Below are 55215 nucleotides of genomic sequence, written 5' to 3' on the forward strand. Positions count from 1 at the left end.
CGGCTTCAGGGCGGGCTGGGAAGCCTGGGTCTGGCTGTCGGAGCTGGTGGCGGACAAGACGGTGCGTTCCCCTCGATTGCGATTCTCGGTTCCGCGATTCCGGTGCGGAATCCGGGACGGGTTTATCCCCTCTTCTTCACTATATTTTTTAATAGGAGAAAGGAAGAGGATGAGGTGGATGCCTGTGGATAACGGTGATCCCCGTCGAAGGCGAATCTATCCACAGATCCGGAGGCTCGCGCCGCCATGTGCGCGGATCTGTGGACGATTCGGAGCACTACCGCCGGAAACGGCGGAAATGCTATAGCTGGACGAACGGGAGTCCCGTGGATAACAGCGCGGACGGGGCCGGATCTTCCCAGCTTCCGAAGCGGTCGGCGGAGTTGTCCTCCCCTTGACCGTAACGGGGAGGAGGAGTCCCCCGGTCGGGACGAAACGCAGGCGGATCCGGTTGTCCACAGATCTGGGCCGGGTTCTCCACAGAATGTTGGGGACGGATGAAAGAGTTCCACCTACATCTCGTGTCCGATGCGACGGGCGAGACCATCAACAGCGTGGCGCGCGCCTGCGTCATCCAGTTCGACGACGTCCGGCCGATCGAGCATTTCTGGAATCTGGTGCGGACCGACCGCCAGCTCGACCTTGTACTGGAGGGGATCCGGGACAATCACGGGCTGGTGATGTTCACGCTGGTCGACGAGACGCTGCGCCGCCGGCTCCAGGATTTCTGCCGCGAGATGCAGGTGCCCTGCATCCCCGTGCTCGATCCGCTGATCAACGCGCTCGCCGCCTTCCTCGGCGTGGAATCGCAGCGCCAGCCCGGTCGCCAGCATGTGCTGGACGCCGAGTATTTCAGCCGCATCGACGCCGTCGATTTCGCCCTGTCCCATGACGACGGCCAGTCGAACTGGGACCTGCACGAGGCCGACGTGGTGCTGATCGGCGTGTCGCGCAGCTCCAAGACGCCGACCTGCATCTATCTGGCCAACCGCGGCATCAAGGCGGCCAACATCCCGCTGGTTCCCGGCAGCCCGCTGCCGGCCGAACTCGACCTGCTCACCCGGCCGCTGATCGTCGGGCTGACCAAGGACCCCGACCGTCTGGTCCAGATCCGCCGCAACCGGCTGAAGCTGCTGAACCAGGGCGAGGGCTCCAGCTATGCCGATCCCGAGCTGGTGCGCTCGGAGGTTCAGGAGGCGCGGCGTCTGTTCAGCCGGCGCGGCTGGCCGGTGATCGACGTCACCCGCCGCTCCATCGAGGAGACCGCGGCCGAGATCATGATGCTGCTCGCCCGTCGCCAGAGCGGCAATTTCAGTCCGGAAGGAAAGAAGACGTGAGCGCGCCGCTTCCGTTGCCCCAACTGGTTTTGGCCTCGGGCTCGCGCACACGGGCGGCGATGCTGGAGCAGGCCGGAGTCAGCGCCATCCTCGACAAGCCGCTGGTCGATGAGGATGAGGTGAAGGCCGCCGGCCGCGCCGAGGGTGTCCCCGCCGACATCGTCGCCGAGGCCCTGGCCGAGCTGAAGGCCCAGCGCATCACCCGCCGCCACCCCGGCGCCCTGGTGGTCGGCGCCGATCAGATGCTGGAGTGCGAGGGGCGCTGGTTCGACAAGCCGGCCGACCTCGCGGCGGCGCGGGCCCAGCTTCTCGACCTGCGCGGCCGGACCCACCGGCTGGTCAGCTGCGCCGTCGTGGTGCGCGATGGCGAGCGGATCTGGCATAAGGTCGACAGCGCCCGTCTCACCATGCGGAATTTCACCGAAGCCTTCCTCGACGAATATCTGACCCGTGTCGGTGATGATGTGCTGCACTCCGTCGGCGCTTATCAGCTGGAGGGGCTGGGAGCCCAGCTGTTCCAGCGCGTCGAGGGCGATTTCTTCACCATTCTCGGGCTGCCGCTGTTGCCGCTGCTCGGTTTTCTGCGCGTGCATGGGGTGGGTAGGGAATGACCGGGTTCAATTCGATCAGCGGCAAGGCGAGGATCGCCGGGGTGATGGGCTGGCCGATCGGCCATTCGCGCTCGCCCCGGCTGCATGGCTTCTGGTTGCGGCACTATAGCATCGACGGCGCCTATGTGCCGCTGGCGGTGGCGCCGGAGCGGGCCGAACAGGCGATCCGCGCCCTGCCCGCCCTGGGGTTCCGCGGCTGCAACGTCACCGTTCCGCTGAAGGAGATCGCCTTCCGCAGCGTCGACCGGCTCGACGAGACCGCGCGGCGCATGGGAGCGGTCAACACCATCGTCGTCGCCGAGGATGGCGCGCTTGAGGGCGGCAACACCGACGGTTTCGGCTTCATCGAGAATTTGCGCGCCGAACAGCCGGGCTGGACGGCGGAGCAAGGCCCGGCGGTGGTGATCGGTGCTGGCGGCGCCGCCCGCGCCGTGGTCGTCGCCCTGCTCGATGCCGGCGCGCCGGAGGTTCGTCTGGTCAACCGCACCCGCGCCCGCGCCGAGGAGCTGGCGGCGGATCTGGCCCCCGCTCTCGCCCCGGATCTGGCCGCCGTCGGGGTGACTGGCCGTGTGACGGTGGTCGATTGGGTTTCACGTGAAACCGCGCTCGACGGCGCGTCGCTGCTGGTCAACACCACGACCCAGGGCATGGCCGGTCAGCCGGCGCTGGACCTGTCCCTGCGCGCCTTGCCCGTCTCGGCTCTGGTCAACGACATCGTCTATGTGCCGCTGGAAACGCCGCTGCTGGCCGAAGCCGGGAGGCGCGGCAACCCGGTGGCCGGCGGCATCGGCATGCTGCTCCATCAGGCCCGTCCCGGCTTCAAGGCCTGGTTCGGTGTCGAGCCGCAGGTGACGCCGGAACTCACCCGCGTCGTCCTGGAAGGCTGAGGCGCCGGCATGGTCGTGCTGGGCCTGACCGGTTCCATCGGCATGGGCAAGAGCACCGCCGCCGGCATGTTGCGGGCGATGGGGGCTCCGGTCTGCGATTCCGACGCGGTGGTGCATCGGCTGCTGGGGCGTGGTGGCGGCGCGGTGCCGGCCATCGCCGCCGCCTTCCCCGGCGTGGTGGTCGACGGGGCGGTCAGCCGGCCGGCGCTGGGCGCCGCGGTCTTCCGTGATCCCGACGCGCTGAAGCGGCTGGAGGCGATCCTGCATCCGATGGTCCAGGCGGCGCAGCGCGGCTTCCTGGCCCGTGCCGCCCGGCGTGGCGCCCGGATCGCCGTGCTGGACATCCCGCTGCTGTTCGAGACCGGGGCCGAGCGGCGGGTCGACGCCACCATCGTCGTCTCCGCCCCCTTCGCGGTGCAGCGCGCCCGTGTGCTGGCCCGGCCCGGCATGACGGCGGAGAAGTTCGCCGGCATCCTCGCCCGCCAGATGCCGGATGCGGAAAAACGGCGGCGTGCCGACCATGTTGTGCCGACCGGGGCCGGTCGGCTGGTGACGCGGCGGGCGCTTCAGGGCATTGTGCGGGACGTGGTGCGGCGGCCGGCCAGGCAGTGGCCGCCGCGCGGCTATCAACCAGGGCGGATCCATCATGCGTGAAATCGTTCTCGACACCGAAACCACGGGCTTCAAGCCGGAGGAGGGTCACCGGCTGGTCGAGATCGGCTGCATCGAGCTGGTCAATCATCTCGCCACCGGGGAACGCTTCCACGTCTATCTCAATCCCGAGCGCGACATGCCGCCGGAGGCCTTCGCCGTCCATGGGTTGAGCGAGGAATTCCTGGCCGACAAGCCGCTGTTCAACGATGTCGCCGCCGACTTCGTCGCCTTCATCGGCGATTCCCCGCTGGTGATCCACAACGCCGCCTTCGACATGCATTTCCTGAATTGGGAACTGAAGATCGCCGGCTATCCGGTGATGCCGAAGGACCGCGCCATCGACACCCTGCTGATGGCCCGGCAGAAATTCCCCGGCTCGCCGGCCACCCTGGACGCGCTGTGCAAGCGTTTCGGCGTCGACAATTCCAACCGCACCCTGCACGGCGCTTTGCTCGACGCCCAGCTGCTCGCCGAGGTTTATCTGGAGTTGCTGGGCGGCCGGCAGACCGGCCTGTCCTTCGCCGGCGGCCCGGTGTCGAAAGGCGGGGTCGCCGGCCCGGTCCGCGTCGACCGCCCCTTCCGCGAAGCCCGCGTCTTCGCCGTCAGCGAGGAGGAGGCCGCCGCCCATGCGGAGATGCTGAAGAAGATCAAGAACCCGCTCTGGGCGGTGGAGTGAAGTGGGGCGGCGATCGCCCCACCCCCACCCCCAACCTTACGGCACCAGCACCGTCGACCCGGTCGTCGCCCGTGACTCCAGCGCCCGGTGCGCTTCGGCGGTGTCCTTCAGCGCGAAACGCTGGTTGACCGTGAAGGTCACCCCGCCATTCTTCACCGCGTCGAACAGATCGGCGGCCGAGGCCATCAGATCCTCCCGCTTGGCGGTGTAGGTCGCCAGCGTCGGCCGCGTCACATAGAGCGACCCCTTCGCCGCCAGAACCCCCAGATCCAGCGGCGCCGGCTGACCGGAGGCGGCGCCGAACAGCACCATCAGTCCGCGTGGCCGCAGGCAATCCAGCCCGCCGAGGAAGGTCGTCTTGCCGACGCCGTCATAGACCACCGGCACGCCCTGCCCGTCCGTCAGCTCCTTCACCCGGGTGACGAAATCCTCACGGCTGTAGTCGATGGTGTGATGGCAGCCATGGGCCTTGGCCAGCTCGGCCTTCTCCGCCGATCCGACGGTGCCGATCACCGTGGCGCCGAGATGCCGCGCCCAGGAACACAGCAGCAGCCCGACCCCGCCGGCGGCGGCCTGCACCAGGATGGTGTCGCCGGGCTGCACGACATAGGTGCCGCGCAGCAGATACTGCGCGGTCAATCCTTGCAGCAGCGTGGCGGCGGTCGCCTCTTCGTCGAGCCAGCTCGGCAGCGGCACCAGCCGGTCGGCGGCGATCAGCCGGCTCTCGGCATAGGCGCCGATCGCCATGGCGTAGCCGACGCGGTCGCCGATCTTCAGCGTGGTGACGTCCGGCCCCAGCGCCTCGACCACGCCGGATCCCGCCATGCCGATCACCGCCGGCAGGTTCGGCAGCTTGTAGGCGCCGGAGCGGTGATAGGTGTCGATGTAGTTCAGCCCGACGGCGGTCTGGCGGATGCGCACCTGGCCGGGGCCGGGCTCGTCCAGCTCGATCTCGTCCCAGCGCAGAACCTCCGGCCCGCCATGTTCGTGGATGCGGATCGCGTGAACCATGATGCTTTGGTTTCCTTTATCGTTGGAGAACGGGGGGCCTCACAGCAGCGCGAGCTGTTCCGTTCCGATCGCGTCGCCCTGCCCCACATTGGCATGACGGTGTTCCAGTGCCAGCAGCCACGCCTTGGTGTCCAGCCCGCCATGGCCGGAATAGCCGCCGGGCGCCCCGCCGCTGGCCAGCACCCGGTGACAGGGAATGATGATCGGGATCGGGTTGGCGCCACAGGCGCCGCCGACCGCGCGCGGCGCGCTGCCCAGCATCTTCGCCATCCCGCCATAGGTCGCGGTGCCGCCATAGGGGATCGCCAGCATGCCGTCCCACACGCTGCGCCGGAACGGCGTGCCCGCCGGCTCCAGCGGCAGAGCGAACCGCTGGAGCCGGCCGGCGAAATAGCTCTCCAGCTGGCGCGCCGTCTCCTCGAGCAATGCGTCCGGCTCGTCCCGCTCGAAGCGGCCCCAGCCGAGTTCGGTCAGGGCGGATCCGTCCCCGGTCAGCATCAGGGGGCCGAGCGGGCTGTCGATGGAAAGACGCGCCATGGTTTCCTCCCGGAAGATCGATGTTCGGTCAGCTTTTCGTCGCCAGAAGCGCCGCCAGATCCGCCGGGGCCGTCACCGGCGCCGAACAGGTCATGCCGCGGCAGACATAGGCGGTGGCCGTCCCGTCGCGCATCCCCTTCCCCTGGGCCGGGTGGCCGGCGGGCAGATCCGCTGGAAAATCCCCCTTGGGCGCCAGCACGGTCAGGATGCGGTTGGGCAGCGAGCGGTCCAGCACGGTGCGGCGCAGCGCCTCCGTCTCCGCCGTCCTCGGCGGGCCGACGATGACGATCTGCAACGGCGCCGTCATCAGCTCCACCGCGTTGAGGAAGGTCGGCAGCGGGAAGAAGTTGCGGGTCAGCTCGCCGGAGAAGGCGGTGGCGAGCGCCTCGGCCCGGTCGCGATAGGCATCCTCGCCGGTGCGCTGGAACAGAATGGTCAGCACCGCCAGCATGGTGCCGTTGCCGCTGGGGGTGGCGTTGTCATAGGCGGTCTTGGTGCGGACGATCAGCCCCTCGGCATCATCGGCGGTGAAGAAATAGCCGCCATTGGCGTCGTCCCAGAAATGGGCGTCCAGCGCCGCCGCCCAGACCTTCGCCTGATCGAGGGCCGCCGGATCCCCGGTCGCCTCATGCAGGGCGAGCGCCGCCCGCGCCATATGGGCATAGTCGTCCAGCATCCCGGCATGCTTGCCCTGCCCGTGCCGCCAGCTGTGGCAAAGCCGCCCGCCGCTGTCCATCCGGTCGCGGACGAAGGCGAAGGCGCGGCCGGCGGCGTCCAGCCACTCGGGTTCGTCCAGCGCCAGGGCGGCATGGGTCAGCGCGGCGATCATCAGGCCGTTCCAGTCGGCCAGCACCTTGTCGTCCCAGCCCGGCCGCACCCGCTTGGCCCGCGCCCGCGACAGGGCCTCCCGGCCCTTGGCGAGCATCGCCTCGGTGGATTCGTCGGCCGGGGTCAGGCCGCCCAGGCGGTTCAGGATGGTGACGCCTTCCCAATTGCCTTGGGGCAGCACCTCGTAAACGCGCTTAAACGTCGCCAACCCGTCGGCGCCGAGCGCGGGGCCGAGCAGCCGGTCGACCTCCTCCTCCCTCCAGATATAGAAGAGTCCCTCCTCGCCCTCGCTGTCGGCGTCCAGCGTCGCGGCGAAACCGCCGCCTTCGGCGATCATCTCGCGCAGCAGCCAGCCGACCGTCTCGCGGATGCGGGTCTCCAGCAGCGGGTCGCGCGTCTCCTGCCAGACCAGTGTCATCAGGTCGAGCAGCTCGGCATTGTCGTAGAGCATCTTCTCGAAATGCGGCACCAGCCAGCGTTCATCGACCGAATAGCGGGCGAAGCCGCCGCCGAGATGGTCGTAGATGCCGCCCTGCGCCATGTTGGCCAGCGTGTGGGTCACCGCGTCGCGGAACGGCTCGCGCCCCGTGCGCCGCCACGCCCGCCACAGCAGTTCGAACAGCGGCACCTGCGGGAATTTCGGTGCGCTGCCGATGCCGCCATGGATCGGATCGACCTCGCGCAGCAGCCGCTGCGCCACCTGATCCAGCATCCCGGCATCGATCGTTCCGGCGGCACCGGCCGAGCGGTTCTCCCCTATGCCGGCGAGCGCCGATCTCAGGGCCTCGACATTCTTGCCGACCTTGTCCGGCTCATCGGTATAGGTGCCGGCGATGCCGCGCAGCACGTCGGGGAAGCCGGCCCGGCCATAACGCTGCGCCGGCGGGAAATAGGTGCCACCCCAGAAGGGTTCGGCATCCGGGGTCAGGAACATGGTCAGCGGCCAGCCGCCCTGCTGGCCCAGCAGGGCCAGGGCCGATTGGTAGATGGTATCGAGGTCCGGCCGTTCCTCCCGGTCGACCTTGATGTTGATGAACAGCTCGTTCATCAGCCCGGCGATCTCCGGATTCTCGAAGCTCTCATGCGCCATGACGTGGCACCAGTGGCAGGCGGCATAGCCGACCGACAGCAGCACCGGCTTGTTCTCCGCGCGGGCGCGGGCGAAGGCCTCCGGTCCCCAGGGCATCCAATGCACCGGGTTGTCCTTGTGTTGCAGCAGATAGGGGCTCGTCTCCCGGCCCAGCAGGTTCGCGCCCAACGGAGTGGCGGGCATGGCGGTGTCCGATCTGTTGGTGTGTCGTGACTAGAGTAGGTGGCGCCGGGTGGCGTTGCGCCAGTGCATCCTATCTGTATAGTGGGGCATGAGCCGCCGTGGCGCTCAACCCCAAAATCAACAAGGGCCAATGCCGGGACCACCCCCCGGTCCTGGGCCGGCTCTGGAGGGGGGTCCATGAAGATCACCGTCGATATCGACTGCACGCCCGACGAGGCCCGGCATTTCCTGGGCCTGCCCGATGTGAAGCCGATGCAGGATGCCATGATGCGCGAGATCCAGGAACGGATGCGCGCCAACCTCCAGGCCATGGATCCGGAGACCATGCTGAAGACCTGGCTCCCCGCCGGCATCCAGGGCATGGAGCAGATGCAGAAGATGTTTTGGTCCCAGATGGCCTCGGCCCTGGGCCAGGAAGGAAGAAAGTGACCGATCCCAACCCCTATTTCGAAGCCCATGTCTTCTGCTGCACCAACCGCCGTCCCGACGGGCACAAGCGCGGATCCTGCGCCGCCCAGGGTTCGGAGAAGCTGCGCGACTATATGAAGGCCCGCGCCCGTGAACTCGGCTTCGACGGCAAGGTGCGGATCAATTCCGCCGGCTGCCTCGACCGTTGCGAGCTGGGACCGACGCTGGTGATCTATCCGGAGGGCGTCTGGTACAGCTATCACAGCACCGCCGACATCGACGACATCCTCCAGACCCATCTGGTCGAAGGCCGCCGCGTCGAACGGCTGATGCTGACGACGGAGCAGCGGGAACTGCGGCCCGACCAGCGCGGCTGATCCGACCGTCATGTCCACCACCACCATCTATGCCCTCGCCACCGCCCCCGGCCGATCCGGTGTGGCGGTGGTCCGCATTTCGGGACCCGAGGCCGGATCCGCCCTCGCCGCGCTGACCGGCCGTCCCCTGCCCTTACCGCGCCGCGCCGTTCTGGCGACGCTCCGCGATCCCCGCGACGGCGACGCGCTGGACGATGCGCTGGTCCTGCGCTTCACCGCTCCGGCCAGCTTCACCGGCGAGGATGTGGTGGAGCTGCATCTGCATGGCGGCCGCGCCGTCGTCACCGGCGTGGTCGAAGCGCTGGCCACCCTGCCCGGCCTGCGGCTGGCCGAGCCCGGCGAGTTCACCCGCCGCGCCTTCGAGAATGGCAAGCTCGACCTGACGGAGGCCGAGGCGGTCGCTGACCTGATCGATGCCGAGACCACCGCCCAGCGCCGGCAGGCTCTGCGGCAGATGGAGGGAGCGCTCGGCCGGCTCTATGACGGTTGGCGCGAGCGGCTGACCCGCGCGCTCGCCCATATCGAGGCCGACATCGACTTCGCCGAGGAGGATTTGCCCGGCGGTGTCGCCGAGGCCGTGCGGCCGGTGCTCGCCGGGCTGGCCGGGGAGATCGCCGCCCATCTCGATGATGGCGGCCGGGGCGAGCGGCTGCGCGAAGGGCTGCACATCGCCATCGTCGGCGCGCCGAATGCCGGCAAGTCGAGCCTGCTGAACGCGCTTGCCCGCCGCGACGCCGCCATCGTCTCGGCCCGCGCCGGCACCACCCGCGACATCATCGAGGTGCATTTGGACCTCGGCGGTTACCCGGTCGTGCTGGCCGACACCGCCGGCCTGCGCGAGGCCGCCGCCGACGAGGTCGAGGAGGAAGGCATCCGCCGCGCCCGCGACCGGGCGGCGCGCGCCGATGTGAAGATCGCGGTGTTCGACGCCACCACCCTGCCCGACCTCGACCCGGCGACACTCGACCTGATCGACGGTGACACGGTGGTGGTGTTCAACAAGACCGACCTGGCGGCAGCTGGCGACCTGCGGCCCGACCTGTCGCCGATCCTGCTCTCCGCCCATACCGGTGCCGGGCTGAAGCGGTTGGAGGAAACACTGAGGGCCTTCAGCGCCGATCGGCTCGCCATCGGCAGCGCTCCTTCGCTGACCCGTGCCCGCCATCGCGCGGCCTTGACCGAGTGTCGGGAGTCGCTGTCGCGGGCGCTCGACGCGCCGCTGCCGGAACTGGCGGCGGAGGATGTGCGGCTCGCCAGCCGGGCGCTTGGCCGCATCACCGGGCGGGTCGATGTGGAGGATTTGCTGGATGTGATCTTCCGGGATTTCTGTATCGGCAAATGAAGGCGGCAACTGACGCCCGCAAGCGGGAGGTGTGTTTCACGTGAAACAGCGCTGCCCTGCGGCGCTTGTCCCCACCCCGCCTCCGGATCCCCCCTCTTGGATCCCCGGCGCCATTCGGCTATGGTCCCGCACATGCGAAACTTCGACGTCATCGTTGTCGGCGGCGGTCACGCCGGCTGTGAGGCTGCCGCCGCCGCGGCGCGCATGGGCGCGCGCACCCTGCTGCTGACCCACAAGATCGAAACCATCGGTGAGATGTCCTGCAACCCCGCCATCGGCGGCTTGGCCAAGGGCCATCTGGTGCGGGAGATCGATGCGCTGGACGGGGTGATGGCGAAGGCCATCGACCGTGGCGGCATCCAGTTCCGCATCCTGAACCGCAGCAAGGGCCCGGCCGTCCGCGGCCCGCGCGCCCAGGCAGACCGTAAGCTCTATCGTCAGGCGATGCAGGCGCTGCTGGCCGAACAGGACAACCTGTTTATCGAAGCCGGCGGCGCCGAGGACCTGATCGTCGATGAGGATCAGCGCATCACCGGTGTGGTCACCGGGGCCGGCGAGTCGATCCGCGCCGGCGCGGTGGTGTTGACCACCGGCACCTTCCTGCGCGGCCTGATCCACATCGGTGAGGAGCGCACCCCCGCCGGCCGCGTCGGCGAGGCGCCGTCGATCGGCCTGTCCGACACGCTGACCCGTCTCGGCTTCCCGCTCGGCCGGTTGAAGACCGGCACGCCGCCGCGCCTCGACGGCCGCACCATCGATTGGGACGCGCTGGAGAAGCAGCCGGGCGACCTGCCGCCGCCGCCCTTCTCCTATATGACCGAGCGGATCGACACGCCGCAGATCGATTGCGCGATCACCTGGACGACGCGAGAGGCCCACGCGCTGATCCGCGCCAACCTGCATCGCGCGCCGATGTATTCCGGCCAGATCACCGGCACCGGTCCGCGCTATTGCCCGTCGATCGAGGATAAGGTCGTCCGCTTCGCCGACAAGGAGAAGCACCAAATCTTCCTCGAACCGGAAGGGCTGGACGATCCCACCGTCTACCCGAACGGCATCTCGACCTCCCTGCCCCGCGATGTGCAGCTTGGCATCCTCGCCAGCATGCCGGGCTTGGAAAAGGTGGTGATGATCCGTCCCGGCTATGCCATCGAGTATGACTATGTCGACCCGCGCGAACTGAAGCCGACGCTGGAGACCCGCCGGGCGCCGGGCCTGTTCCTCGCCGGCCAGATCAACGGTACCACCGGCTATGAGGAGGCGGCGGCCCAGGGGCTGATGGCCGGCATCAACGCGGCGCTGGCGGCGAGCGGCCATCGGGACGGCTTCGTGCTCGACCGCGCCGATGCCTATATCGGCGTGCTGATCGACGACCTGATCGGTCGGGGCACCAACGAGCCCTACCGCATGTTCACCTCGCGCGCCGAATACCGTCTGCTGCTGCGCGCCGACAATGCCGACCAGCGCCTGACCGACAAGGGCGTCGTCATCGGCTGCGTCGGCTCCGAGCGCCGCGATGCTTTCGCCGCCAAGAGTGCGGCTCTGTCCGCCGGCCGCGCCCTGGTCGCCGCGTTGCAGGCGACTCCGGTCGAACTGGCGCGCCAAGGTGTGGCGGTCAATCAGGACGGCGTGCGCCGCAGCGCCGCCGACCTGCTGCGTTACCCCGACATCGATCTCGCCGCTCTCGCCCGCCTGTGGCCGGAGCTGGGCGGAATCGCGCCGGACATCGCCGAACAGCTCGAGATCGACGGCAAATATGCCGGCTATCTCGGCCGGCAGGAGGCCGACATCCGCGCCTTCCGCAAGGATGAATCGCTCGCCCTGCCCGACGACCTGGATGTCGACGGCATCGGCAGCCTGTCCGCGGAAATCCGCCAGAAGCTGCGCCAGTCGCGTCCGGCGACGCTGGGGGCGGCGGCCCGCATTCCCGGCATGACCCCGGCCGCTCTGGTCGCCCTGCTGCGCCACGTGAAACGCCGCGATCCGGCGGCGTCCGGGGCGTCCTCCGGGGTGGCGGCGGAATGAGCGGCTTCGACGCGGTCGCGTTCCAAGAGGCCAGCGGTGTTTCACGTGAAACACTCGACCGCCTGATCGCCTATGAAGGGCTGCTGCGCAAATGGCAGCCGAAGATCAATCTGGTCGGCCCCTCCACCCTGCCCGACGCCTGGAAGCGCCATTTCCTCGATTCCGCCCAGCTCCTTCCGCTGCTGCCGGAGGATACGCGGGTGCTGGTCGATCTCGGCAGCGGCGCCGGTTTCCCCGGTCTGGTGCTCGCCATCCTCGGCGTGCCGCAGGTGCATCTGATCGAGAGCGATGTGCGCAAATGCGCCTTCCTGCGCGAGGTCGCCCGCGTCTGCAAGGCGCCAGTCACCGTCCATACCAGGCGGATCGAGACCGTCACCGGCATCGAGGCCGATGTCGTCACCGCCCGCGCCCTGGCGCCGCTGGCCGACCTGTTCGGCTGGGCCCATCCCTTCATCGGATCGCGCGGCCAGTGCCTGTTCCTGAAGGGGGCTGCGCTGGACGATGAATTGACCGCCACCACACAATATTGGACACTGGATCCTGAGCGATTTGACAGCCTCAGCGATCCGAGCGGAACCATCCTGCGTGTGAGCAACCTTGAGCGTGTGTGAAGACCGTGCCTGACACCGTTGTTCCCCCGCCCTCCTCCCGCCAACCGGATTCCCGAGAGGCCGCCATGTCCGCCGTCACCCGTCCCCTTGCCCGTGTGGTTGCGATCGCCAACCAGAAGGGCGGCGTGGGCAAGACCACGACGACGATCAACCTCGCCACAGCGCTCGCCGTGATCGGCAAGCGCGTGCTGGTGATCGACCTCGACCCGCAGGGCAACGCGTCCACCGGTCTCGGCATCCCCCGCTCCGACCGCCGCGTCGGCATCTATGACGTGCTGTTCGACGATGTGTCGCTGGAGGATGCCGCCACCGCCTCCTCGGTGCCGAACCTGTCGATCATCACCTCGTCGGTCGATCTGTCGGGCGCCGAGATCGAGCTGGTCGGCGCCGAGCGCCGCGAGTTCCGCCTGCGCGAAGCGGTGGCGAACAGCGCGCTCGAATATGACTATGTGCTGATCGACTGCCCGCCGGCGCTTGGCCTGCTGACGCTGAACGCGCTGGTCGCCTCGCACGCCGTCATGGTCCCGCTTCAGTGTGAATTCTATGCGCTGGAGGGCCTCAGCCATCTGGTCCGCACCATCGAGCGGGTGAAGCGCGCCTTCAACCCGAACCTCGACATCCATGGCGTCGTCCTGACCATGTTCGACAAGCGCAACAACCTGTCGGACATGGTGGCGGCGGACGTCCGCGGCTTCTTCGGGGAGAAGGTTTACGACACCGTGATCCCGCGCAACGTCAAGGTTTCGGAGGCGCCGTCGCACGGCAAGCCGGTGCTGATCTATGACATGCGCTGCCCCGGATCCCAGGCCTACATCCATCTGGCGGGCGAGGTGCTGCGCCGTGAGAAGAGACTGACCGCATGATCGACGACACCAAGCAAGGCGGCGCCCGCCGCGCCAGCCTGGGCCGCGGCCTTTCCGCCCTGTTCGGCGAGGCGACCGAGGATTATTCGGCGCTCGACAAGGTGCGGCAGTCGAAACAGGTTCCGATCGAATTCGTCCATCCCGGCAAATACCAGCCGCGGCGGACCTTCGATGAGGAGGCGTTGCAGGGCCTCGTCGAGTCGATCCGCGACAAGGGCATCCTCCAGCCCCTGCTGGTCCGTCGCGACGCCGAGGATGCCAATTCCTACGAGCTGATCGCCGGCGAACGCCGCTGGCGCGCGGCGCAGATCGCCGGCCTGCACGAGGTCCCGGTCATCATCCGCGACCTCAGCGACCGCGAGGCGCTGGAAATCGCGCTGATCGAGAACATCCAGCGCCAGGATCTGACCCCGCTGGAAGAGGCGGAGGGCTATCGCCGCCTGATGGAGGAGTTCGAACATACGCAGGAGGATCTGGCCCGCGCCGTCGGCAAGAGCCGCAGCCATGTCGCCAACATGATGCGTTTGCTGGCCCTGCCGGAGCCGGTCAAGACCATGGTCCAGGACGGCGCGCTGACCGCCGGCCATGCCCGCGCCCTGCTGACCGCCCCGGATCCGGTGGAGATGGCCCGCGAGGTGGTGATCCGCGGCCTGAATGTCCGCCAGACCGAAGACCTGATGCGCGGCGACCAGCCCAAGGCGAAGAAGGGCAAGGGCGCCAATGGCGCCGCCGGATCCGCCCCGGCGATGAAGGATGTCGACCTGATCAATCTGGAGGAGGAGATCTCCGCCCGCATCGGGCTGAAGGTCGCGATCAATCCGCAGGGACAGCGCGGGACGATCACCATCCATTACCAGACGCTCGACCAGCTCGACGACGTGCTGCACCGGCTGGGCGGCGAGGAGTAAGGGGAGCTTCGGTTGCCGCTCCCCCTACCCTCCGGCCTTTTCGAAGTCGATGTAGCGGTAGAACAGCCCATTCTCCTCCAGGGGCGCGCTCGACCAGACTTCCGCCCAGTCCGGTCCGACGGGCGGCATGAACGTGTCGCCCTCCACCGCGCTCTCGACGCGCGTCAGATGCAGGCGATCGGCGATCGGCAGCGTCTCGCGGAACAGGGCGGCGCCGCCGATGACGCAGAGTTCGGCCGCTCCCGACCCCTGCGCCCAGGCGACAGCGGCTCCGAGACCGGTGAACCAGCGGGCGCCGTCATGCTCGCCCAGCATGCCCCCGCGGCTGATGACCAGATTGTCGCGGCCGGGCAGTGGTCGTCGCGGCAGCGATTCCCAGGTCTTGCGACCCATCAGGATCGGCTTGCCCAGCGTCAGCTGCTTGAAGCGGCGCAGGTCGCCGGGAAGATGCCAGGGTAGCTGGCCGTCGCGGCCGATCACGTCGTTCGCCGCGGCGGCGACGATCAGACTGATGAGCATTCCCCGCCCTCTCTGCTGAAAAGATGAATCCTACGCCAGAATCGCGCCGAGCACCGCGTTCAGACGCTGTAGCCCCTCCGATGTCGCGACCAGACGCTTGGCATCGCGGCTGAGGAAGCCGCCGTCGATCAGGCGGGACAGGGCCGCCGGATCGACGAACTCGTCGAGCGTCCGGCCGGTTTCCTCGACCAGGCGGGAAAGCCGTACCCCCTCGGTCAGGCGCAACCCCATCATCAACAGCTCGGTGCCACGGGCGTCGCGGTCGATGGGATCGGGGGGGGCGGCGGCATGGCCGTCACGCTCCACCCGCTCCAGCCAGATTTCCGGGGCGCGGTGGGCACGGGTGGCGAATTTCTCGCCGTCCAAGGTCAGCCGGCCATGGGCGCCGGGGCCGATGCCGACATAATCGCCATAGCGCCAATAGGTCAGGTTGTGGCGGCTTTCCTCGCCCAGGCGGGCATGGTTGGAAATCTCGTAGGCGGGCAGCCCCGCCGCCGCCAGCTGGCTTTGCGTCGCCTCATAGAGATCGCCGGCCAGATCCTCGTCGGGCAACACCAGGTCGCCACGGGCATGCAGGGGGTGGAAGGCCGTCCCCTCCTCGATGGTCAACTGGTAGACCGACAGATGGCCGACGGCATGGTCCAGCGCCCGCGCCAGTTCGGCCTGCCACGCCGCCACCGTCTGGCCGGGCCGGGCATAGATCAGGTCGAAGGAGAAGCGGTCGAAGATCCGCGCCGCCAGCGTGATGGCGCCGGTCGCCTCCGCCGCGCTGTGCTGGCGTCCGAGAAACTTCAGGCTGGTATCGTCGAGCGCCTGGATGCCCAGCGAAACGCGGTTGATGCCGGCGCCGCGGAAGGCGCGGAACTTGTCCGCTTCGACGGAGGTCGGGTTGGCCTCCAGCGTCACCTCCAGCCGCTCGGCGACCGGCCAGCGTTGGGCGACGCGATCGATGATCGCGCCGACCGTCGCCGGCTCCATCAGCGACGGGGTGCCGCCGCCGAAGAAGATCGAAGTGACGGTGCGGCCGGCGGTCAGGTCGGCGTAATGGTCCAGCTCGCGCAGCAGCCCGGCCCGCCAGCGGTCATGGTCGACCCGCTCGCGGACATGGCTGTTGAAATCGCAATAGGGGCATTTCGACTTGCAGAAGGGCCAATGGACATAGACGGCGAAACCAGGCCCGTCCTGACCGGGAACCGATCCGCTCACCGGAAACACCGCTCCACCAGCTGGCGGAAGGCGTCGGCGCGGTGGCTCATCTCATGCTTCCTGGCCGGCTCCATCTCGCCGAAGGTCAGGCCATGGCCGTCCGGCAGGAACATCGGGTCGTAGCCGAAGCCCTGGGGACCGCGCGGCGGCCACACCAGCGTGCCGTGACAGCGGCCCTCCACCGTCTCGACATGACCGTCCGGCCAGGCGAGCGACAGGGCGCAGACGAAATAGGCGCCGCGGTCCGTCCTCCCCGCCTTCACCTGTTCGGCCAGCCCATCCTCGACCTTCCGCATCGCCAGGGCGAAGTCCTTGGTCGGACCGGCCCAGCGGGCGGAATAGATGCCGGGATCGCCGTTCAACGCCGGCACCACCAGCCCGCTGTCGTCGGCGAGCGCCACATGACCGGCGGCGGCGGCGGCCCTGGCCTTCAGCTCCGCATTGGCGATGAAGCTGCTGCCGGTCTCCTCCGGCTCGGGCAGGCCCAGCTCCCCGGCCGAGGTGAAGGTGGCGACATAGGGGCCGAGAAGCTCGGCGATCTCGCGCACCTTGCCCTGGTTGTGGCTGGCGATGACGAGGGTGTCGCCGGTGAAGCGGCGGGGAGCGGACATGATGATGAACCTTTGGGCGGTGAATTGCCGGCTGGATTGGCCTTACTTGATGCCGAGGGCCTGCTTCTGCAACGCCGCCAGCTCGGTCACGCCCTTGCGGGCGAGCGCCAGCAGCTCCATGAACTGCGGCTCGGAGAAGGGCGATTCCTCGGCGGTGCCCTGGATTTCGACGATGCCGGCCTTGCCGGTCAGGACGAAGTTGGCGTCGGCCTGCGCCTTGGAATCCTCGTCATAGTCGAGGTCGAGCACGGCGTTGCCCTGATAGATGCCGCAGGACACGGCGGCCACTTGATCGGTCAGCGGCATGGTTTTCAGGGCGCCGATCTGGATCAGGTGCTGGAAGGCCAGATGCAGGGCGACATAGCTGCCGGTGATGGCGGCGGTGCGGGTGCCGCCGTCGGCCTGGATGACGTCGCAGTCGATCTTGATCTGCTTCTCGCCCATCGCCGAACGGTCGGTGACGGCGCGCAGCGCCCGGCCGATCAGCCGCTGGATCTCCTGGGTGCGGCCGGACTGCTTGCCCTTCGCCGCCTCGCGGTCGGTGCGGCTGTGGGTGGAGCGCGGCAGCATGCCATATTCGGCGGTGACCCAGCCGAGCCCGGTGTTCTTCAGGAAACGCGGCACCGTCTCGTCGACGCTGGCGGTGCACAGCACATGCGTGTTGCCGAAACGCACCATGCAGGATCCCTCGGCATAGCGGCTGAAGCCGGGTTCCAGGGAGACGGTGCGCAGTTGGTCGAGGGCGCGGCCGGAGGGGCGCATGGGCATCATTCCGAAGATCGGTTGCAGGTCGGCGGCAAGCTAACGGCTCCGCCCGCCGCCGTCCATAGCGGTGTCCGGCGCGGTGTCCGCGCTGGACACTGCGCCCCCATGGTGACAGCCGCCGCCCGGCCCTCCCAACCGCCGGGGTCATGCGTGGCGGGCGGATCAGATCGGACGTGTTTCCAGCGGGATGTGTCGCCAATCGTCAGGAAAATGCATGATTCGTACAAAAACGGGTTGAAGAAGGCTTGGCGAGTTGCGCGTGCGGCGTATACCATCGCGGCCCCACCGTCGGCAGCGCACCGCAAGACAAGGCACAACGAAGACCGGCGGGCATCAGCACTCCGTTGAGGAACACGACATCCATGTCCGACACCAAGCGCGTCACCGACGAAGAGGCCCTGCTGCTGCATTCCAGCGGCCGGCCCGGCAAGCTGGAAATCACCGCGACCAAGCCGCTGACCACCCAGCGCGATCTGGCGCTGGCCTATTCACCCGGCGTCGCCGCCCCCTGCCTGCGCATCGCCGAGGATCCTTCCCTCGCCTATGACTACACCGCCAAGGGCAACATCGTCGCCATCATCTCCAACGGCACCGCCGTGCTGGGGCTGGGCGACCTGGGGGCGCTTGCCGGCAAGCCGGTGATGGAAGGCAAGGCGGTGCTGTTCAAGCGTTTCGCCGATGTCGACGGCATCGACCTGGAGGTCGACACCCGCGACGTCGACGAGTTCGTCAATTGCGTGCGCTTCCTCGGCCCCAGCTTCGGCGGCATCAACCTGGAAGACATCAAGGCGCCCGACTGCTTCATCATCGAGGAGCGGCTGCGCGAGCTGCTCGACATCCCGGTCTTCCATGACGACCAGCATGGCACCGCGATCATCGCCGCCGCCGGCCTGATCAACGCCTGCGACATCACCGGCCGCAAGGTCGAGGACGTGAAGATGGTGGTGAACGGCGCCGGTGCGGCGGGAATCGCCTGCGCCGAGCTGTTCTGCACGATGGGTGTTTCACGTGAAAACATCATCCTGTGCGACACCAAGGGCGTGGTCTATCGCGGCCGCACCAATGGCATGAACCAGTGGAAGTCGTCCTTCGCCGTCGACACCGACAAGCGCACGCTGGAAGAGGCGGTCGCCGGTTCCGACGTGTTCGTCGGCCTGTCGGCCAAGGGGGCGATGACGCCGGAGATGGTGAAGTCGATGGCGGCCAAGCCGATCATCTTCGCGCTCGCCAACCCCGATCCGGAAATCACCCCGGAGGAGGTCAAGGCGGTGCGCGGCGACGCCATCGTCGCCACCGGCCGCTCCGACTATCCGAACCAGGTCAACAATGTCCTGGGCTTCCCCTATCTGTTCCGCGGCGCGCTCGACGTGCGCGCCACCACCATCAACGAGGCGATGAAGGTCGCCGCCGCCAAGGCGCTGGCGGCGTTGGCGCGCGAGGATGTGCCGGACGAGGTCGATGCCGCCTATTCCGGGCGCCGGCTGCGCTATGGTCCCGACTACATCATCCCGGTGCCCTTCGACCCGCGCCTGATCGTCACCGTGCCGGCCGCCGTCGCCCAGGCGGCGATGGAAAGCGGCGTGGCGCGCAAGCCAATCCTCGACCTGACCAGCTACAGGCATTCCCTGCGCACCCGCCTGGACCCGACCGCCGACAGCCTGGAGCTGATCCTGGAGAAGGTGCGGACCAACCCGCGCCGCGTCGTCTTCGCCGAGGGCGAGGAGGAGCGGACGATCCGCGCCGCCATGTCCTTCCGCGCCCACGGCTATGGCACGCCGGTGCTGATCGGCCGCGAGGAGGTGATCAAGGAACAGCTGGCGGCGATGGGTCAGCCCCATGTCCAGTTCGAGATCCACAACGCCCGCCTGTCGGACGCCAACCGGCGCTATGCCGACCATCTCTACCGCCGGCTCCAGCGCAAGGGCGCGCTGCTGCGCGACTGCCAGCGGATGGTCAACCAGGACCGCAACGTCTTCGCCGCCTGCATGGTGGCGCAGGGCGACGCCCACGCCATGGTGACCGGCCTGACCCGCAGCTTCGGCGTGGCCTACGAGGAGATCCGCCGGGTCGTCGATCCCAAGGCGAACGAGCCGGTCTTCGGCCTGCATCTGTCGATCACCCGCAACCGCACCGTCTTCATCGCCGACACCACCGTCCATGTCCGTCCCGACGGCAAGACGCTGGCCGACATCGCCATGGGTGCTGCGGCCAAGGCGCGGCAGATGGGGCACGAGCCGCGGGTGGCGCTGCTGTCCTTCTCCAATTTCGGCCAGACGCCGCATCCGAACACCGATCCGCTGCGCGAGGCCCTGTCGATCCTCGACAGCCGCCGGGTCGATTTCGAGTATGACGGCGAGATGTCGGCCGACGTGGCGCTGGACTATCAGCTGATGAAGCGGGTCTATCCGTTCTGCCGCCTGTCCGGTCCGGCCAATGTGCTGATCATGCCCGGCCTGCATTCGGCCAACATCTCGGCCAAGCTGCTGAACAAGATGGCCGGCGGCCAGATGATCGGCCCGCTGCTGATCGGTTTGGACAAGCCGGCGCAGATCGTCACCATGGGCGCCACGGTCAACGACATCGTCACCGCTGCCGCCCTGGCGGCGCATGACTCGCTGCCCTGGTGAGGTGGGAAGGGTGCGGGGGTAGGCACGAAGCCATGAGGTCCGGGAATCTTGCCCTCCCCCTCCCCCTCCCGGGACGGGAGAGGGCGCTTGTGGACCAAATGTCCTCACCCCAACGCCTTGTAGAAAAACGTCGTGTCACAGAAGCCGCCCTGCGGCCACAGGGCGTAGTTGGGGATGACGCCCACTTTCGTCCAGCCGGCGCGCCCGTACAGGCGTTCGGCGTCGGCGGAGCCGGTGTCCAGCACCAGCAGGGTCTTGCCGGCGGCACGGGCGGCGTCCTCCGCCGCCCGCATCAGCAGGGCGCCGACGCCACGGCGGCGGGCGCGGCGGTGAACCAGCATCTTGGAGAGATCCGCGCGGTGCGGCTGGTTCGGCGGCTGATGGACGACCAGCTGAACGGTTCCCAGCACGCCCTCGCCATCCTCCGCCGCCAGCAGGATGCGCTCGCCCCGCTCCACCCCGGCCACCACCTGCCGCCAGAACTCCTCGGCGGTGGCGCGGTCGAGCGGGGCCATGAAACTGACCGACGCCCCGCCGGCCACGCAGTCCAGCAGCACGTCGGTCAGCCCCGGCACCGTGGCGTGGGCCTCGGCACCGGACAGCATGCGGACCGTCACGGCGGCGCCGCCGCTCTCGCCGTTCCGCTGGCGGGGATCCGGGCAGTCCCTGTCCATCGCATGTTCCTTTCAGCGTTTAGCCGCGTTTAAACCTAAGCGGCCGTCGGTGATCAGCGCCACGATGTAGCGGGCGGCCCGATCGGTCGGGTTGTGGAAGCCGGTCGGCCGGTCGAGCCGCATGGCGAGGCAATCGCCGGCCGACAGCCGGTGCGTCACCTCCCCCACCGTCAATTCGATGGTGCCGTCGAGCAGATAGACCTGTTGCTCCACCCCGGCGGCGCGGGTGCCGCTGTCGTAGGAGACGCGGGTACCGGCCGGCAGCTCGACCTCCACCAGCTCGATCGGCGATGGAAAGCCCGGCGGTGACAGGTTGCGGCGGCGATAGCCGGTGGCCGGGTCGGTCCAGGCGATCTGGTCCGACTGGCGGGCGACCGGGCTGGCATCCCGGCGCTCCGCCTCGGCGAACAGGGTGGCCAGCGTCACCCCCAGCCCGGCGGCGAGCCGGTCCAGCACCGAGGCCGTCGGGCTGCTTTCCCCCCGCTCGACCAGCGAGATCATCGAGCGGCTGACGCCCGACCGTTCGGACAGGCTGTCCAGGGTCAGGCCACGGTCCGCCCGCAGGGCGCGCAGCCGGGTGGCGAGACGGCTGTCAATGTCATTCGCGGCGTTTTCCATGAAGATAGAATGGTGATCCAGGATATTGGAGTCAACACTCCATCGCCCAATCCTTTCCATCACGGTCCCGCCCATGAATCTTTTATGACCTCCGCGCGGCCTGTCGGGCGATGGTGTAGAAGGGCCTGACCTCGACCGCCCCCCGCCTCCGCCCCCTTGTTCCACCTCCCACTCCGGTGCCGACCCCATGCGCCAGAAGGCGTTGCCGCCCACCCCGCTGTTGACCGCCCTCCTGTTGATGCTGGTGCCGCTTGCCGGCGTGCTGGCCTGGGCGGTTCAGGCCGGGGCGCTGCATGGCGGGCTGGCGCTGGCCGCCGGTCTGGCGGCGCTGGCGGGGGCCGCCCTGGCGCTGCGTACCCATCGCCATTTCGCCGATGCGATGACGGACTATGCCGCCCGGCTGGCCGAGGCGGACGAACCGCTCGCGCCCACCTTTGCACCGCCCGCCCTGAAGGCGCTGACCGCCACCATCGGGCGGCTTCACCGGGTGGGACTGCGCCGCGCCGAGAGCGTGCGGATGCAGCTGGACGCCGACGAGGCGGTGATCGACGCCCTGCCCGCTCCGCTGCTGCTGATGGACGCCGAGCGCCAGGTGGTGCGCGCCAACCAGACCGCGCGCGAGCTGTTCGGCGACAAGGTGGTCGATCGCGACCTCGCCTCCTCCCTGCGCAACCCGGCGGTGCTCGAGGCGGTGGATGCGGTTCTGCGCGGCGGCGCGTCCCGCATCATCGAATTCACCCTGCCGGTCCCGGTCGAGCGCAGCTTCGAAGCGCAGGTGAAGCCCTTCCAGCGGCTGGTGCCGCAGCCCGACCCCTCGCTGCTCGACGGCGAGATCGAGGAGGAGCAGGCCCCGCCTCCCCCCACCGTCGCCCGGATGGCGATCCTGACCCTGCATGACGTCACCGCCGCCCGCCGGTCGGAACAGATGCGCGCCGACTTCATCGCCAACGCCAGCCACGAGCTGCGCACGCCGCTCTCCTCGCTGCTGGGCTTCATCGAGACGCTGCGCGGCCCCGCCCGCGACGATCCGGAGGCGCAGGACCGCTTCCTGGCGATCATGCATGACCAGGCCAGCCGCATGGCCCGTCTGGTCAACGACCTGCTGTCGCTTTCCCGCATCGAGCTGGACGAGCATATGCCGCCCGGCGGACGGGTCGATGTGGTGGAGGAGCTGGAGAATGTCATCGCCGCGTTGCAGCTGAAGGCGGCCGACCGCCGCATCCGCCTGCGTCTGGAAGCGCCCGACGGCCTGCCGCCGGTGGTCGGCGACGAGGACCAGCTGACCCAGGTCTTCCAGAATCTGGTCAGCAACGCGATCAAATACACGCGCGAGGATACGGACGTGACCATCACCGTCGCGCTGGCCGATGGAGCGGTGGTGGGCTTCACCGGTCTGCCGGTTTCCGGCGCCGCGGCGAAGGACAGGCGCGGCGGGCGGGGCGGCACCGCCATGGTCTCCGTCGCGGTGCGCGACCGTGGCGACGGCATCGCCCGCACCCATCTTCCCCGCCTGACCGAGCGCTTCTACCGCGTCGATGCCGCGCGATCGCGCGCCATGGGCGGTACCGGGCTCGGGTTGGCGATCGTCAAGCATATCCTGAACCGCCACCGTGGCCGCCTGACCATCGAAAGCGAGGTCGGGGTGGGCAGCGCCTTCACCGTCTATCTGCCGGCGGAATCCCCCTCTTCCAGGGCGGAGAAGGCAGCGGGCGGGCTGTGACAGGGGATGGCCGCTCTGTGACGTGGTCATGAAAGCGTCATAAAAACGTAATGAATTATTCGCCCTCCGGGTCTATGGTCCGCGCCATTCCGACGGACCAGTTTCCGCTTCCCCGAGGAGGGCCACCCCTTGACCATCCGGACGCCCGCCGTCGCCGCGACCGCCTTGGGTTTGGGGTTGATCCTGAGCCTCGCCACGGCGTCCGCCTGGGCGCAGTCGCGCGACCAGATCCGCGCGGTCGGGTCCTCCACCGTCTTCCCCTTCACCACCGCGGTGGCGGAGGCCTTCGGCCGAAGCGGCAGGTTCAAGACCCCGGTGGTGGAATCGACCGGCACCGGCGGCGGGCTGAAGCTGTTCTGCGGCGGTGTCGGCCCTGCCCATCCCGACATCGCCAACGCCTCGCGCCGGATCAAGAAGTCGGAGATCGACCAGTGCGCCGCCAATGGCGTCACCACGGTGACCGAGCTGAAGATCGGCTATGACGGCATCGCGCTGGCCTCCTCGCGGAAGGCGGCGCCGGTCTCGCTGTCCACGCTTGTCCTGTGGAAGGCGCTGGCCAAGGAGGTGCCGGTGAATGGCGCCCTGGTCGCCAATCCTTACAAGCTGTGGTCCGACATCGACCCCGCCCTGCCGAGGACGGCGATCGAGATGCTGGGCCCGCCGCCGACCTCCGGGACGCGCGACACCGTCAACGAGCTGGTGATGCTGCAAGGCTGCGGGAAGGTGGCCGAGGTTGCCAGGGTGGTTCCCGACGAGGCCGCCCGCGAGCGCGCCTGCATGACCATCCGCGAGGATGGCGCCTATGTCGAGGCCGGCGAGAACGACAACCTGATCGTCCAGAAACTGGCCGCCAACCCCGACGCCTTCGGCATCTTCGGCTACAGCTATCTCGACCAGAACCGCGACACGCTGCAATCCGCGACGATGGACGGGGTGGAGCTGACGGCGGAGACGGTGGCCGCCGGCAGGTACGAGCTGGCGCGTCCGCTCTACATCTATGTGAAGAACGCCCATGCCGGCGTCATTCCGGGCATCCGCGAGTTCATCGGCGAATACACCTCCGAACGCGCGATGGGCGATGACGGCTATCTGGTCGACAAGGGCCTGATCCCCGAGCCGAAGCCCTTGCGCGAGGCCGCCCGCATCCTGGCGGTGAACCTGACTCCGCTTCAGTTCTGACCCCTTCCCCCGAGCGACCGCGCATGCAGCCGACCCTCCTCGCCCTGATCCTGGCCCTGCTCACCGTGATCGGTTTCCTGATCGGGCGGTCGCGGGCGGCCGAGTCGGTCGGCGGGCGGGTGGCGGAGCTGCATTCGGTTCCCTCCTACCATGGCGCCTATGTGGCGCTGTGGGCCGGGCTGCCGGCGCTGTTGCTGCTGGCGGTCTGGACCGCGTCGGAGGGCTGGCTGGCGCTGCGGCTGGTGCTGTCGGCCCTGCCGGAGCGGCTGACCGGCGGCGACGGCCAGTCGGTCACCCTGCTCAAGGCCGACATCCTCAACCTCGCCCGTGGTGTCGCCACCGGGCGCCAGCCCGATCCGCTGGTGGCGGAGGCGGCGCGGCGCTACGCCGCCTTCCGCGATCTCGCCGGCTGGAGCCTGCTGGGGGTCGGCGCCAGCCTTGCGGTCGCCGGCATCGCCTGGGGCCGCCACCGCGTCGGGCCGGATCTGCGCGCCCGCCCGGCGGTGGAGCGGGTGGTGCGGGTGGCGCTGGTCGTCTGCTCGCTGGTCGCCATCCTGACCACGGTCGGCATCGTGCTGTCGCTGCTGTTCGAGGCGCTGCGCTTCTTCAGCGCCGTCTCGCCGCTCGACTTCCTGTTCGGCATGCATTGGAGCCCGCAGATGGCGATGCGGGCCGATCAGGTCGGCTCCAGCGGCTCCTTCGGAGCGATCCCGCTGTTCGCCGGTACCCTTCTCATCACCGTCATCGCCATGCTGGTGGCGGTGCCGGTCGGTCTGATGGCGGCGATCTACATGTCCGAATATGCCGGGCGCGGCGTGCGCACCTGGCTGAAGCCGGCGCTGGAGATCCTGGCCGGCATCCCGACCGTGGTCTATGGCTTCTTCGCCGCCCTGACCATGGCGCCCGCCGTCCGCTCGCTGGGAGGGGTTCTGGGGCTGGATGTCAGTTCGGAATCGGCGCTGGCCGCCGGCATCGTCATGGGGGTGATGATCATCCCCTTTGTCAGCTCGCTGTCGGACGATGTCATCAACGCGGTGCCGCAGAGCTTGCGCGACGGCTCCTACGGCCTCGGCGCCACCAAGTCGGAGACGATCAGGCAGGTGGTGCTGCCGGCGGCGTTGCCCGGCATCGTCGCCGCGGTGATGCTGGCGGTCAGCCGCGCCATCGGCGAGACGATGATCGTCACCATGGCGTCGGGCCTGACCGCCAACCTGACCGCGAACCCGTTGCAGGCGGTGACCACCGTCACCACCCAGATCGCCACGCTGCTGGTCGGCGACCAGGAGTTCGACAGCCCGAAGACGCTGTCGGCCTTCGGCCTCGGCCTCGTGCTGTTCCTCGTCACGCTCTGTCTCAACATGGTCGCCCTGCGGGTGGTCCGGACCTATCGGGAGCATTATGACTGACCTCGTCGAACGGGACGCGGCGGCCGTGACGCCCTCCACCAGTCCGGCGAAGCCGCGCCTGCGCGGCGAGGCCTTCGCCCGCCGCCTGCGGGCCCGCCACGCCGCCGAGCGCCGCTTCCGGCTGGCCGGGGCCGCCGCGGTGACGCTGGCGGCGCTGATGCTGGTTCTGCTGCTGGGCTCCATCGTCGCCAAGGGCGCCGGCGCCTTCCTGGAGGCGCGCATCCGGCTGGAGGTGACGCTGGACCCGGCGGAGATTGCCGACCGCAACTTCACCGCCCCGCTGCGCCGCGCCCTCCATGCCCAGTTCCCGCAGGTGACCGACCGTGCCGGCCGCCGCGTGCTGAACGAGCTGCTGTCGTCGGGCGCGCCCTACGAGCTGGAGGCGATGGTGGCGAAGAACCCGGCGCTGGCCGGGACGACGCGGACCGTCTGGGTCCGGGCCGACGACCAGATCGACCAGCTGGTGAAGGGCGGCTACCGCCGCGACCTGCCGGAGGGCGAACGTGGTCTCAGCGACGCCAAGGTCGCCGCCGCCGACGCGCTTCTGGCCTCGGGCGCGCTGGCGCAAGGCTTCAACACCACCCTGTTCACCGCCGGCGACAGCCGGGAGCCGGAACAGGCCGGCATCGGCGGCGCCCTTGTCGGTTCGCTGCTGACGCTGCTGGTCACCATGGCGCTGTCGGTGCCGGTCGGCGTCGCCGCCGCGGTCTATCTGGAGGAGTTCGCGGCGAAGAACCGCTGGACCGGCCTGATCGAGGTGACCATCAACAACCTCGCCGCCGTGCCGTCGGTCATCTTCGGCCTGCTGGGTCTGGCCGTGTTCCTCGGCTTCTTCGGCATGCCGCGCTCGGCGCCGCTGGTCGGCGGGCTGGTGATGGCGCTGATGACGCTGCCGGTCATCATCATCTCGGCCCGCGTCGCGTTGAGGGCGGTGCCGCCGTCGATCCGTGACGCCGCGCTCGCCATCGGCGCCTCGCCTTTGCAAACGGTTCTGCATCATGTGCTGCCGCTGGCGATGCCCGCCATCCTGACCGGCACCATCATCGGCATGGCCCGCGCGCTGGGCGAGACGGCGCCGCTGCTGATGATCGGCATGGTCGCCTTCATCGTCGACATCCCCCATGGGCTGACCGACAGCGCCACGGTGCTGCCGGTGCAGATCTACATGTGGGCCGACAGCCCGGAGCGCGCCTTCACCGAACGCACCTCCGCGGCGATCCTGGTCCTGCTCGGCGTCCTGATCCTGCTGAACGGGGCGGCGGTCATCCTGCGCAAGATTTTCGAGAGACGGTGGTGAGCGCCATGAGCATGCGAAGCCCGTTGAAGCTGCGGCCCCATGGCGACCGGCGTCCCGACCAGCGTCGCGGCGCCGCCCTGCCGAACAAGATGACCGCCCGCGGGGTGACGGTGTTCTACGGCGCCAAGCAGGCGCTGCGCGGCATCGACCTCGACATCCAGGAGAACCGGGTGCTGGCGCTGATCGGCCCGTCCGGCTGCGGCAAATCGACCTTCCTGCGTTGCCTGAACCGGATGAACGACACCGTCGAGGGCTGCCGGGTCGAAGGACGCATCGCGCTCGACGGCGAGGACGTCTATGGCAAGACGGTCGACGCGGTGCAGCTGCGCGCCCGTGTCGGCATGGTGTTCCAGAAGCCGAACCCCTTCCCCAAATCGATCTACGACAATGTCGCCTACGGCCCGCGCATCCATGGTCTGGCGTCGGGCCGCGCCGAGCTGGACGAGGTGGTGCAGACCTCGCTCAAGCGTGCCGGCCTGTGGGCGGAGGTGAAGGACCGCCTGCGCGAACCCGGCACCAGCCTGTCCGGCGGCCAGCAGCAGCGGCTGTGCATCGCCCGCGCCATCGCCGTCAGCCCCGAGGTGATCCTGATGGACGAGCCCTGCTCGGCGCTCGACCCCATCGCGACCGCCCATATCGAGGAGCTGATCGACGAGCTGCGGGCCAACTACACCATCGTCATCGTCACCCACAACATGCAGCAGGCCGCCCGCGTGTCCCAGCGCACCGCCTTCTTCCATCTCGGCGAGATGGTGGAGTGCGACGACACCGAGGACATCTTCACCAACCCGCGCGACGAGCGCACCCAGGGCTACATCACCGGCCGCTATGGCTGATCTCTTCCCGCTTGCGCCCCACCCCCGCCTCCCCTCCCTCCTTGTTGAAAAGGCTGTCCCATGCCGGTTAACGTCGAGACGCGCGCCGTGAACGGAGCCACCATGAACGCGGCCCTGAAGCCGCTCGTCCTGATCGTCGAGGACGAGGCCGATATCCTGACGCTGCTGAAGTACAACCTGGAAAAGGAAGGCTTCCGCGTCGCCACCGCCAGCGACGGCGAGGAGGCCCTGCTGGCCGCCGGCGAACAGACGCCGCACATCGTCCTGTTGGACTGGATGCTGCCGCTGATGAGCGGGCTGGAGGTCTGCCGCCAGCTGCGCCGCAACGCCAAGACCCGCGACATCCCGATCATCATGCTGACCGCCCGCGGCGAGGAGGGCGACCGCGTGCGCGGCCTGAATTCCGGCGCCGACGACTACATCACCAAGCCCTTCTCGCCGACCGAGCTGGTGGCCCGCATGCGCGCGGTGCTGCGCCGCGCCTCCCCCGGCATGACCGACGAGGTGCTGACCTTCGCCGACGTGACGATGGATCTGGCCGCGCACCGCGTCCGCCGCAACAGCCGCGACGTCCATCTCGGGCCGACGGAGTTCCGCCTGCTGCGCCATTTCATGCAGCATCCCGGCCGCGTCTTCTCCCGCGAACAGCTGCTCGATCTGGTGTGGGGGCACGATGTGTATGTCGAGCCGCGCACCGTCGACGTCCATATCCGCCGCCTGCGCAAGGCGATGAACGAGGAGGATGAGCTGGACCTGATCCGTACCGTGCGGTCGGCCGGCTACGCGCTCGATACCAAGTCGATGTGATGCGAGGTCAGCCCCCGACCTTGATCCTCCCCGCCCCGCGGGGGAGGATCAAGGTCGGGAGCTGACTGCTCCTGACATTTCCCATCCGGCCGCGCTGCCCCCCTCATGATCCTGCTCTTCACCGACTTCGGCCTTTCCGGCCCCTATACCGGCCAGATGAAGGCGGTGTTGGCGCAACAGGCGCCCGGCGTGCCGGTCATCGACCTGTTCGCCGACGCTCCCGCCTTCGACCCGCAGCTCTCCGCCTATCTGCTGGCGGCCTACGCCCCGGCCTTTCCGGCCGGAAGCGTCTTTCTCTGCGTCGTCGATCCCGGTGTCGGCACCGACCGGCGGCCGGTGATGGTGGAGGCGGACGGGCGCTGGTTCGTCGGCCCCGACAATGGTCTGTTCGCCCTGGCCGCCCGCCGCGCAACGTCGCTAAACGCCTGGACCATCGACTGGATTCCGGAGCGGTTGTCCGCCAGCTTCCATGGCCGCGACCTGTTCGCCCCGGTCGCCGCCCGTCTCGCCACCGGACGGGCCGTCGAGCGCGGCCCGCTCGCCCCCGCCGACATCGACCGACCCGGCTGGCCGGACGAACTGCCGCGCATCGTCTATGTCGATGTCTATGGCAACGCCATGACCGGAATGCGGGCTTCCACCCTGCCCGCCGATGCGGTGCTGGGCGCGGCCGGCACGCGCATCGCCCGCTCCCGGACCTTCGGCGCCGTCGGGCCGGGGCAGCCGCTGTGGTACGAGAACTCGAACGGCTTGGCGGAGATCGCCGTCAATCGCGGGCGGGCCGACCGGGCGCTGGGGCTGGCGGTGGGCGATGTGGTGACCGTCGAACCTTGAGCCGCCCAAAAGAAAACCGCCCGGAAGCGGGAGGCTTCCGGGCGGTGATCGCTGTGATCAGCGGCTTGTCCGATCAGGTTTGCCGGGGTCAGTCGTTGTTGCGCTGGCCCAGGAACTGCAACAGGAACTGGAACAGGTTGATGAAGTCCAGATACAGCGTCAGGGCGCCCATCAGGGCGAGCTTGCCGGCGCTCTCGTGATCGTAGCTCTCGGCGTAGCTTTCCTTGATCGCCTGGGTGTCATAGGCGGTCAGGCCGGTGAAGATCAGCACGCCGATGGCGGAGATCGCGAAGTGAAGGGCCGGCGACTGGAAGAAGATGTTGGCCAGGCCGGCGATCACCAAGCCGATGACGCCCATCATCAGGAACGAGCCCATCTTCGACAGGTCGGCCTTGGTGGTGTAGCCGTACAGGCTCATCGCCAGGAAGGTCGCGGCGGTGACGAAGAAGGTCAGCGCGATCGACGCCCCGGTGAAGACCAGGAAGATGGCCGACATCGACAGGCCCATCGCGCCGCAATAGGCCCAGAAGATCATCTGTGCCGACGCGAAGGACAGGCGCTGGATGCCGAAGGACAGCACCATGACGAAGGCCAGCGGGGCCAGCATCACCACCCACTTCAGCGGCGAGCCGAAGATCGCCATCATGATGGCCGGGCTGGACGACACGAGGGCCGCGACCAGACCCGTCAGGATCAGGCCGGCACCCATGTAGTTGTACACGCGCAGCATGTGCTGCCGCAGGCCTTCGTCTAAGTATCCCCGATCTGTCGCGCGGCCCACGGTCGCGAAGCGGTTATAGGTCGGGTCTGCCATGGTTTGGTTTCCTCGGTGGAATAGGGTGATCCCGTCGCAAGACATATTGGCGAGTCCGCCATGCGGTTCAATAGGAATCGGCGACGCTTTTTCGGAATGAAAAAGCTTTCACGATTCGTTTTTGCTGCGGCGTCATGACGCGGGAATCACTCGTTCCGAAGCAATGGCGCCGAAGGCTGGCCCAAAGCCCGCCAAGTACCATAAAACCCGAAAGCCAGCGTGATCGCCGTGCTCAGCAAAGCGGTGGTGACGACCGCCGACGGCAGGAAGCTCCATTCCCAATGCATCAGGAACTTCAGCACCGCCCAGGCGGTCAAGGTGCCGATGATGCCGGCGATGACCGCGGTCAGCAGGCCGAGCAGCCCATATTCCAGCAGGAAGGCGCGCAGCACGTCGCCGCGCGTCGCCCCCAGCACCTTCAGCACCACCGCGTCATAGACCCGGCGGCGGTGGCCGGCGGCGACGGCGCCGGCCAGCACCAGGGTGCCGGCGGCCAGCGTGATGCCGGCGACGATGCGCACCGCCGTGCCGATATGGCCCAGCATCTCCGCCACCGTGTCCAGCGCGTCCTTCACCCGGACCATGGTGATGTTGGGGAAGCGTTGCAGGACGGCGCGCTGCACCTGGGTCTCGGCGTCGGGCGTGGCGCGGACGGTGGCGATCCAGGTCTGCGGCGCGCCCTCCAGCGTGCCGGGGGCGAAGACCAGGGTGAAGTTGATCGCCATGCTGCCGAAATCGGCGGCGCGGATGTTGGCGACCTTGGCCTCGATGCCGCGGCCCAGGATGTTGATGGTCATGGTGGCGCCGGGACCGATGCCGAAGGCCTCGGCGACGCTTTGGTGGATGGAGATCAGCGGCGGGCCGGCATAGTCGGTCGGCCACCACGACCCGGCGGTGACGGTCGAGCGTTTCGGGATCGTCGCGGAATAGGTGATGCCGCGGTCGCCGGCCAGGATCCAGGCCTGCTCCGGATCGACCAAGGCCTTTTCGGCGTCCCGGCCGTTCACCCGCTCGATCCGGCCGCGCAGGCTCGGCACCGCCTCGAAGCCGCCGGCGCCGGGAACGGCGGTGACCAGATCGCGCAAGGGATCGAACTGGTCGCGCTGGATGTCAACGAAGAAGAAGCTGGGGGCGTCCTGCGGGATCGTCTCCGACACCCGGCGGGCGAAATTGCCCTGGATCAGCGCGATGGCGACCAGCACGGTCAATCCCAGCCCGAGCGACAGCACCACCGCCGCCGTCGGGTTGCCCGGCCGGTGCAGGTTGGCGAGCGCCAGCCGCAGCCCCGGACGCCTGGCAAGTCCTATTCCACCCCGGCCGACCCGCGCGGCACCCCAGGTGACCAGGGCGGCGGCGGCGCGGAAGGCGAGGAAGGTGGCGATGGAGCCGCCGACGAACCACAGCGCGAACAGCTTGTTCTGGGCGCTCAGCACCGCCAGCCCGGCGAGCGCCAGGGCCGCGGCGATCATCGCCAGGGTGTAGGGCTTGCGCGGCCGTCCGCCGGCGGGGGCGATCACGTCGCGGAACAGGGCGCCCGCCGGCACCTCGCGCGCCCGGCCGAGCGGCCACAGCGAGAAGGTCAGCGCCGTCAGCACGCCATAGAGGGCGGCGAGCGCCAAGGCGCCGGGATAGACGCCGATCTGGGCCGACACCGGCAGCACGCCGTCGAGAAGCCGGCCCAGCGCCAGCGGCGCCACCGCACCCAGCGCCAGCCCGATGACGATGCCGAGCAACGCCAGCGCCAGGATCTGCGCCAGATAGAGCTGGAAGACCAGGGCGCCGGGGGCGCCGATGCATTTCAGCATGGCGATGGTGCGGGCGCGCGACTCCAGATGGCTGCGCACCGCGTTGCCCACCCCGACGCCGCCGACCAGCAGGGCGGTCAGCCCGACCAGCGTCAGGAACAGGGTCATGCGCTCGATGAAGCGTTCGATCTGCGGCGAGGCGTTGGTGAAGTCGCGCATCCGCCAGGGCGCGTCGGGGAAGCGGGCGCGCAAGGACTCCTGCCATGCCTTCAGGTCGGTGTCCGGCGGCAGCGCCACCTTGGCGCTCCACCAGGTGAGACTGCCGGGTTGCAGCAACCCGGTGTTCGTCAGCGACGGCAGCGCCACCAGCAGGCGCGGCCCCAGCGAGAAGGCGTTGGAGGAGGCGCGGTCCGGTTCGCGCTCCAGCACGGCGGCGACGCGAAAGGCGCCCTCGCCGACCTGGATGGTGTCGCCGGGCTTCACGCCCAGCCGGTCGGCCAGACCGGCCTCGATCACCGCGCCCCAGCGGCCGTCCTTTTGCGCCAGCGCGTCGCGCAGGTCGCCGCCACCCTCCAGCGCGACCGTGCCGTAGAGCGGATAGGGATCGTCGACCGCCTTCAGCTCGACCAGCGAGGAGCGGGTATCGTCACCGGAGCGGGCCATCGCCCGCATCTCGGCGGCGGTCGAGACCCGGCCGCCGGCCTTCAGCGCCGCCATCTGCTCGTCGTCCGGCGGGCTGTAGAGTTGCCGCAACGCGACGTCACCGCCGAGGATGGAGCGCCCGTCGCTCGCCAGCCCGTCGAGCAGCCCGCTCGACACCGACTGCACGGCGGCGATGGCGGCGACGCCCAGCGCCAGACAGGCGAGGAAGACCCAAAAGCCCTTCAGCCCGGTGCGCAGTTCCCGCCGGGCAAGGCGGAGGGCGAGAGGGAGGTTGGTCATCCCCCTCACTCCCCCGCCGCCTGGAGCTTCGCGCGCCGGGCCGCCTGACCGTCGTCGGCGATGCGGCCATCGGCCAGCCGGACCGTCCGGTCGCAGCGGGCGGCAAGCGCCTGGTCGTGGGTGATCAGCACCAGCGTCGTCCCCCGCCGTTCGGCCAGATCGAACAGCAGCTTGACGATGGTGGCGCCGGTGTCGATGTCGAGGTTGCCGGTCGGCTCGTCGGCCAGCAGCAGAGACGGCTCGGTGACGAAGGCGCGGGCCAGCGCCGTGCGCTGCTGCTCGCCGCCCGAAAGCTGGCCTGGATAGTGATGGATGCGGTGCCCCAGCCCGACCTGCTCCAGCCCGGCGCGGGCGCGGTCGAAGGCGTCGGCGACACGAGCGAATTCCAGCGGGATGGCGACATTCTCCAGCGCCGTCATGGTCGGCACCAGATGGAAGGCCTGGAAGACGATGCCGACATGCCGCCGGCGGAAGCGCGCCAGACCATCCTCGTCCAGCCGCCCCAGATCCTGCCCGGCGACACGGACGCCGCCGCCGCTGGGGCGTTCCAACCCGGCCATCACCATCATCATGGTCGACTTGCCGGAGCCGCTGGGACCGATGACGCCGACCCGCTCCCCGGCCGCCACCTGAAGATTCACGCCGCGCAGGATGTTGACGGGTCCGGCCCCGCTGTCCAATTTCAGGTGGATGTCGTCGAGTTCAACGATGAAGTCGTTGGAAGACCGGGCGATGGAGTTTGACGACGTTGCGGGGGACTGGGCCTTGGACATGCGACACTCGCACAAGCGGAATGGACCATCGCCATATGGCACGGCCCGCCGGGCTTTCAACTCGGGCGCGCTTGGCGCCGCGCTGGCCTTCCTTCTCACCGCAGGGATATCGATGACCGTTCCGACCCCCGCCGCCGCCCAGCCGGTGAAGCTGCTGGCGCTGGGCGACAGCCTGACCGCCGGCTATGGCTTGCCGGAACCGCAGGGCTTCACCCGCCAGTTGGAAAAGGCGCTGGCCGCCAAGGGCTACGGCGTCACCGTGATCAATGCCGGCGTGTCGGGCGACACCACCGCCGGCGGCCGGGCGCGGCTCGATTGGGCGCTGGCCGATCGGCCGGACGCCGCCATCGTCGAGCTGGGCGCCAACGACATGCTGCGCGGGCTCGATCCCGGTCAGGCCAGGGCCAACCTCGACGCCATCCTGAAGAGCCTGACGGAGCGCAAAATCCCGACGCTGCTGGCCGGCATGTACGCCTCCCCCAGCCTGGGCAAGCCCTACACCGACAGCTTCAACGCCATCTATCCCGATCTGGCGAAGAGCCACAACCTGCCGCTCTATCCCTTCTTCCTCGACGGGGTGGCGTTGCGGCAGGCGCTGTTCCAGCCGGACGGGCTGCACCCCAACGCCCAGGGCGTGGCGGTGATCGTGGAGCGCATCCTGCCTTCCGTCACCGCCCTGCTCGACAGCCTGCCGCGGATGCGGAAGACTGGCGAAAAGACCGGAGGCTGACCCGTCATGACCGCGACCCTCGACAGCGACACCCGCTTTCACGCCGCCTGCGCCGCCGGGGCGGAGTGGGGGCCGACGGTCAAGGCCTGCCTGGACCGGCTGGGGCCGGTCGCCGGCTGCAACCTGGGCTTCCTCTATCTGACCGACGGGCTGGCGGAGCATGCGACCAGCATCGTCACCCTGCTGCGCGGCGTCACCGGCATCCGCCACTGGGTCGGCACCGCCGGCATCGGCGTGATGGCGAACGGTGCGGCCCTGTTCGACGAGCCGGGGCTGGCGATCATGGCCGCCCGCCTGCCGGAGGACAGCTTCCGCCTGTTCCCCACCCTGACCGACGGGCTGGAACCGCTGCGCGGCAGCGCCGGCGGCTGGCTGGACCGGCATGGCGCGGCGCTGGCGCTGGTCCATGTCGACCCGCACCATGCCGACATGGCCGGGCTGGTGTCCCGTTTGTCGGAGGAGGCCGGCGTCTTCCTGGTCGGCGGCCTCACCGCCTCGCGCGGGGAGTTCCCGCAGATCGCCGCCGGGGCGGAGGATGCCGATCCGGTCACCAGCGGCGGCGTGTCGGGCCTGCTGTTCGCGCCCACCCTGCCGGTCGCCACCGCCCTGACCCAGGGCTGCCGCCCGATCGGGCCGACCCGCAGCGTCACCGCCAGCGACGACAACGTCATCCTGGAGATCGACGGCCGCCCGGCGCTGGAGGTGTTCAAGGAGGATATCGGGCCGGCGCTCGCCGCCGACCTGCGGCAGGTGGCCGGGCTGATCTGCGCCGGGTTGCCGATCACCGGATCAGACACCCAGGATTATCTGGTGCGCGACCTGATCGCCATCGACCCGCGCGCCGGCTGGATCTCCATCGCCGAACAGGTGACCACCGGCCAGCCGGTGATGTTCACCCGCCGTGACCGGGAAACCGCCGCCGCCGACATGCGCCGCATGCTGGACAGCCTCAAGAAACGGGTGAAGGCGACGCCGAAGGGGGCGGTGTATGTCAGTTGCATCGCCCGCGGCCCCAGCCTGTTCGGCGCCGCCAACGCCGAGCTGTCGATGATCCGCGAGACCTTCGGCGACATCCCGCTGACCGGCTTCTTCGCCTCGGGCGAGGTGTCGCACAACAGGCTCTATGGCTATACCGGCGTGTTGACGCTTTTCCTCTAAAAGTCAATTTCGGACAAGGAACGTTTCGGATGCAGTATCGCCCGCTCGGCCGCACCGGCCTGTCGGTTAGCGCCATCGGCCTCGGCACCATGACCTGGGGTCGCCAGAACACCGAGGCCGAAGGCCATGCCCAGATGGATGCGGCGCTCGACCGCGGCATCAATTTCTGGGACACGGCGGAGATGTACGCCGTCCCGCCCATCGCCGAGAGCTATGGCAAGACCGAGGAGGTGATCGGCAGCTGGTTCCAGTCGCGCGGCAAGCGTGACAAGGTGATCCTCGCCAGCAAGATCATCGGCGCCCCGGCCGGCGGCTTCGGCTGGGTGCGCGAGGGCAAGTCGCGCCTCGACCGCGCCAACATCTTCGCGGCGGTGGAGGCCAGCCTATCGCGGCTGAAGACCGACTACATCGACCTCTACCAGATCCACTGGCCCGACCGCGTCACCAACCGCTTCGGCGGCCGCACCTACCAGCACAAGCCCGAGCAGGACGGCGTTCCGATCGAGGAGACGCTGGCGGTGCTGGCCGAGCTGGTGAAGGCCGGCAAGATCCGCCATGTCGGCCTGTCCAACGAATCGCCCTGGGGGGTGATGCGCTATCTGCGCGCCGCCGAGGTGGCCGGGCTGCCGCGTGTCGCCTCGATCCAGAACGCCTACAATCTGCTGAACCGGACCTTCGAGAACGGCTTGTCGGAAGTGGCGCTGCGCGAGGATGTCGGGCTGCTCGCCTATTCGCCGCTGGCCGCCGCCACGCTGACCGGCAAATATCTGAACGGCGCCATTCCGCTGGGCAGCCGCCGCGCGATCGACCACCGGCCGTCGCGCTATGCCACGGTGAATGCCGACGCGGCGACGGAGGCCTATCTCGACATCGCCCGCCGCCATGGTCTGGCCCCCAACCAGATGGCGATCGCCTTCACCTTGCGGAAGCCCTTCGTCACCTCGTCCCTGATCGGAGCGACGACGATGGAGACGCTGATCTCGAACATCGAGTCCCTCGACGTCACCCTGTCGCCGGAGGTGATGGCGGAGATCGACGCCGTGCACAACCGCATGCCGGATCCGTGCCCGTGAGGGGTTGGTAGGGCGCCGGCCGCGGTTGCCCCCTCCCATCCTCCCCCGCTCTCGCGGGGGCGGGTCGGGGCGGGCGGAAGGTCAGGGTGGGGCTGACGCCGCCGAACCATGGAGGTGCCCATGCTCCGCCTGTTCGTCGCTCTCGACCTGACGGAGGACATCCGCCAACGGCTGGCCGGGCTGGCCGGCGGGGTGCCCGGCGCCCGCTGGACCGATCCCGAGGCCATGCATCTGACCCTGCGCTTCATCGGCGAGGTGCCGGAGGATCAGGCGATGGACATCGACGCCGCCCTGGCCGAGCTGCGGGCGCCCGCCTTCGCGCTGACCCTCGACGGGGTCGGCCTGTTCGGCAGCGGGCGCAAGGCGCGGGTGCTGTGGGCCGGGGTCGAGCGCAACGAGGCGCTAGCCCACCTCCAGGCCAAGGTCGAATCCGTTCTGGTCCGTTGCGGCCTGCCGGCGGAGGAGCGGAAATTCTCCCCCCACGTCACGCTGGCCCGGCTGAGGGACGCGCCGGCCGACCGCATCGGCCGCTTCCTGTCCGACCGCGGCCTGTTCCGCGCCGGCCCGATGCCGGTGGATCATGTCACGCTCTACCGCAGCCATCCCGGCAATGGCGGGGCGGTATATGAGGCGTTGCGCGACTATCCGCTGACGCCGGTGTGACGGTCAGGCCCGGAACATCGCCTCAAGGTCGGCGATCAGGCCGGGGCCTCGCGGTTGCCAGCCGAGCTTGGCCTGGGTCCGGATGCTCGACGCCATCAGGTCCATGCCGGCGAAGGCGCCCAGCCAGCCGAGATGATCGGCCGCCCTGTCCTGCGGGATGGAGATCGCCTCGATCCCCAGGCCGCGCGCCACCGTTTCCACGATCTCGCGGAGCGGGATGCCCTCTTCGCCGACCGCATGATAGCGCGCGCCGGGCTCCTTCCTCTCGATCGCCAGACGATAGAGGCGGGCGACGTCGTCCAGATGGCAGGCGGACCAGCGGTTGCGCCCCTCGCCGACATAGGCGGCCACGCCCCTCTGGCGGAAGATCGCGATCAGGAACGAGATCAGGCCCTGCCTTTCCGTGTCGTGAACCTGGGGCAGCCGCATCGCCGCGACATTGACGCCAGCCTCCAGCAGCGCGTTGCCGGCGCGTTCGGAGGCGACGCGGGGGCTGTGGTGGCTGTCGTCGAAGATGTCCTCACGGGCCGGCTGGCCATGGCCGGCGCTGCCCATGCCGACCGCCGAGGTGATCAGCAGCGGACGGTCCGATCCCTTCAGCACGTCGCCAAGCGCGCCGATGACCCGGCGGTCCTTCTCGCAATTCTCGGCGAAGCGCGAGAAATCGTGATCGAACGCCGTGTGGATCACCGCCTCGGCTGTCTCTGCGCCGCCCCGGATGCTCGCCAGATCCTCCAGCGTCGCCTGGTGTGGCTCGGCCCCGGCGGCTTCCAGCGCGCGGGCGCCATCCTCGGAGCGGGTCATGCCGATGACGTGATGGCCGGCGTTCAGAAGTTCGGAAAGCACCGCCCGGCCGATGAAGCCGGTGGCTCCGGTAAGAAAAATGCGCATGGGGTAGGTCCTTTTTCCAGAATCCGCACCCCCACTCTGGCGACCGGATGTATCCTGTTAAAGTAGTGACGTTTTCCTAGTATAATGATTACCAGGGTATAATGATTACCAGGATCGCCGATGCCGACGGATGCCAGACCGACCGACAGCGCCAATACGCTGGCCTCCTTTCTGCGGGACCGCCGCATGCGGCTGGATCCGGCGGCCTTCGGCTTCTCGGGCCGCCGCCGCACGCCGGGGCTGCGCCGGGAGGAGGTGGCGCAGCGCGCCAACATCAGCCCGACCTGGTACACCTGGCTGGAGCAGGGGCGCGGTGGGGCGCCGTCCGCCGATGTGCTGGACCGGATCGCCGGCGGTCTGATGCTCACCGATCTCGAACGCGAGCATATGTTCATCCTGGCGCTCGGCCGTCCGCCGGAGATGCGCTACAAGCCGGTGCAGGGTGTCAGTCCGCGGCTGCAACGGCTGCTGGACGCCTTCGACGCCTGCCCGGCCTTCATCAAGACCCCGACCTGGGACGTCGTCGCCTGGAACCACGCCGCCGCCATCGTCCTGACCGATTACGGCACGCTTCCCGCCGACCGGCGGAACATCCTGCGCCTCGTCTTCTGCGATCCGGCGGTCCGCGCCAAACAGACCGATTGGCAGGGCATGGCGCGCTTTCTGGTCGGCGCCTTCCGTGTCGACGCCGCGCGGGTCGGTGCCACGAAGGAGATCACCGACCTCGTCGATGAGCTGTGCCGGGCCAGCCCGGACTTCGCCGTCTTCTGGAAGGAGACCGACGTCTATGCGCCGAGCGAGGGCATCAAGCAGCTCCGGCACCCCCTGCTCGGCATCGTCCGCATGGAATATTCGGCCTTCGCCGTCGATGGCCGCCCGGACCTTGGCCTGATGGTCTATAACCCGCTGGACGGGCCGGTCAAGGAACGGATCCGGGCCCTGGTCGGCGAGAGGATTGAAGCCGACCGAAGAGGCGGTCCGGGGGATGGCGGCCGCGAGTGAACGCCGCTCAGATGACGACGCCATCCCACGGCTGGTCGCCGGTATCCGCTCCCGTCCCTGCCCCGATGGTCACGCCGCTGTCGGTGACGACCCGGTTCTTGCCTTCCTGCTTGGCGCGGTACATGCGCTGGTCGGCCAGTTCCACCAGCGCCTCCCAATCGGCGGGGCGGTCGGCCGAATGTTCGGCGATGCCGACGCTGGCGGTTTGCAGGCTGCCGTCCGGACGCTTGCCGAAGCCGGCGCGGCGCATCCGCTCCACCGCGATCAACGCGCCCTCCACCGGGGTATCCGGCATCACCACCAGGAACTCCTCGCCGCCCCAGCGGATCAGCGCGTCGGACTGGCGCAGCAGGCTGCGGATGGTGTTGGCGGCATGGCGCAGGACGCGGTCGCCCTCCTCGTGCCCATAGCGGTCGTTGACCGCCTTGAAGTCGTCGAGATCGACGAAGATCGCCGTCAGCGGCTGGGCCGCCCGTTCGGCATGGGCGACCTGGAGTTTCAGCACCTCCTCGCCGATGCGGCGGGAAAAGGCGCCGGTCAGCGTGTCGTGCGCCGCCTGCTCCAGCAGCGCGATCATGAAATGCAGCTGGCTGATCGCCGCCAGTGTCGCCACCACCGCGATCAGCGCCAGCAGCCACAAGGCACTGATGTAGGAAGGGAACGGCATCACCAGCGACCCGTAGAAGCCGGCGCCCAGATGGGCGGCCAGCATCGGCGCGGCGAACAGCGCGCCCTCCAGCGCGGTCAGCGGAAAGACGCTGAGCCCCGCCACCATCACGAAGGGCAGATAGCCATAGCCGGCGCTGACGGCGATGCGCAGATCGTCGACGCCCTGATTGTAGAGCAGCGGGTGGGAGATGGCGAAGAACAGCGTCGGGATCGCCAGCAGGCCGGTCAGCCGCCACCAGGCGCAAGCCATGTCGTCGCAGGACCGGCGGTCGAAGGCGAGCGCCAGGAAGGCGGCGCTGGCGGCCAGCCGCAACAGGATCAGCCAGGCTGCCAGCGACCAGTCGAAGACGGTCACGTCGATGACAATCCACAGCGGGGTCAGCACGCCGAAGACCAGCGCCACCATCCGCACGCGCGACTGGATCATCGCGGCGCGTCGGCGTTGCAGGATCGGCGTATGGCCGGCCGGAAGGATCAGGTCGGGCAGCTCGTCGCTGCGGACGAAGGCGTCGAACAGCGCGGCCAGAAGCCTCTCACTCCGCATGAAGCAGCCTGCCCCCGGCACCGGCCGGACATGTCGCCAATGGATCAGCCATGAAGGGTGATTACACGTGCATGACGGTAGCTTCAACGGCTTTCGCGTTGAAATGGTGGTCCGGCGGCGGGAAGGCGGGGCGGGACTCCGTCCTGCGGCAAAAGGTGACGGGCGGCGCGTCACCGACACGCCGCCCGTCTCAAAGCTCCGTCCCGACGATGCCGGTGACGGTCAGTCCTTCAGGTCTTCCCAAAGCTCCTTCACCTTGGCGAAGAAGCCCTCCGACTGCGGGTTCGACCCTTCCTTGGCGGCACCCTCGAACTCGCGCAGCAGCTCCTGCTGGCGCTTGGTCAGGTTCACCGGGGTCTCCACCACCGCCTGGATGTACATGTCACCACGCTGGGCGCTGCGCAGCACCGACATGCCCTTGCCCTTGATGCGGAACTGGTGGCCGGACTGGGTGCCCGGCGGGACCGTCACCTTGGTGCGGGTGCCGTCGATGGTCGGCACCTCCACGGACCCGCCGAGCGCCGCCGTGGTCATCGGGATCGGCACCCGGCAATGGATGTTGGCGCCGTCGCGCTGGAAGATCGCGTGCGGGGCGATCGCCAGGAAGATGTAGAGGTCGCCGGCCGGCGCCCCGCGCAGCCCCGCCTCGCCCTCGCCGGCCAGACGGATGCGGGTGCCGTCCTCGACACCGGCGGGGATGTTGACCTGCAGGGTCTTTTCCTTGCGCAGCCGGCCGGAGCCGCCGCAGGTCTTGCAGGCGTCCTTGATGACCTTGCCGGCGCCGTGGCAGCCGGGGCAGGTCCGCTCGATGGTGAAGAAGCCCTGCTGCGCCCGCACCTTGCCGTGACCCTGGCAGGTCGGGCAGGTGATCGGCTGGGTTCCCGCCGCCGCACCGGAGCCGTTGCAGCCGTCGCACTGCACGGTGGTGGGGACGCGGATGGTGGTCTGGGCGCCCTTGAAGGCGTCCTCCAGCCCGATCTCCAGATTGTAGCGCAGGTCCTGGCCGCGGCCGGACGCGCCGCCGCCGCCGCCGCGGCGCCCGCCCATGAACTCGCCGAACATCTCGTCGAAGATGTCGGCGAAGCCGCCGCCGCCGCCGAAGTCGAAGTTGAAGCCGCCGGCCCCGGCGCCGGCGCCCGGACCACGGCCACCCTCGAAGGCGGCGTGGCCGAACCGGTCATAGGCCGCGCGCTTCTGATCGTCCTTCAGGACGTCATAGGCTTCGCTGATTTCCTTGAACTTCTGCTCGGCGTCCTTGTCACCCTGGTTGCGGTCCGGGTGGTACTGCATCGCCATCTTGCGATAAGCCTTTTTCAGCTCATCCGCGCTGGCGTTCTTCGCCACACCGAGCAGCTCGTAATAATCCTGTTTCGCCATGGGGGCCGACCGCCTTTGAGTCGTTCTGGTCCAAACTGTCCGCGCCGTGCCGGAGCCTGATCCCAGCATACCGAAGGCCCGCCGCCGGGGAAAGGCGGCGGGCCATCGATGCTCGCGTCAGGTCCGTTGCGAAAAGAAGCGTGCCGGGTCTTAGACCGACTTCTTCTTGTCGTCGTGGACTTCCTCGAAGTCGGCGTCAACGACGCCCGGCTCGTTCGGCTGGGCGCCCGGCGCCTCGCCGCCCGCCGCCGGGGCCTCGCCCTGGCCGGCCTTGTACATCGCCTCGCCCAGCTTCATCGAAACCTGGGCCAGCGCGTCGGTCTTCGCCTTGATGCCGTCCAGATCCTCGCTGTCCAGCACCGACTTCAGCTCGGCGACGGCGGCCTCCGCGGCGGTCTTGTCGGAGGCCGGGATCTTGTCGCCGTTCTCCTTGATGGTCCGCTCGGTGGTGTGGATCAGGGCGTCGGCGTGGTTGCGGGCGTCGACCAGCTCGCGGCGCTTCTTGTCGGCGTCGGCATGGGCCTCCGCGTCCTTGACCATCTTCTGGATGTCGGCGTCCGACAGCCCGCCCGAGGCCTGGATGCGGATCTGCTGCTCCTTGCCGGTCGCCTTGTCCTTCGCCGTGACGCTGACGATGCCGTTGGCGTCGATGTCGAAGGTGACCTCGATCTGCGGCACGCCGCGCGGGGCCGGCGGGATGCCGACCAGGTCGAACTGGCCCAGCGCCTTGTTGTCCTGGGCCATCTCGCGCTCGCCCTGGAAGACGCGGATGGTGACGGCGTTCTGGTTGTCCTCGGCGGTCGAGAAGGTCTGGCTCTTCTTCGTCGGGACCGTGGTGTTGCGGTCGATCAGACGGGTGAAGACGCCGCCCAGCGTCTCGATGCCCAGCGACAGCGGGGTGACGTCGAGCAGCAGGACGTCCTTGACCTCGCCCTTCAGCACGCCGCCCTGGATGGCGGCGCCGATGGCGACCACCTCGTCCGGGTTGACGCCGCGGTGCGGCTCGCGGCCGAAGAACTGCTTCACCGCGTCGATGACCTTGGGCATGCGGGTCATGCCGCCGACCAGGATCACCTCGTCGATCTCGCTGGCCTTCAGGCCGGCATCCTTCAGGGCCGCCTTGCAGGGCTCGATCGTGCGCTGCACCAGATCATCGACCAGGGCTTCCAGCTTGGCGCGGGTCAGCTTGATGTTGAGGTGCTTCGGACCGGTCTGGTCGGCGGTGATGAAGGGCAGGTTGACTTCGGTCTGCGTGGTGGACGACAGCTCGATCTTCGCCTTTTCCGCGGCTTCCTTCAGGCGCTGGAGGGCCAGCTTGTCCTTGCGCAGGTCGATGCCCTGCTCCTTGTGGAACTCGTCGGCCAGATACTCGATGACCCGGCTGTCGAAATCCTCGCCGCCCAGGAAGGTGTCGCCGTTGGTCGACTTCACCTCGAACACGCCGTCGCCGATCTCCAGCACGGAGATGTCGAAGGTGCCGCCGCCCAGGTCATAGACCGCGACGGTGCCGGACCCCTTCTTCTCCATGCCGTAGGCGAGTGCCGCGGCCGTCGGCTCGTTGATGATGCGCAGGACTTCCAGCCCGGCGATCTTGCCGGCGTCCTTGGTGGCCTGGCGCTGGCTGTCGTTGAAGTAGGCCGGGACGGTGATGACCGCCTGGGTGACCTTCTCGCCCAGATAATTCTCGGCGGTCTCCTTCATCTTGGTGAGGATGAAGGCGCTGATCTGGCTGGGGCTGTACTTCTTGGAGTGCGCCTCGACCCAGGCGTCGCCGTTGTCGCCGGAGATGATGCGGTAGGGAACCAGGCCCTGGTCCTTCTTGGTCAGCGGATCGTCGAAGCGGCGGCCGATCAGACGCTTGATCGCGAAGAGGGTGTTTTCCGGATTGGTGACCGCCTGACGCTTGGCGGGCTGGCCGATCAGCCGCTCGCCGCCCTGGCTGAAGGCGACCATGGACGGCGTCGTCCGCGCGCCCTCGGCGTTCTCGATCACCTTGGCGCTGCCGCCTTCCATCACGGCGACGCACGAGTTCGTGGTGCCGAGGTCGATACCAATCACTTTGCTCATGTTCAGCCTCTTTCGTTCGGCAGATGCGTGGCGGCCCGTCTGGTCAGGCACCGCCGCGATCCCCATTGGGTCGGTGAAACGTCGGTGGAGCGCGTGGGGGTCCGGTCCGCGGAAAGGCGATGCTGGGAAGCGTCGCTCCCTGGTCCGGCCCGTGCTGGCGGAGATATAGGCGGAGCCGTTTCGGGCTGCAACAGGGCGGCGCAGCTTTCGGCCCGCAAAAGCGGGGAAAATGCGCGGCGGCGACATCCTCCCCCACAGGGCCGCCATATCCATGAACTCCCCAATAGAATACCAGTGTATTCGAGTGCCTAGAAATGAATATTCCGATAATCACTCGCGTTGATACAAATCGTCACAGATGTTACAAGTGATTAATGGTTCGATATTGAATCATCCAAGGGAGTTAACCTTTCATTAACAAGCAACGGCGTGCAGAGTATGGAGGAATCAATTCGCAGTTGCTGTGATTATTCATAGTTTTGAGATTCTAATAGTGAAACTCCGAAAGAGATATGCTATCTCTTCTGCGCTATGAGGGTAGACCGCAAGGGAATGGACTGGCGATGCCGGTACCAGCCACCGGAGCATGCGGTTCCCTGCGAAGCTGGTCACACAGGTGTGAAAGGGAAGCGCGATGATGGACGAACGACGCGATGTGGCCCTGGCGATCAAGTCTTGCCTGGACAGCCTGATGAGCGATGCGACGCGCTGCGATCTCGACGATCTGGTGCGCTTCCTCAGCCTCGCCGCCCTCGCCGCGGAGGAGGCCGCCGTCGCCCATGATCCGAAGGCCATCCGTCTGAGGGCGATGATGGCGAGCGGTGCCGGTCACTGCTGACCCGCAATCCCCGCCTGTCCGGATCCAGAAGGGGCGGACGTCCGTCCGTCCTGCGGTTCGAATCCCCGGTCGAGGGATCCCCATTGAGAGTCGAAAATTCACCAAAAAGCCCGGCCGGCAGGTTCGGGTCGTGACAGTCGTAGCGACCGTTCTCCGCCAAGGTTTCAGATTATTTCCGCGTTGCGGATGGCGTCGTCGATCCGGCCCAGCATTTCGGCGCATGACTCGTCGCCATCCATCAGGTCGGGCAACGCGAAGCTGAACATGGCGACCGCGGCGACGGCATCCCGCCCGCCGGCGGGCGGGCGTTCCGCTCCGACCAGCCACAGGTAATGGGTCTCGGCCCGGCCATCCTCTTCCGTCCGCATCATCGCCTGGGCGATCACGGCGCCGTCGGCCCGGCTTTCCACCGTCCGGTCCCCCGCCCGCGGATCCTGCGGCCTGACGAAGCGCAACGCCATTTCCCGCAGGGTGCCGGCGGTGCCGCCGGAGTCCGGCCGTGGCGTCACCCTGTCGGTCACCAGCCGCAGCACGCCGACGGCTGGCGGCGGCGGGCGGAAACTACCCACGGGCTGTCCCTCATGCTCCTCGACATCGACCGTCCAGCCGGCCGGCAGCCGGAAGCGGACGGTGTCGGCCCATCCGATGTCGGAGCCGATCCCGTTCTCCCGCCCGATCGGTGATTGTGTCTTGTCGGTCATAGCCCGCTCCCGAAAATTACCGCGCGCACTCCCAACGGTGCGCTGGGACGGATCACCCCGGTGGCGCGCCCGACAATGCGCCCGGTGATGCGCCGGAGCCGGCACCATAGGCGGCCCGGACCTTCCCGCCAATAGCTCGGCGGCAAGGACCGCGGTGGCCGGTCACTCCGGAATCAGGAACTGCACGCCCAGCCAGCGCCAGCGGCCCTCGGCGGCCGGCAGCGTGCAGTTGACGCGGGCGCGGCCTGGCGGGAAGGGATCCTTGATGCGGACCTCCACCCGATCCTCGGCGATGCGCTCCAGGGCGGTGCGGCCCTGGCCGGTGGCGAAGCAGGCCAGCTTGGAGCTGTCGCCAACCCCGTCGGCGATGGTGAAACCCAACGGCGGCGGGTTGACGGTGACCAGGGGGTCGTCGGGCGTCAGGTCCGACACCGGCAGCGGCAGCGCGTTGGCCGCCAATTCGAAGCGGTCGGCGCTGCCATAGGTCTCGTTCATGACGAAGCGGGGAAGGCTCCAGGGATCGGCCTGCGGGTGCAGAACCCCCGATTGCTGGCCGAAGGCCGCGGTGAAGCCCTGATCGATCACCAGTTGCCGCACCGCCAGCGAATATTCCCCCTGCGGGTAGGCGATGATCGCCGGGCGCCGTCCCAGCTCGGCCTGGAAGCGGTCGGACATCCGGCGCAGGTCGGCGGCCACCTGGTCCGGGCTGCGCGCCAGCAGCGACTGGGTGGAGGTGCCGAGCGCCCCGATGGTGACGCCGGCCGCCGCCAGCTGGCGGATTTCGCTCCAGGTCATGTGGGCGGGAGACCCGCGGTCCACCGGGTCGGTGGCGACGAACAGGGTGAAGGGCAGATTGGCCGCCTTCAGCCGCGGCCAGGCTTCGGTGAAGGCGGAACGGCTGGCCTCGTCGATGGTGATCGCCACCGTGCGGTCGGGCAGCGGCTTGCCGGTGCGCAGCGCGTCCAGAATCCTCGGCAGCGGCAGGACCTGATAGTCACCGTCGGTCAGCTCGTCCAGATGGGCTTCGAACTGGTCGACGCGGATGCTGATCGAGGGATTCTGATCCTCGCCGAAGCGGTCATAGGCGAAGACCACCGCGCTGGCGCCCGGCGAAGGCGCGGAGTCGGCGGCGGCGGGCCGGGATGCCGGCACGAACGCGCTCCAGAAGGACAGCGCGGCGGCGGCAAGTACCGTGACGGCACGACGGAACGGCATGGCGCCCTTGCGGAAAAGGCTGATCGGGACGACCTCCGCCCCGACGCAAATGATGTGCCACAGTCGCCGCGGTGCGAACAAGCGCCGACCGCCGCTTTCCCGCGGAGAACAGCGATGCGGTGCGCGCGTGCAACAATGGAACCTCGCCAAACCGGCGCGGGTCGGGATGCCGCCCCATCCTTCCCATCGGCAACCCTCACATCAGCCTTCCACCCGCCGCCGCGTCGGTCAGCAGCGGATAGCGTCCGGCGTCCGGCAACTGGTAGTGCCACCATTCCGACGGGTAATGCTCCCAGCCGGCCCCGACCATCACCCCGAGCAGCAGGGCGCGGTTGCGCTGCTGTTCGGTGGTCAGATCGCTGCGGCCGTGGTGCGACCGCTCGGTCATCGCGTCGAAACCGGTGCCCATGTCCAGCGGCTCGCCCATGCCGTTCACCAGCGTCAGGTCGATGGCGACGCCGCGGGTGTGGTTGGAGCCCTGCCGAGGATCGGCGATGTAGGTCGGATCGGAAAAGGCGTGCCAAAGCCTCCATTGCGCCTCGGCGGGGCGGAAGGCATCGTACACCCGCAGCCGGCAGCCTATGCCGCGGGCCAGCCGGATGGCGTCGCCAAGCCGCCGGGCCGCGTCGGGGTGCAGCAGGCACACCGCCGAGCGGTAGATCGGGACGCCCGACAGATTGTCGGCGGTGGCGTAGAGCAGCTCCAGCTCGATGTCGAAGGCCGGGGGCGTGATCTCGGTCAGCATGAAATGGGCAACCGTCGGCGCATGGGGAGGATGAAGCTCCTCTAGCATGGCCGTGCCGCCATCTGCCATGGTCGCGGATCTGCCATGCCCCCGCCGGCGGACCCGTTCCGGGGATCGGCGCCGGCAGGCGGCATGGGGATGTTGGCTTGCGTGGTATGGATCGGCCGGCGGCGGGATGCCGAGGCCAGGAGGGCGGAGTGATGAAGGTTCTGGGTCTGGATACGGCGACGTCCGGCTGTTCGGCGGCGGTGTGGGACGGATCGTTTCGGGATGCCGGGCAAGCCGATGAGGCCGGTCAAGCCGATGGAGCGCGCGTGACCGTCCGGCGCAGCCCGCCGATGACGCGCGGGCAGGCCGAGCTGCTGGTGCCGCTGGCGCAGGAGGTGCTGGCCGACGCCGGTGTCGGGTTCGCCGATCTCGACCGCATCGCCGTCACCGTCGGACCCGGCGCCTTCACCGGGCTGCGCATCGCGCTGGCCGCCGCGCGCGGCATCGCGGTCGCCCAGGGGCTGCCGGTGATCGGCGTCACCAGCTTCGACGCCATCGCCCATGGCGTGCCGGCGGCGGAGCGCGCCGGCCGCTTCCTGCTGGTCGCCGTCGACAGCCGGCGGGCCGAGCCCTTCCTCCAGCTCTATGACGCGGCGCTGGCCCCTCTCGGTGAGCCGGCGATGCCCGATCCGTCGGCCGTCTCCGCCTGGCTCGAGGCGCTGTGCCCCGCCGCTCCGCTGCTGCTGGCCGGCGACGCGGCGGCGGCGCTGGTCCCGTTGCTGGGCGGTCGGGCCGATCTGGCGCTGGCGTCCGGCGACGGGTTGCCGGATGCCGCCGTGGTGGCGGCGCTGGGGGCGACGCGTCCCACCGGTCTGCCGGCCGAGCCCTTCTATCTGCGTCCGCCCGACGTCACCCTGCCGAAGGCGCCCGGACCGAAGCCCTCCCCCGGACCGGGAGCGGCCGCATGATCGCCGACGCCATCCGCCTCCACCCGGCCGGCCCGCTGGAGGCCGCGGTGGTCGCGGCGTTGCAGCAGGCCTGCTTTCCCGACGACCCGTGGGACGAGGCGTCCATCGCCACCTTGACGGCTCCGCCGGCCGGCTTCGCCGTCATCGCCGCCGATGCGAGGGATCGGCCGGTCGGCTTCGTCATGGCCCGCGTCGCGGCGGATGATGCGGAGATCCTGGCCATCGGCGTGCTGCCGCGGGCACGGCGCGGCGGCGTCGGCCGCCTGCTGGTCGAGGCCGTCGTCACCGGATCCCGTGACCTGGGGGCGACTGCGCTGTTTCTTGAAGTCGCCGAGGATAATCCGGCAGCATGGAGTCTATACAAGGCTTGCGGCTTTTTTTCCGTTGGCCGCCGTCCCGGATATTACAAACGCTCCGATGGTCCTGTCGCGGCGCTTGTCCTCCGTCGCAATCTGGGCGGGGAATAGGGATTAATTTTTTCTGACGATCAGGCGGTGAATCCCCTCCGGCTCCTCCAGTCTTTCGGGGTGGACAGACAGAATGCAGTGCCCCAACTCGATCAAGGATCGTGGAACGTTTTCCAAGGGTTCGCCGGCATTCAGCCGGACTTCGAGGGTCTGCCCCGCGTCCATCCGTTCCACCATCAACTTGGTCTTGACGAAGGTTAACGGACAAACCTGGGAGGTGATGTCGAGAAACAAGTCAGCGGACATTTTTTCGGTCACCGATTCCTCTTTGCGACAAAGGATGGATATTGCACGGCGCAGCAAACCTCTTTATATGGTGAGGTACATATGCTGCGGAGCAAGCTTACATGACCAACGGGTCCCCTTCCAACGCGCTGTTGTCTCTGACCACAGAGATCGTGGCGGCTCATGTCTCCAACAATACAGTGGCACTGACCGATCTTCCGACTTTGATCGAACAGGTCTACAAGTCGCTGGCCAATGTCGGCGTCGAACCGGTGGTGGCGGAAGAGCGGCCGCAACCCGCCGTGCCGATCAAGAAGTCGGTCACCCCCGATTATATCGTGTGCCTGGAAGACGGTAAGAAGCTGAAGATGCTGAAGCGCCATCTCAAGACGGCGTACAATATGACTCCAGAGGAATACCGTGACCGCTGGGGCCTGCCGACCGACTACCCGATGGTCGCGCCGAACTACGCCCGTCAGCGCAGCTCGCTGGCCAAGCAGATCGGTCTCGGCACCCGCGCCCGCCGCGGCGCGTGATCGGATAGGGGTTCCGCAGGGCGGAATGGCGTCGCGACGCGCCGCCGCCCCTGCCCGACCCCTTCGGTCCGCCGCTTCCTGTCGGCCCGTGTTGGCGGCCCGTGTTGTCCACCCTTGCTGATGGCGGATCGTCGACGTGATGGAACGGTCCGGGAGTGCCGGCTGACGGCACGCCGCGATCCTGGCTACGATGTCGGTTGACCGGCAACCGGCGGATCGTGTTATGCACTTGTGGTGCGTGCGACGCTGTCCGTACCGACCTGGCCGCCGTGGTCCGGTGACGGCAGTCCGGCGCGGCGCACAGTTCCGAACCATCGCAGCGGACCGTCGACATGGCTGATGCAAGCTTGGACCAGCCGGGCATGACCCGGACGAGCCCGGAGCGGCGCGAGACGTCAGCGCCCGGGACCGCGCCCGACGCCGTCGGCGTCGAAAAGGACACGGACGTCGAACGGCTGATGGACGGCATCCGTCTCGGCACTCTGGAGGTTCGGCTCGCCCGTTCCGCGGAGGAGATCGACTGGGCGCAGGCTTTGCGCTACCGCGTCTTCTATGAGGAGATGGCGGCGATCCCCTCTCCGGCGATGCAGGCCCAGGGCCGCGATTTCGATGATTACGACGGCGTCGCCGACCATCTGCTCGTCATCGACCATGCCCGCGGCAACGGCCCCGACATGGTGGTCGGGACCTATCGCCTGATCCGCCGGCCGGCCGCCGAAAAGGTCGGCCGCTTCTATTCCAGCGACGAGTACGACATCGGCCGCCTCGCCAGCTATCCCGGCGAGGTCCTGGAATTGGGGCGGTCCTGCGTCGATGCCGGCTATCGCTCGCGCGGCAGCATGCAGCTGCTGTGGCAGGGCATCGCCGCCTATGTCTTCCAGCATGACATCGCCCTGATGTTCGGCTGCGCCAGCCTGCCGGGCATCGATCCGGACGCTTTGGCGGAACCGCTGTCCTATCTCTACCACCACCATCTGGCCCCGGCGGAGCTGCGGGCGACGGCATTGCCGGAACGTTTCGTGTCGCTCGACCGCATGCCGAAGGACCGTATCGATCCGAAGCGTGCGCTCAACATCCTGCCGCCGCTGATCAAGGGCTATTTGCGGCTCGGCGGTTTCATCGGTGACGGTGCGGTGATCGATCATCAGTTCAACACCACCGACGTGTGCATCGTGGTGAAGACCGATCTGATCACCGACAAGTATTTCAAGCATTACGAACGTCGCAGCCGCGACAATCAGACCGGCTGAGGCGATCATGACCCGCACCGCCCGCGCCCTGGGGTCCTCCGGCCGCGGCGCCCTGCGCCTGACGCTGTATCTGCTGTGGACGCTGCTGCTGATCCCGCTGCAAGCCCTGGCGGTGGCGCGCGGCTGGCGGCTGTGCCGGACCCTGCCCGCCTTCTATCACCGGGTCTGTGCCCGGTTGATCGGGCTGGAGGTGGTGGTGCGCGGCAAGCCCGCGGCCGACGGACCGGTGCTGTTCGTGTCCAACCATTCCTCTTATCTGGACATCACGGTCCTGGGCTCGCAGATCGCCGGGTCCTTCATCGCCAAGTCGGAGGTCGGGAGCTGGCCCTTTTTCGGCGTGCTGGCCCGGCTTCAGCGCACGGTGTTCGTGGAGCGCAAGGCGCGCGGCACGGTCGACAAGCAGCGTGACGACATCGGCAGCCGACTTGATGCCGGCGACAGCCTGATCCTGTTTCCCGAAGGCACCTCCAGCGACGGCAACCGCACCCTGCCCTTCAAGACCGCCCTGTTCGCGGTGGCGGCCCGCCGCATCGACGGCCGCCCGCTGGCGGTCCAGCCGGTCAGCGTCGCCGCCACGCGGTTGGACGGCATCCCGATGGGCATCGCCTTCCGCCCCTTCTATGCTTGGTATGGCGACATGGATCTGGCGCCGCACCTGTGGCAGGCCTTCCGCCTGGGCGGCATGACGGTGGAGGTGGAGTTCCACCCGCCGGTGACGATCGACGGCTTTTCCAGCCGCAAGGCGTTGGCCGAGCATTGCCAGAGGATGATCGCCGACGGCGTCGCCCGCGCGATCTCCGGCCGTCCCGACGCTCCGCTGCGGGCGAAGCACGCCGCGCCGCCGCCGGGTGTCGCCGCCGCTTCCGGGAGCACTTGAATCCGCTCTTGTATCCGCCGTGGCGGTCGCCTATAAACAGCGGGCGCGCGGGTGTAGCTCAATGGTAGAGCAGAAGCTTCCCAAGCTTACGACGAGGGTTCGATTCCCTTCACCCGCTCCAAAATTCCCTAGGAAAATCAACGCCTTGCGCGAGTTCCTGGGCTCCTACCCCGAAATATCGTAGACTTTTTGGACCAGTTTGGACCACCCGCGGTCCGCTGGTGTGGTCCAATCTGTCTGGGGATCGGGGCATGGCGACGATCGACAAGCGTGGTGACTACCAGTGGCGAGCCCGTGTCCGCCGCAACGGGAAGTCCGAGACCAAGACCTTCGAGAGCTACGAGGCTGCCCAACGCTGGGCGCTGGAGCTTGAGGGCAAGCTCGTCGGCGATGAGTACCAGGATCGGCGGCAGGCGCGTGCAACCACCCTCGCGCAGGCGTGCGCCTGGATGGCCGAGCACCTCGACCGGCGGCAGGCCGACACCAAAAACAAGGTCAGCAAGCTCAACTATTGGCAGGGCAGTGAGTTCGCCGACTGGTCGTTGGTGTCGCTTCGCCCGGCCGACTTGATTCGCTGGCGTCGCCGGGTTCTTGATGAGGACGGTGCCGACGATGGCGAGGTTGCCGGGCCGGAAGCTGAGGTTGGGCCGCAGACAGTCGTTCACCGTCTCAACGTCCTGGCGCAGATCTACCAGCGCTGGTCCTTGGCTCACGACCAAACCCTCAACTGCCCTGTGACCAAGGGCGTGCGCCCCAGCCTGCCCGGCGGGCGGGACAGGCGATTGGATCCCCATCATGACGAGGACGGCCACGACGAGGAGGTCCGCCTCCTCGCCGCTGCCGCCAAATCGTCGCGGCCATGGTTGCAGGCGGCGATCGTGATCGCCCTGGAGACCTGCATGCGGCAGGCCGAACTTGCGGGGTTGGCGTGGGATCGTGTGCGGCTGGACGCGGCTTACCCTTACGCCGACCTTCTCCGGACCAAGAACGACCGCCCCCGTCGCGTTCCGCTCTCCGCAAGGGCCGTCGAAGCGTTCGCCAGCCTGCGCCCTGACGGCACCATCGCGGCCATCGGCAAGCGTCCGGTCTTGCCGGTTGAAACCGGCCGGGGCGTCGCGCATGCTTTCCGCGACGCCGTGTCCGATGCGGAATTCCCTAACCTAAGGTGGCATGATCTGCGGCATGAGGCCATCAGCAGGTTGTTCGAGAACACCGACCTTCGAGACCACGAGATCATGGCCATCAGCGGGCACCTGCGCCCAGAGATGCTTGCCAGATACACCCATCTTCGGGGTGATAGACTGGGAGCGAGGTTGCCGGGCGGCAGGCTGCATAGGAAGAGCGGTGAATCATGAATCGCTATTCTTTTGACCTGATCATCAAGCATTCCAATGAGACATCATTAAAAGTTCGAAAAGAGTTCCGAAAAGAAGTCTCTAACGTTAAAACAATATTTACAGTTCTTGATAATCTCTTTCGAGGGAAGGAGCAGTATCCAATAAGTCTACAAAGAAATGTACAGCTTGCACTTATATCAAGATTCACAAACCACATTTTTTCCCTGTTTTTACTTAACGAAAGAGGTTTGATTCTTGATGCATTCAACGCATCACGTTCCGCAATAGAGACCACAGCTTTCTATTGGCTGGTCTGTGTGGATCCCGGCGCCGCGAACCTGTACCAAGGAGAAAGAAGTTTAGCGCCTGTGAAAGTAAGGGAAATGCTAGAGGCTCGAGGAGTAGACGTGAAGGATCTACGAGAGCTCTACAGCCTCGAAAGTGGAATCAGCCACGTCGGCAACGACTCCGATAATCTCCAAATTAGATGGGAGGAGAAGAAGAGTGGAAAACTTCTGATTGGTGGCAGCTTCGACCCTGAAGTACAGAAGCATATACTCAACTCCATACCAGCTATGGCCGCCATGTTCGTCCAGCACGACCCTGACTGCACCGTTACCTATGAATGACGGGAACCTCCATGGAGGCGCCTTCCTGTCTATGACTTTGCTGGAATCGCGCTAAGTATTTGACGACGAACAACTTCCTTGCCTACGCCACCATGGCGATCCTACCTTGGGTTGGCGGGTAGCAAGCCATGTTTTCGCTTCGCGAAAACCGTTGACCACTCCCTGCGGTCGCGGACAACGGCTTGCCCTGCCGGGGGCTCAGGGAATGGATACGCAGCAGCGTCGAGGCCGAGGCGGTCGCCCCCGCAGCTCCTCCCCACGCACCGCCCAGGTGTCGGTGCGCATCTCCCGCGACGAGCGCGCCCGCCTGGAGGAGGCCGCAGGGCCGCGCGGCCTCGCCGAGTACCTGCGCGCCGCCGGTCTTCGGCGATCGCCCCGGATCACCCGCAACGTCCCGGCCTTGAACGCGGAGGCGTGGCGCCAGCTGGCGCCGGTCCTCGCGAACCTCAACCAGTTGGCGCGCGCCGCGAACGAGGGGCGCCTCGTCCCGTCGGCCAAGGTACTGCCGGTGCTGGCCGACCTCGCCGTCGTTGCGCGCGCGCTGCGGGCCGCCCTGCTGGGGCAGACGGCCGAGGACGAGGACGCGACGTGATCGGCAAGCTCACCAAGGGCCGAGGCGCACGTGGCCTCGCCGAGTACTTGCTCGGTAGCCACGACCACAGCGGTGAGGAACGCCCCCGGGTGGTCGTGCTCGGCGGAACCTTCGCCGGGCAGCCCCCCCGCGAGCTCTCCCGCGAATTCGGCCAACTGCATGCGCTGCACCCTTCCCTCGGGGTCCACGTGGCCCACGTCAGCTTGCGCGTGCCAACCGACGAGCGCGCCCTCAGCGACGAAGAGTGGCACCGGATTGGCGCCAGCTGGGCCGAGGGTATGGGGTTCGATGGATACGTCGTGGTCGGGCACGGAGACCACGTCCACGTCGCCGCCTCGCGGATCCGGCTCGACGGCTCCGTCGTCTCCGACTCGAACGACTGGGCGAGGAGCGAGGCCATCGTGCGCCGCATCGAGGAGGTGCATGGCCTCCAACGGGTCGAGGCGTCCCACCTCCTCGAACCCGAGCGCGCGGTCACCCACCGGCGGGCGCCAACCGCCGCAGAAATCGCCATTGCCGAACGGGGCGACACCCCGGCCGCACAGGTGATCGCCGACGCCATAGCGGCGCAACTTGACCGTGGCCCCATCGCCGCCAGCGACTTCGTGAAGCAGTTGGAGGAGCGAGGCATTGCCGTCCTGCCGAACCTCTCCACGACCGGCAGGCTCAGCGGATTCGCCTACGAGTTTGAAGGCCACCGCGTGACCGCCAGCGTCATGGGGCGTGGCTTCACTTTGTCGAACATGACCAAACGAGGGCTGGAGTATGACCCGGACCGAGACCTTGAACCGCTCCGTGCGCTCTGCCGCAGCCGTGCGGACGGAGACCCTGCGCGCCGAGATGAACGAACTGGAGCAGATGAGCCAGGACGTGGCCGAGGCGCTGAAGGATCTGCAAACGAGCCGGGCGCAGACCGTCGAGGACTTGGCGCGCCAGTTGGCGCCGCTCGCGG

55 protein-coding genes, 1 tRNA gene and 1 pseudogene (1 of these 57 only partly in view) are annotated in these 55215 nt (G+C 68.2%); 37 read left to right on the forward strand and 20 right to left on the reverse strand.

The window, feature by feature from the left end:
- The first annotated feature begins 497 nt into the window (after window positions 1–497).
- Genes AZL_RS00010 through dnaQ form a run of 5 tightly spaced genes read left to right on the forward strand, consistent with a single transcriptional unit; the run spans window position 498 to window position 4165 of the window.
- Entirely contained in the window at window positions 498–1337 is an 840-nt protein-coding gene (locus AZL_RS00010) for a pyruvate, water dikinase regulatory protein (protein WP_012972629.1), read from the forward strand.
- Window positions 1334–1948, forward strand: a complete 615-nt coding sequence (locus AZL_RS00015; protein WP_012972630.1) for a Maf family protein — start codon at window positions 1334–1336, stop codon at window positions 1946–1948. The genes AZL_RS00010 and AZL_RS00015 overlap by 4 nt, the downstream gene beginning before the upstream one ends.
- Window positions 1945–2835, forward strand: a complete 891-nt coding sequence (locus AZL_RS00020) for a shikimate dehydrogenase (RefSeq protein ID WP_012972631.1) — start codon at window positions 1945–1947, stop codon at window positions 2833–2835. The genes AZL_RS00015 and AZL_RS00020 overlap by 4 nt, the downstream gene beginning before the upstream one ends.
- Window positions 2836–2844: 9 nt before the next feature.
- A complete protein-coding gene (gene coaE / locus AZL_RS00025) occupies window positions 2845–3489 on the forward strand; it encodes a dephospho-CoA kinase (RefSeq protein ID WP_012972632.1) in 645 nt (214 codons plus the stop codon).
- A complete protein-coding gene (dnaQ, locus tag AZL_RS00030) occupies window positions 3482–4165 on the forward strand; it encodes a DNA polymerase III subunit epsilon (protein WP_012972633.1) in 684 nt (227 codons plus the stop codon). Before coaE ends, dnaQ begins: the two co-directional genes overlap by 8 nt.
- A 36-nt stretch (window positions 4166–4201) precedes the next feature.
- Here the strand turns inward: dnaQ and AZL_RS00035 are convergent, their stop codons facing one another.
- From AZL_RS00035 to AZL_RS00045, 3 genes are read right to left on the reverse strand one after another with little or no spacing between them, the layout of a single operon-like run.
- Window positions 4202–5176 (reverse strand): quinone oxidoreductase family protein, encoded by a 975-nt coding sequence (locus AZL_RS00035; protein WP_012972634.1) that lies wholly within the window; start codon window positions 5174–5176, stop codon window positions 4202–4204.
- 39 nt (window positions 5177–5215) lie between these two features.
- Window positions 5216–5713, reverse strand: a complete 498-nt coding sequence (locus tag AZL_RS00040) for a methylated-DNA--[protein]-cysteine S-methyltransferase (protein ID WP_012972635.1) — start codon at window positions 5711–5713, stop codon at window positions 5216–5218.
- A 28-nt stretch (window positions 5714–5741) separates the two neighbouring features.
- Window positions 5742–7814 carry a thioredoxin domain-containing protein gene (locus AZL_RS00045; RefSeq protein WP_042442192.1) on the reverse strand — a complete coding sequence of 691 codons (2073 nt, stop codon included), beginning with the start codon at window positions 7812–7814 and terminating at the stop codon, window positions 5742–5744.
- 177 nt (window positions 7815–7991) lie between these two features.
- Here AZL_RS00045 and AZL_RS00050 point away from each other — a divergent pair, with 177 nt between their 5' ends.
- From AZL_RS00050 to AZL_RS00080, 7 genes are all read left to right on the forward strand, one after another.
- On the forward strand, window positions 7992–8243 hold the full coding sequence (locus AZL_RS00050; protein WP_012972637.1) for a DUF6489 family protein: 252 nt from the start codon (window positions 7992–7994) through the stop codon (window positions 8241–8243).
- The gene (locus AZL_RS00055; protein ID WP_012972638.1) at window positions 8240–8599 is read left to right on the forward strand and encodes a (2Fe-2S) ferredoxin domain-containing protein; all 360 of its coding nucleotides are present in this window, start codon (window positions 8240–8242) and stop codon (window positions 8597–8599) included. Before AZL_RS00050 ends, AZL_RS00055 begins: the two co-directional genes overlap by 4 nt.
- A 10-nt stretch (window positions 8600–8609) precedes the next feature.
- The gene (gene mnmE, locus AZL_RS00060; protein WP_012972639.1) at window positions 8610–9941 is read left to right on the forward strand and encodes a tRNA uridine-5-carboxymethylaminomethyl(34) synthesis GTPase MnmE; all 1332 of its coding nucleotides are present in this window, start codon (window positions 8610–8612) and stop codon (window positions 9939–9941) included.
- A 132-nt stretch (window positions 9942–10073) separates the two neighbouring features.
- The gene (gene mnmG / locus AZL_RS00065) at window positions 10074–11966 is read left to right on the forward strand and encodes a tRNA uridine-5-carboxymethylaminomethyl(34) synthesis enzyme MnmG (RefSeq protein WP_042443305.1); all 1893 of its coding nucleotides are present in this window, start codon (window positions 10074–10076) and stop codon (window positions 11964–11966) included.
- The gene (gene rsmG, locus AZL_RS00070) at window positions 11963–12577 is read left to right on the forward strand and encodes a 16S rRNA (guanine(527)-N(7))-methyltransferase RsmG (protein WP_012972641.1); all 615 of its coding nucleotides are present in this window, start codon (window positions 11963–11965) and stop codon (window positions 12575–12577) included. The genes mnmG and rsmG overlap by 4 nt, the downstream gene beginning before the upstream one ends.
- 65 nt (window positions 12578–12642) lie before the next feature.
- Window positions 12643–13440, forward strand: coding sequence for a ParA family protein (locus AZL_RS00075; protein WP_012972642.1), 798 nt, complete (start codon window positions 12643–12645; stop codon window positions 13438–13440).
- Complete coding sequence (locus tag AZL_RS00080) at window positions 13437–14348, forward strand: ParB/RepB/Spo0J family partition protein (RefSeq protein WP_012972643.1); 912 nt, start codon at window positions 13437–13439, stop codon at window positions 14346–14348. Before AZL_RS00075 ends, AZL_RS00080 begins: the two co-directional genes overlap by 4 nt.
- A 24-nt stretch (window positions 14349–14372) precedes the next feature.
- Here AZL_RS00080 and AZL_RS00085 read toward each other — a convergent pair whose 3' ends face one another.
- From AZL_RS00085 to rph, 4 genes are read right to left on the reverse strand one after another with little or no spacing between them, the layout of a single operon-like run.
- The gene (locus AZL_RS00085; RefSeq protein ID WP_012972644.1) at window positions 14373–14867 is read right to left on the reverse strand and encodes a dihydrofolate reductase; all 495 of its coding nucleotides are present in this window, start codon (window positions 14865–14867) and stop codon (window positions 14373–14375) included.
- Window positions 14868–14897: 30 nt separating this feature from the next.
- A complete protein-coding gene (gene hemW / locus AZL_RS00090) occupies window positions 14898–16082 on the reverse strand; it encodes a radical SAM family heme chaperone HemW (RefSeq protein WP_012972645.1) in 1185 nt (394 codons plus the stop codon).
- Complete coding sequence (gene rdgB, locus AZL_RS00095) at window positions 16070–16684, reverse strand: RdgB/HAM1 family non-canonical purine NTP pyrophosphatase (protein ID WP_012972646.1); 615 nt, start codon at window positions 16682–16684, stop codon at window positions 16070–16072. Before rdgB ends, hemW begins: the two co-directional genes overlap by 13 nt.
- Window positions 16685–16726: 42 nt before the next feature.
- Complete coding sequence (gene rph, locus AZL_RS00100) at window positions 16727–17446, reverse strand: ribonuclease PH (protein WP_012972647.1); 720 nt, start codon at window positions 17444–17446, stop codon at window positions 16727–16729.
- Window positions 17447–17811: 365 nt separating this feature from the next.
- Between rph and AZL_RS00105 the strand changes: the two genes are divergently transcribed.
- A complete protein-coding gene (locus AZL_RS00105; RefSeq protein ID WP_012972648.1) occupies window positions 17812–20076 on the forward strand; it encodes an NADP-dependent malic enzyme in 2265 nt (754 codons plus the stop codon).
- Window positions 20077–20180: 104 nt separating this feature from the next.
- Here the strand turns inward: AZL_RS00105 and AZL_RS00110 are convergent, their stop codons facing one another.
- Both AZL_RS00110 and AZL_RS00115 read right to left on the reverse strand, forming a co-directional pair.
- Window positions 20181–20750, reverse strand: coding sequence for a GNAT family N-acetyltransferase (locus AZL_RS00110; RefSeq protein WP_012972649.1), 570 nt, complete (start codon window positions 20748–20750; stop codon window positions 20181–20183).
- A 12-nt stretch (window positions 20751–20762) separates the two neighbouring features.
- Complete coding sequence (locus AZL_RS00115) at window positions 20763–21368, reverse strand: helix-turn-helix domain-containing protein (RefSeq protein ID WP_042442194.1); 606 nt, start codon at window positions 21366–21368, stop codon at window positions 20763–20765.
- A gap of 187 nt (window positions 21369–21555) precedes the next feature.
- Between AZL_RS00115 and AZL_RS00120 the strand changes: the two genes are divergently transcribed.
- From AZL_RS00120 to AZL_RS00150, 7 genes are all read left to right on the forward strand, one after another.
- A complete protein-coding gene (locus tag AZL_RS00120; protein ID WP_012972651.1) occupies window positions 21556–23088 on the forward strand; it encodes an ATP-binding protein in 1533 nt (510 codons plus the stop codon).
- A 129-nt stretch (window positions 23089–23217) separates the two neighbouring features.
- Complete coding sequence (locus AZL_RS00125; protein WP_012972652.1) at window positions 23218–24267, forward strand: PstS family phosphate ABC transporter substrate-binding protein; 1050 nt, start codon at window positions 23218–23220, stop codon at window positions 24265–24267.
- Window positions 24268–24290: 23 nt separating this feature from the next.
- Complete coding sequence (gene pstC, locus AZL_RS00130) at window positions 24291–25673, forward strand: phosphate ABC transporter permease subunit PstC (RefSeq protein ID WP_012972653.1); 1383 nt, start codon at window positions 24291–24293, stop codon at window positions 25671–25673.
- Entirely contained in the window at window positions 25666–26970 is a 1305-nt protein-coding gene (gene pstA, locus AZL_RS00135) for a phosphate ABC transporter permease PstA (RefSeq protein WP_012972654.1), read from the forward strand. Before pstC ends, pstA begins: the two co-directional genes overlap by 8 nt.
- An 89-nt stretch (window positions 26971–27059) precedes the next feature.
- Window positions 27060–27806 carry a phosphate ABC transporter ATP-binding protein PstB gene (pstB, locus tag AZL_RS00140; protein ID WP_042443311.1) on the forward strand — a complete coding sequence of 249 codons (747 nt, stop codon included), beginning with the start codon at window positions 27060–27062 and terminating at the stop codon, window positions 27804–27806.
- 102 nt (window positions 27807–27908) lie between these two features.
- The gene (phoB, locus tag AZL_RS00145) at window positions 27909–28613 is read left to right on the forward strand and encodes a phosphate regulon transcriptional regulator PhoB (RefSeq protein ID WP_045582504.1); all 705 of its coding nucleotides are present in this window, start codon (window positions 27909–27911) and stop codon (window positions 28611–28613) included.
- Between the two features lie 105 nt (window positions 28614–28718).
- Complete coding sequence (locus AZL_RS00150) at window positions 28719–29447, forward strand: SAM hydrolase/SAM-dependent halogenase family protein (protein WP_012972657.1); 729 nt, start codon at window positions 28719–28721, stop codon at window positions 29445–29447.
- An 88-nt stretch (window positions 29448–29535) separates the two neighbouring features.
- Here AZL_RS00150 and AZL_RS00155 read toward each other — a convergent pair whose 3' ends face one another.
- The 3 genes from AZL_RS00155 to AZL_RS00165 form a co-directional block, all read right to left on the reverse strand.
- Window positions 29536–30261, reverse strand: coding sequence for a Bax inhibitor-1/YccA family protein (locus AZL_RS00155; RefSeq protein ID WP_197540142.1), 726 nt, complete (start codon window positions 30259–30261; stop codon window positions 29536–29538).
- 146 nt (window positions 30262–30407) lie between these two features.
- Window positions 30408–32948 (reverse strand): ABC transporter permease, encoded by a 2541-nt coding sequence (locus AZL_RS00160; RefSeq protein ID WP_052293600.1) that lies wholly within the window; start codon window positions 32946–32948, stop codon window positions 30408–30410.
- Window positions 32949–32953: 5 nt separating this feature from the next.
- Window positions 32954–33721: an ABC transporter ATP-binding protein gene (locus tag AZL_RS00165; protein WP_012972660.1), complete on the reverse strand. Its 768-nt coding sequence runs from the start codon at window positions 33719–33721 to the stop codon at window positions 32954–32956.
- Window positions 33722–33833: 112 nt separating this feature from the next.
- Between AZL_RS00165 and AZL_RS00170 the strand changes: the two genes are divergently transcribed.
- The 4 genes from AZL_RS00170 to thpR all read left to right on the forward strand — a co-directional run bounded on the left by AZL_RS00170 (window position 33834) and on the right by thpR (window position 37345).
- Entirely contained in the window at window positions 33834–34451 is a 618-nt protein-coding gene (locus tag AZL_RS00170; RefSeq protein ID WP_042442197.1) for an arylesterase, read from the forward strand.
- 6 nt (window positions 34452–34457) lie between these two features.
- The gene (locus tag AZL_RS00175) at window positions 34458–35609 is read left to right on the forward strand and encodes an FIST signal transduction protein (protein WP_012972662.1); all 1152 of its coding nucleotides are present in this window, start codon (window positions 34458–34460) and stop codon (window positions 35607–35609) included.
- 29 nt (window positions 35610–35638) lie between these two features.
- Entirely contained in the window at window positions 35639–36682 is a 1044-nt protein-coding gene (locus tag AZL_RS00180) for an NADP(H)-dependent aldo-keto reductase (protein ID WP_012972663.1), read from the forward strand.
- Between the two features lie 120 nt (window positions 36683–36802).
- A complete protein-coding gene (thpR, locus tag AZL_RS00185) occupies window positions 36803–37345 on the forward strand; it encodes an RNA 2',3'-cyclic phosphodiesterase (protein ID WP_012972664.1) in 543 nt (180 codons plus the stop codon).
- 3 nt (window positions 37346–37348) lie between these two features.
- Here the strand turns inward: thpR and AZL_RS00190 are convergent, their stop codons facing one another.
- Window positions 37349–38236, reverse strand: coding sequence for an SDR family oxidoreductase (locus AZL_RS00190; RefSeq protein WP_012972665.1), 888 nt, complete (start codon window positions 38234–38236; stop codon window positions 37349–37351).
- 120 nt (window positions 38237–38356) lie between these two features.
- On the opposite strand from AZL_RS00190, the gene AZL_RS00195 reads away from it, so the two are divergent.
- On the forward strand, window positions 38357–39238 hold the full coding sequence (locus AZL_RS00195) for a helix-turn-helix transcriptional regulator (protein WP_012972666.1): 882 nt from the start codon (window positions 38357–38359) through the stop codon (window positions 39236–39238).
- 7 nt (window positions 39239–39245) lie between these two features.
- Here the strand turns inward: AZL_RS00195 and AZL_RS00200 are convergent, their stop codons facing one another.
- The 3 genes from AZL_RS00200 to dnaK form a co-directional block, all read right to left on the reverse strand.
- Window positions 39246–40451 carry a GGDEF domain-containing protein gene (locus tag AZL_RS00200; RefSeq protein WP_042442199.1) on the reverse strand — a complete coding sequence of 402 codons (1206 nt, stop codon included), beginning with the start codon at window positions 40449–40451 and terminating at the stop codon, window positions 39246–39248.
- A 222-nt stretch (window positions 40452–40673) separates the two neighbouring features.
- A complete protein-coding gene (dnaJ, locus tag AZL_RS00205) occupies window positions 40674–41828 on the reverse strand; it encodes a molecular chaperone DnaJ (protein WP_012972668.1) in 1155 nt (384 codons plus the stop codon).
- A 150-nt stretch (window positions 41829–41978) separates the two neighbouring features.
- Window positions 41979–43895 carry a molecular chaperone DnaK gene (dnaK, locus tag AZL_RS00210; protein WP_012972669.1) on the reverse strand — a complete coding sequence of 639 codons (1917 nt, stop codon included), beginning with the start codon at window positions 43893–43895 and terminating at the stop codon, window positions 41979–41981.
- A 634-nt stretch (window positions 43896–44529) separates the two neighbouring features.
- On the opposite strand from dnaK, the gene AZL_RS00215 reads away from it, so the two are divergent.
- On the forward strand, window positions 44530–44733 hold the full coding sequence (locus AZL_RS00215; protein ID WP_012972670.1) for a hypothetical protein: 204 nt from the start codon (window positions 44530–44532) through the stop codon (window positions 44731–44733).
- 164 nt (window positions 44734–44897) lie between these two features.
- Here the strand turns inward: AZL_RS00215 and AZL_RS00220 are convergent, their stop codons facing one another.
- From AZL_RS00220 to ddpX, 3 genes are all read right to left on the reverse strand, one after another.
- Window positions 44898–45434, reverse strand: a complete 537-nt coding sequence (locus tag AZL_RS00220; protein ID WP_042442201.1) for a hypothetical protein — start codon at window positions 45432–45434, stop codon at window positions 44898–44900.
- A 162-nt stretch (window positions 45435–45596) separates the two neighbouring features.
- Window positions 45597–46649 carry a polysaccharide deacetylase family protein gene (locus tag AZL_RS00225; RefSeq protein WP_012972672.1) on the reverse strand — a complete coding sequence of 351 codons (1053 nt, stop codon included), beginning with the start codon at window positions 46647–46649 and terminating at the stop codon, window positions 45597–45599.
- Between the two features lie 196 nt (window positions 46650–46845).
- Complete coding sequence (gene ddpX, locus AZL_RS00230; RefSeq protein ID WP_012972673.1) at window positions 46846–47394, reverse strand: D-alanyl-D-alanine dipeptidase; 549 nt, start codon at window positions 47392–47394, stop codon at window positions 46846–46848.
- 200 nt (window positions 47395–47594) lie between these two features.
- Between ddpX and tsaB the strand changes: the two genes are divergently transcribed.
- Both tsaB and AZL_RS00240 read left to right on the forward strand, forming a co-directional pair.
- Window positions 47595–48350, forward strand: coding sequence for a tRNA (adenosine(37)-N6)-threonylcarbamoyltransferase complex dimerization subunit type 1 TsaB (gene tsaB, locus AZL_RS00235; RefSeq protein ID WP_012972674.1), 756 nt, complete (start codon window positions 47595–47597; stop codon window positions 48348–48350).
- Window positions 48347–48817: a GNAT family N-acetyltransferase gene (locus AZL_RS00240; protein ID WP_012972675.1), complete on the forward strand. Its 471-nt coding sequence runs from the start codon at window positions 48347–48349 to the stop codon at window positions 48815–48817. The genes tsaB and AZL_RS00240 overlap by 4 nt, the downstream gene beginning before the upstream one ends.
- A 3-nt stretch (window positions 48818–48820) precedes the next feature.
- Here AZL_RS00240 and AZL_RS00245 read toward each other — a convergent pair whose 3' ends face one another.
- On the reverse strand, window positions 48821–49075 hold the full coding sequence (locus AZL_RS00245; protein WP_012972676.1) for a sulfurtransferase TusA family protein: 255 nt from the start codon (window positions 49073–49075) through the stop codon (window positions 48821–48823).
- 89 nt (window positions 49076–49164) lie between these two features.
- Here AZL_RS00245 and AZL_RS00250 point away from each other — a divergent pair, with 89 nt between their 5' ends.
- The 9 genes and pseudogenes from AZL_RS00250 to AZL_RS36770 form a co-directional block, all read left to right on the forward strand.
- On the forward strand, window positions 49165–49578 hold the full coding sequence (locus tag AZL_RS00250) for a MucR family transcriptional regulator (RefSeq protein WP_012972677.1): 414 nt from the start codon (window positions 49165–49167) through the stop codon (window positions 49576–49578).
- 332 nt (window positions 49579–49910) lie between these two features.
- Window positions 49911–50828, forward strand: coding sequence for a GNAT family N-acetyltransferase (locus tag AZL_RS00255; protein WP_012972678.1), 918 nt, complete (start codon window positions 49911–49913; stop codon window positions 50826–50828).
- A 7-nt stretch (window positions 50829–50835) separates the two neighbouring features.
- Complete coding sequence (locus AZL_RS00260; protein ID WP_012972679.1) at window positions 50836–51705, forward strand: lysophospholipid acyltransferase family protein; 870 nt, start codon at window positions 50836–50838, stop codon at window positions 51703–51705.
- A 47-nt stretch (window positions 51706–51752) separates the two neighbouring features.
- Window positions 51753–51826 (forward strand) — tRNA-Gly (locus tag AZL_RS00265).
- A gap of 130 nt (window positions 51827–51956) precedes the next feature.
- Complete coding sequence (locus tag AZL_RS33215; RefSeq protein WP_012972680.1) at window positions 51957–53060, forward strand: site-specific integrase; 1104 nt, start codon at window positions 51957–51959, stop codon at window positions 53058–53060.
- Window positions 53057–53671 (forward strand): hypothetical protein, encoded by a 615-nt coding sequence (locus AZL_RS35170; RefSeq protein ID WP_148219138.1) that lies wholly within the window; start codon window positions 53057–53059, stop codon window positions 53669–53671. Before AZL_RS33215 ends, AZL_RS35170 begins: the two co-directional genes overlap by 4 nt.
- A gap of 271 nt (window positions 53672–53942) precedes the next feature.
- Entirely contained in the window at window positions 53943–54263 is a 321-nt protein-coding gene (locus tag AZL_RS36165) for a plasmid mobilization protein (protein ID WP_052293601.1), read from the forward strand.
- Between the two features lie 95 nt (window positions 54264–54358).
- Window positions 54359–54634 (forward strand): annotated as a pseudogene (locus AZL_RS37590) (relaxase/mobilization nuclease domain-containing protein); the annotation flags it as partial.
- A gap of 394 nt (window positions 54635–55028) precedes the next feature.
- Window positions 55029–55215, forward strand: the start of a protein-coding gene (locus AZL_RS36770; RefSeq protein ID WP_042442206.1) for an IncQ-type mobilization protein MobB. The gene runs 311 nt beyond the window's last position; the window shows 187 of its 498 coding nt (coding positions 1–187); it begins with the start codon at window positions 55029–55031; the stop codon falls past the right edge of the window.

This window comes from Azospirillum sp. B510 (assembly GCF_000010725.1).
GTDB classification, from domain to species: Bacteria; Pseudomonadota; Alphaproteobacteria; order Azospirillales; family Azospirillaceae; genus Azospirillum; species Azospirillum lipoferum_B.

Coding starts and splice junctions, on each gene's coding strand:
- AZL_RS00010 (WP_012972629.1), top strand. CDS start 498: ATGAAAGAGTTCCACCTACATCTCGTGTCCGATGCGACGGGCGAGACC.
- AZL_RS00020 (WP_012972631.1), top strand. CDS start 1,945: ATGACCGGGTTCAATTCGATCAGCGGCAAGGCGAGGATCGCCGGGGTG.
- coaE (WP_012972632.1), top strand. CDS start 2,845: ATGGTCGTGCTGGGCCTGACCGGTTCCATCGGCATGGGCAAGAGCACC.
- dnaQ (WP_012972633.1), top strand. CDS start 3,482: ATGCGTGAAATCGTTCTCGACACCGAAACCACGGGCTTCAAGCCGGAG.
- AZL_RS00035 (WP_012972634.1), bottom strand. CDS start 5,176: ATGGTTCACGCGATCCGCATCCACGAACATGGCGGGCCGGAGGTTCTG.
- AZL_RS00040 (WP_012972635.1), bottom strand. CDS start 5,713: ATGGCGCGTCTTTCCATCGACAGCCCGCTCGGCCCCCTGATGCTGACC.
- AZL_RS00045 (WP_042442192.1), bottom strand. CDS start 7,814: ATGCCCGCCACTCCGTTGGGCGCGAACCTGCTGGGCCGGGAGACGAGC.
- AZL_RS00050 (WP_012972637.1), top strand. CDS start 7,992: ATGAAGATCACCGTCGATATCGACTGCACGCCCGACGAGGCCCGGCAT.
- mnmE (WP_012972639.1), top strand. CDS start 8,610: ATGTCCACCACCACCATCTATGCCCTCGCCACCGCCCCCGGCCGATCC.
- mnmG (WP_042443305.1), top strand. CDS start 10,074: ATGCGAAACTTCGACGTCATCGTTGTCGGCGGCGGTCACGCCGGCTGT.
- rsmG (WP_012972641.1), top strand. CDS start 11,963: ATGAGCGGCTTCGACGCGGTCGCGTTCCAAGAGGCCAGCGGTGTTTCA.
- AZL_RS00075 (WP_012972642.1), top strand. CDS start 12,643: ATGTCCGCCGTCACCCGTCCCCTTGCCCGTGTGGTTGCGATCGCCAAC.
- AZL_RS00080 (WP_012972643.1), top strand. CDS start 13,437: ATGATCGACGACACCAAGCAAGGCGGCGCCCGCCGCGCCAGCCTGGGC.
- AZL_RS00085 (WP_012972644.1), bottom strand. CDS start 14,867: ATGCTCATCAGTCTGATCGTCGCCGCCGCGGCGAACGACGTGATCGGC.
- rdgB (WP_012972646.1), bottom strand. CDS start 16,684: ATGTCCGCTCCCCGCCGCTTCACCGGCGACACCCTCGTCATCGCCAGC.
- rph (WP_012972647.1), bottom strand. CDS start 17,446: ATGCGCCCCTCCGGCCGCGCCCTCGACCAACTGCGCACCGTCTCCCTG.
- AZL_RS00105 (WP_012972648.1), top strand. CDS start 17,812: ATGTCCGACACCAAGCGCGTCACCGACGAAGAGGCCCTGCTGCTGCAT.
- AZL_RS00110 (WP_012972649.1), bottom strand. CDS start 20,750: ATGGACAGGGACTGCCCGGATCCCCGCCAGCGGAACGGCGAGAGCGGC.
- AZL_RS00115 (WP_042442194.1), bottom strand. CDS start 21,368: ATGGAAAACGCCGCGAATGACATTGACAGCCGTCTCGCCACCCGGCTG.
- AZL_RS00120 (WP_012972651.1), top strand. CDS start 21,556: ATGCGCCAGAAGGCGTTGCCGCCCACCCCGCTGTTGACCGCCCTCCTG.
- pstC (WP_012972653.1), top strand. CDS start 24,291: ATGCAGCCGACCCTCCTCGCCCTGATCCTGGCCCTGCTCACCGTGATC.
- pstA (WP_012972654.1), top strand. CDS start 25,666: ATGACTGACCTCGTCGAACGGGACGCGGCGGCCGTGACGCCCTCCACC.
- pstB (WP_042443311.1), top strand. CDS start 27,060: ATGACCGCCCGCGGGGTGACGGTGTTCTACGGCGCCAAGCAGGCGCTG.
- phoB (WP_045582504.1), top strand. CDS start 27,909: ATGAACGCGGCCCTGAAGCCGCTCGTCCTGATCGTCGAGGACGAGGCC.
- AZL_RS00150 (WP_012972657.1), top strand. CDS start 28,719: ATGATCCTGCTCTTCACCGACTTCGGCCTTTCCGGCCCCTATACCGGC.
- AZL_RS00155 (WP_197540142.1), bottom strand. CDS start 30,261: ATGGCAGACCCGACCTATAACCGCTTCGCGACCGTGGGCCGCGCGACA.
- AZL_RS00160 (WP_052293600.1), bottom strand. CDS start 32,948: ATGACCAACCTCCCTCTCGCCCTCCGCCTTGCCCGGCGGGAACTGCGC.
- AZL_RS00165 (WP_012972660.1), bottom strand. CDS start 33,721: ATGTCCAAGGCCCAGTCCCCCGCAACGTCGTCAAACTCCATCGCCCGG.
- AZL_RS00170 (WP_042442197.1), top strand. CDS start 33,834: ATGACCGTTCCGACCCCCGCCGCCGCCCAGCCGGTGAAGCTGCTGGCG.
- AZL_RS00175 (WP_012972662.1), top strand. CDS start 34,458: ATGACCGCGACCCTCGACAGCGACACCCGCTTTCACGCCGCCTGCGCC.
- AZL_RS00180 (WP_012972663.1), top strand. CDS start 35,639: ATGCAGTATCGCCCGCTCGGCCGCACCGGCCTGTCGGTTAGCGCCATC.
- thpR (WP_012972664.1), top strand. CDS start 36,803: ATGCTCCGCCTGTTCGTCGCTCTCGACCTGACGGAGGACATCCGCCAA.
- AZL_RS00190 (WP_012972665.1), bottom strand. CDS start 38,236: ATGCGCATTTTTCTTACCGGAGCCACCGGCTTCATCGGCCGGGCGGTG.
- AZL_RS00195 (WP_012972666.1), top strand. CDS start 38,357: ATGCCGACGGATGCCAGACCGACCGACAGCGCCAATACGCTGGCCTCC.
- AZL_RS00200 (WP_042442199.1), bottom strand. CDS start 40,451: ATGCGGAGTGAGAGGCTTCTGGCCGCGCTGTTCGACGCCTTCGTCCGC.
- dnaJ (WP_012972668.1), bottom strand. CDS start 41,828: ATGGCGAAACAGGATTATTACGAGCTGCTCGGTGTGGCGAAGAACGCC.
- dnaK (WP_012972669.1), bottom strand. CDS start 43,895: ATGAGCAAAGTGATTGGTATCGACCTCGGCACCACGAACTCGTGCGTC.
- AZL_RS00215 (WP_012972670.1), top strand. CDS start 44,530: ATGATGGACGAACGACGCGATGTGGCCCTGGCGATCAAGTCTTGCCTG.
- AZL_RS00220 (WP_042442201.1), bottom strand. CDS start 45,434: ATGACCGACAAGACACAATCACCGATCGGGCGGGAGAACGGGATCGGC.
- AZL_RS00225 (WP_012972672.1), bottom strand. CDS start 46,649: ATGCCGTTCCGTCGTGCCGTCACGGTACTTGCCGCCGCCGCGCTGTCC.
- ddpX (WP_012972673.1), bottom strand. CDS start 47,394: ATGCTGACCGAGATCACGCCCCCGGCCTTCGACATCGAGCTGGAGCTG.
- tsaB (WP_012972674.1), top strand. CDS start 47,595: ATGAAGGTTCTGGGTCTGGATACGGCGACGTCCGGCTGTTCGGCGGCG.
- AZL_RS00240 (WP_012972675.1), top strand. CDS start 48,347: ATGATCGCCGACGCCATCCGCCTCCACCCGGCCGGCCCGCTGGAGGCC.
- AZL_RS00250 (WP_012972677.1), top strand. CDS start 49,165: ATGACCAACGGGTCCCCTTCCAACGCGCTGTTGTCTCTGACCACAGAG.
- AZL_RS00255 (WP_012972678.1), top strand. CDS start 49,911: ATGGCTGATGCAAGCTTGGACCAGCCGGGCATGACCCGGACGAGCCCG.
- AZL_RS00260 (WP_012972679.1), top strand. CDS start 50,836: ATGACCCGCACCGCCCGCGCCCTGGGGTCCTCCGGCCGCGGCGCCCTG.
- AZL_RS33215 (WP_012972680.1), top strand. CDS start 51,957: ATGGCGACGATCGACAAGCGTGGTGACTACCAGTGGCGAGCCCGTGTC.
- AZL_RS35170 (WP_148219138.1), top strand. CDS start 53,057: ATGAATCGCTATTCTTTTGACCTGATCATCAAGCATTCCAATGAGACA.